Source organism: Comamonas koreensis (assembly GCF_014076495.1).
GTDB lineage: Bacteria > Pseudomonadota > Gammaproteobacteria > Burkholderiales > Burkholderiaceae_C > Comamonas > Comamonas squillarum.
Window position 1 is genome coordinate 3,679,112 of sequence record NZ_CP043575.1, and the last position, 57,671, is coordinate 3,736,782.

Annotated in this window: 47 protein-coding genes (1 of these 47 cut by a window edge); 28 read left to right on the forward strand and 19 right to left on the reverse strand. The window is 63.5% G+C overall.

Annotation, left to right across the window (positions count from 1 at the left end):
- Window positions 1-361, forward strand: partial view of an SDR family NAD(P)-dependent oxidoreductase gene (locus F0Q04_RS16730; RefSeq protein WP_182342226.1) — the final stretch only. The gene continues 500 nt to the left of window position 1, outside the view; only the last 361 of its 861 coding nucleotides appear in the window; the start codon falls outside the window, past its left edge; the stop codon is at window positions 359-361.
- Between the two features lie 7 nt (window positions 362-368).
- On the opposite strand, the gene F0Q04_RS16735 is transcribed toward F0Q04_RS16730, so the two are convergent.
- Genes F0Q04_RS16735 through F0Q04_RS16745 form a run of 3 tightly spaced genes read right to left on the reverse strand, consistent with a single transcriptional unit; the run spans window position 369 to window position 3,764 of the window.
- Window positions 369-1,301 (reverse strand): N-carbamoyl-D-amino-acid hydrolase, encoded by a 933-nt coding sequence (locus F0Q04_RS16735; protein ID WP_116924233.1) that lies wholly within the window; start codon window positions 1,299-1,301, stop codon window positions 369-371.
- On the reverse strand, window positions 1,298-2,734 hold the full coding sequence (locus F0Q04_RS16740; RefSeq protein ID WP_182345750.1) for an N-acyl-D-amino-acid deacylase family protein: 1,437 nt from the start codon (window positions 2,732-2,734) through the stop codon (window positions 1,298-1,300). The genes F0Q04_RS16735 and F0Q04_RS16740 overlap by 4 nt, the downstream gene beginning before the upstream one ends.
- Window positions 2,735-2,780: 46 nt before the next feature.
- Entirely contained in the window at window positions 2,781-3,764 is a 984-nt protein-coding gene (locus tag F0Q04_RS16745) for a Bug family tripartite tricarboxylate transporter substrate binding protein (RefSeq protein ID WP_116924235.1), read from the reverse strand.
- 122 nt (window positions 3,765-3,886) lie between these two features.
- On the opposite strand from F0Q04_RS16745, the gene F0Q04_RS16750 reads away from it, so the two are divergent.
- A complete protein-coding gene (locus tag F0Q04_RS16750) occupies window positions 3,887-4,864 on the forward strand; it encodes a LysR family transcriptional regulator (protein WP_116924236.1) in 978 nt (325 codons plus the stop codon).
- Window positions 4,865-4,934: 70 nt separating this feature from the next.
- Here F0Q04_RS16750 and F0Q04_RS16755 read toward each other — a convergent pair whose 3' ends face one another.
- Window positions 4,935-5,168: a hypothetical protein gene (locus tag F0Q04_RS16755; RefSeq protein WP_116924237.1), complete on the reverse strand. Its 234-nt coding sequence runs from the start codon at window positions 5,166-5,168 to the stop codon at window positions 4,935-4,937.
- 275 nt (window positions 5,169-5,443) lie between these two features.
- On the opposite strand from F0Q04_RS16755, the gene F0Q04_RS16760 reads away from it, so the two are divergent.
- From F0Q04_RS16760 to F0Q04_RS16770, 3 genes are all read left to right on the forward strand, one after another.
- Window positions 5,444-6,835: a PLP-dependent aminotransferase family protein gene (locus tag F0Q04_RS16760; protein ID WP_116924238.1), complete on the forward strand. Its 1,392-nt coding sequence runs from the start codon at window positions 5,444-5,446 to the stop codon at window positions 6,833-6,835.
- A gap of 26 nt (window positions 6,836-6,861) precedes the next feature.
- Entirely contained in the window at window positions 6,862-7,521 is a 660-nt protein-coding gene (locus F0Q04_RS16765) for a hypothetical protein (RefSeq protein ID WP_182342229.1), read from the forward strand.
- Between the two features lie 218 nt (window positions 7,522-7,739).
- Window positions 7,740-8,342: an FAD-dependent oxidoreductase gene (locus tag F0Q04_RS16770; RefSeq protein WP_182342232.1), complete on the forward strand. Its 603-nt coding sequence runs from the start codon at window positions 7,740-7,742 to the stop codon at window positions 8,340-8,342.
- A 32-nt stretch (window positions 8,343-8,374) separates the two neighbouring features.
- Here the strand turns inward: F0Q04_RS16770 and F0Q04_RS16775 are convergent, their stop codons facing one another.
- The 6 genes from F0Q04_RS16775 to F0Q04_RS16800 form a co-directional block, all read right to left on the reverse strand.
- Complete coding sequence (locus F0Q04_RS16775; protein ID WP_116924241.1) at window positions 8,375-8,773, reverse strand: hypothetical protein; 399 nt, start codon at window positions 8,771-8,773, stop codon at window positions 8,375-8,377.
- Window positions 8,774-8,886: 113 nt separating this feature from the next.
- Complete coding sequence (gene arsH, locus F0Q04_RS16780) at window positions 8,887-9,603, reverse strand: arsenical resistance protein ArsH (protein WP_182342235.1); 717 nt, start codon at window positions 9,601-9,603, stop codon at window positions 8,887-8,889.
- Window positions 9,603-10,676 (reverse strand): ACR3 family arsenite efflux transporter, encoded by a 1,074-nt coding sequence (arsB, locus tag F0Q04_RS16785; RefSeq protein ID WP_182342238.1) that lies wholly within the window; start codon window positions 10,674-10,676, stop codon window positions 9,603-9,605. Before arsB ends, arsH begins: the two co-directional genes overlap by 1 nt.
- Before the next feature lie 2 nt (window positions 10,677-10,678).
- Window positions 10,679-11,167: an arsenate reductase ArsC gene (locus F0Q04_RS16790; RefSeq protein ID WP_116924244.1), complete on the reverse strand. Its 489-nt coding sequence runs from the start codon at window positions 11,165-11,167 to the stop codon at window positions 10,679-10,681.
- A 2-nt stretch (window positions 11,168-11,169) separates the two neighbouring features.
- Complete coding sequence (locus tag F0Q04_RS16795) at window positions 11,170-11,508, reverse strand: ArsR/SmtB family transcription factor (protein WP_182342241.1); 339 nt, start codon at window positions 11,506-11,508, stop codon at window positions 11,170-11,172.
- Window positions 11,509-11,656: 148 nt separating this feature from the next.
- Window positions 11,657-12,175 carry an O-acetyl-ADP-ribose deacetylase gene (locus F0Q04_RS16800; protein ID WP_182342243.1) on the reverse strand — a complete coding sequence of 173 codons (519 nt, stop codon included), beginning with the start codon at window positions 12,173-12,175 and terminating at the stop codon, window positions 11,657-11,659.
- Between the two features lie 662 nt (window positions 12,176-12,837).
- Here F0Q04_RS16800 and cobW point away from each other — a divergent pair.
- From cobW to F0Q04_RS16835, 7 genes are all read left to right on the forward strand, one after another.
- Complete coding sequence (gene cobW / locus F0Q04_RS16805) at window positions 12,838-13,914, forward strand: cobalamin biosynthesis protein CobW (RefSeq protein ID WP_182342245.1); 1,077 nt, start codon at window positions 12,838-12,840, stop codon at window positions 13,912-13,914.
- Window positions 13,914-17,723: a cobaltochelatase subunit CobN gene (cobN, locus tag F0Q04_RS16810; RefSeq protein WP_182342247.1), complete on the forward strand. Its 3,810-nt coding sequence runs from the start codon at window positions 13,914-13,916 to the stop codon at window positions 17,721-17,723. The genes cobW and cobN overlap by 1 nt, the downstream gene beginning before the upstream one ends.
- Window positions 17,720-18,820, forward strand: coding sequence for an ATP-binding protein (locus tag F0Q04_RS16815; RefSeq protein WP_182342249.1), 1,101 nt, complete (start codon window positions 17,720-17,722; stop codon window positions 18,818-18,820). Before cobN ends, F0Q04_RS16815 begins: the two co-directional genes overlap by 4 nt.
- A gap of 131 nt (window positions 18,821-18,951) precedes the next feature.
- Window positions 18,952-19,458 (forward strand): vWA domain-containing protein, encoded by a 507-nt coding sequence (locus F0Q04_RS16820; protein ID WP_182342251.1) that lies wholly within the window; start codon window positions 18,952-18,954, stop codon window positions 19,456-19,458.
- A gap of 330 nt (window positions 19,459-19,788) precedes the next feature.
- Window positions 19,789-21,927, forward strand: coding sequence for a TonB-dependent receptor family protein (locus F0Q04_RS16825; RefSeq protein WP_182342253.1), 2,139 nt, complete (start codon window positions 19,789-19,791; stop codon window positions 21,925-21,927).
- A 91-nt stretch (window positions 21,928-22,018) separates the two neighbouring features.
- Window positions 22,019-24,187 carry a TonB-dependent siderophore receptor gene (locus F0Q04_RS16830; protein ID WP_182342255.1) on the forward strand — a complete coding sequence of 723 codons (2,169 nt, stop codon included), beginning with the start codon at window positions 22,019-22,021 and terminating at the stop codon, window positions 24,185-24,187.
- 42 nt (window positions 24,188-24,229) lie between these two features.
- Window positions 24,230-26,902 carry a sulfite reductase flavoprotein subunit alpha gene (locus F0Q04_RS16835; RefSeq protein WP_182342256.1) on the forward strand — a complete coding sequence of 891 codons (2,673 nt, stop codon included), beginning with the start codon at window positions 24,230-24,232 and terminating at the stop codon, window positions 26,900-26,902.
- A 141-nt stretch (window positions 26,903-27,043) separates the two neighbouring features.
- Here the strand turns inward: F0Q04_RS16835 and F0Q04_RS24055 are convergent, their stop codons facing one another.
- The 4 genes from F0Q04_RS24055 to F0Q04_RS16850 all read right to left on the reverse strand — a co-directional run bounded on the left by F0Q04_RS24055 (window position 27,044) and on the right by F0Q04_RS16850 (window position 29,079).
- On the reverse strand, window positions 27,044-27,691 hold the full coding sequence (locus tag F0Q04_RS24055; RefSeq protein WP_232539378.1) for a TonB-dependent receptor plug domain-containing protein: 648 nt from the start codon (window positions 27,689-27,691) through the stop codon (window positions 27,044-27,046).
- Between the two features lie 37 nt (window positions 27,692-27,728).
- Complete coding sequence (locus F0Q04_RS24060; protein ID WP_232539379.1) at window positions 27,729-28,223, reverse strand: STN domain-containing protein; 495 nt, start codon at window positions 28,221-28,223, stop codon at window positions 27,729-27,731.
- Window positions 28,224-28,677: 454 nt separating this feature from the next.
- Window positions 28,678-28,845, reverse strand: a complete 168-nt coding sequence (locus tag F0Q04_RS16845) for a hypothetical protein (RefSeq protein ID WP_182342259.1) — start codon at window positions 28,843-28,845, stop codon at window positions 28,678-28,680.
- 18 nt (window positions 28,846-28,863) lie between these two features.
- Window positions 28,864-29,079 (reverse strand): hypothetical protein, encoded by a 216-nt coding sequence (locus F0Q04_RS16850; RefSeq protein WP_182342261.1) that lies wholly within the window; start codon window positions 29,077-29,079, stop codon window positions 28,864-28,866.
- Window positions 29,080-29,837: 758 nt separating this feature from the next.
- Between F0Q04_RS16850 and F0Q04_RS24205 the strand changes: the two genes are divergently transcribed.
- On the forward strand, window positions 29,838-29,969 hold the full coding sequence (locus F0Q04_RS24205; protein ID WP_260719762.1) for a hypothetical protein: 132 nt from the start codon (window positions 29,838-29,840) through the stop codon (window positions 29,967-29,969).
- Window positions 29,970-30,370: 401 nt separating this feature from the next.
- Here the strand turns inward: F0Q04_RS24205 and F0Q04_RS24065 are convergent, their stop codons facing one another.
- Together F0Q04_RS24065 and F0Q04_RS24070 are read right to left on the reverse strand one after the other, a co-directional pair.
- Entirely contained in the window at window positions 30,371-30,694 is a 324-nt protein-coding gene (locus tag F0Q04_RS24065) for a hypothetical protein (RefSeq protein ID WP_232539380.1), read from the reverse strand.
- Window positions 30,695-30,734: 40 nt separating this feature from the next.
- Window positions 30,735-31,193, reverse strand: a complete 459-nt coding sequence (locus tag F0Q04_RS24070; RefSeq protein WP_232539381.1) for a FecR family protein — start codon at window positions 31,191-31,193, stop codon at window positions 30,735-30,737.
- A 57-nt stretch (window positions 31,194-31,250) separates the two neighbouring features.
- Here F0Q04_RS24070 and F0Q04_RS16860 point away from each other — a divergent pair, with 57 nt between their 5' ends.
- From F0Q04_RS16860 to F0Q04_RS16875, 4 genes are all read left to right on the forward strand, one after another.
- Window positions 31,251-31,778, forward strand: a complete 528-nt coding sequence (locus F0Q04_RS16860; RefSeq protein WP_116924256.1) for a sigma-70 family RNA polymerase sigma factor — start codon at window positions 31,251-31,253, stop codon at window positions 31,776-31,778.
- Window position 31,779: 1 nt separating this feature from the next.
- On the forward strand, window positions 31,780-32,829 hold the full coding sequence (locus tag F0Q04_RS16865) for a FecR domain-containing protein (RefSeq protein ID WP_182342264.1): 1,050 nt from the start codon (window positions 31,780-31,782) through the stop codon (window positions 32,827-32,829).
- Window positions 32,830-32,965: 136 nt separating this feature from the next.
- Entirely contained in the window at window positions 32,966-35,449 is a 2,484-nt protein-coding gene (locus tag F0Q04_RS16870) for a TonB-dependent siderophore receptor (protein ID WP_182342267.1), read from the forward strand.
- A 402-nt stretch (window positions 35,450-35,851) separates the two neighbouring features.
- Window positions 35,852-36,955, forward strand: a complete 1,104-nt coding sequence (locus F0Q04_RS16875) for a sensor histidine kinase (RefSeq protein ID WP_182342270.1) — start codon at window positions 35,852-35,854, stop codon at window positions 36,953-36,955.
- Window positions 36,956-37,304: 349 nt separating this feature from the next.
- Here F0Q04_RS16875 and F0Q04_RS16880 read toward each other — a convergent pair whose 3' ends face one another.
- Entirely contained in the window at window positions 37,305-37,661 is a 357-nt protein-coding gene (locus F0Q04_RS16880; protein ID WP_021028025.1) for a PRC-barrel domain-containing protein, read from the reverse strand.
- Between the two features lie 745 nt (window positions 37,662-38,406).
- Between F0Q04_RS16880 and F0Q04_RS16885 the strand changes: the two genes are divergently transcribed.
- The gene (locus F0Q04_RS16885; protein WP_182342273.1) at window positions 38,407-39,084 is read left to right on the forward strand and encodes a GTP cyclohydrolase II; all 678 of its coding nucleotides are present in this window, start codon (window positions 38,407-38,409) and stop codon (window positions 39,082-39,084) included.
- Window positions 39,081-40,775: a WD40 repeat domain-containing protein gene (locus tag F0Q04_RS16890; protein WP_182342276.1), complete on the forward strand. Its 1,695-nt coding sequence runs from the start codon at window positions 39,081-39,083 to the stop codon at window positions 40,773-40,775. The genes F0Q04_RS16885 and F0Q04_RS16890 overlap by 4 nt, the downstream gene beginning before the upstream one ends.
- A gap of 344 nt (window positions 40,776-41,119) precedes the next feature.
- Here F0Q04_RS16890 and F0Q04_RS16895 read toward each other — a convergent pair whose 3' ends face one another.
- Window positions 41,120-41,257, reverse strand: coding sequence for a hypothetical protein (locus tag F0Q04_RS16895; protein WP_165841096.1), 138 nt, complete (start codon window positions 41,255-41,257; stop codon window positions 41,120-41,122).
- Between the two features lie 139 nt (window positions 41,258-41,396).
- On the opposite strand from F0Q04_RS16895, the gene F0Q04_RS16900 reads away from it, so the two are divergent.
- The 9 genes from F0Q04_RS16900 (at window position 41,397) to F0Q04_RS16940 (ending at window position 56,731) form a co-directional block, all read left to right on the forward strand.
- On the forward strand, window positions 41,397-41,828 hold the full coding sequence (locus F0Q04_RS16900) for a hypothetical protein (RefSeq protein WP_133247983.1): 432 nt from the start codon (window positions 41,397-41,399) through the stop codon (window positions 41,826-41,828).
- A 618-nt stretch (window positions 41,829-42,446) separates the two neighbouring features.
- Window positions 42,447-43,205: a hypothetical protein gene (locus F0Q04_RS16905; protein WP_182342279.1), complete on the forward strand. Its 759-nt coding sequence runs from the start codon at window positions 42,447-42,449 to the stop codon at window positions 43,203-43,205.
- Between the two features lie 893 nt (window positions 43,206-44,098).
- Window positions 44,099-44,872 carry a choice-of-anchor R domain-containing protein gene (locus tag F0Q04_RS16910; protein ID WP_182342282.1) on the forward strand — a complete coding sequence of 258 codons (774 nt, stop codon included), beginning with the start codon at window positions 44,099-44,101 and terminating at the stop codon, window positions 44,870-44,872.
- Window positions 44,873-44,974: 102 nt separating this feature from the next.
- Window positions 44,975-47,017 (forward strand): IPTL-CTERM sorting domain-containing protein, encoded by a 2,043-nt coding sequence (locus tag F0Q04_RS16915; RefSeq protein WP_182342285.1) that lies wholly within the window; start codon window positions 44,975-44,977, stop codon window positions 47,015-47,017.
- A 347-nt stretch (window positions 47,018-47,364) separates the two neighbouring features.
- Window positions 47,365-48,942 (forward strand): IPTL-CTERM sorting domain-containing protein, encoded by a 1,578-nt coding sequence (locus F0Q04_RS16920; protein ID WP_182342288.1) that lies wholly within the window; start codon window positions 47,365-47,367, stop codon window positions 48,940-48,942.
- Between the two features lie 628 nt (window positions 48,943-49,570).
- Window positions 49,571-50,473 (forward strand): hypothetical protein, encoded by a 903-nt coding sequence (locus F0Q04_RS16925; RefSeq protein WP_182342291.1) that lies wholly within the window; start codon window positions 49,571-49,573, stop codon window positions 50,471-50,473.
- 678 nt (window positions 50,474-51,151) lie between these two features.
- On the forward strand, window positions 51,152-54,679 hold the full coding sequence (locus tag F0Q04_RS16930) for a response regulator (RefSeq protein ID WP_182342294.1): 3,528 nt from the start codon (window positions 51,152-51,154) through the stop codon (window positions 54,677-54,679).
- A gap of 6 nt (window positions 54,680-54,685) precedes the next feature.
- Window positions 54,686-55,528 carry a CheR family methyltransferase gene (locus F0Q04_RS16935; RefSeq protein ID WP_116924269.1) on the forward strand — a complete coding sequence of 281 codons (843 nt, stop codon included), beginning with the start codon at window positions 54,686-54,688 and terminating at the stop codon, window positions 55,526-55,528.
- A 72-nt stretch (window positions 55,529-55,600) separates the two neighbouring features.
- Window positions 55,601-56,731 carry a hybrid sensor histidine kinase/response regulator gene (locus F0Q04_RS16940; RefSeq protein WP_182342298.1) on the forward strand — a complete coding sequence of 377 codons (1,131 nt, stop codon included), beginning with the start codon at window positions 55,601-55,603 and terminating at the stop codon, window positions 56,729-56,731.
- 127 nt (window positions 56,732-56,858) lie between these two features.
- Here the strand turns inward: F0Q04_RS16940 and F0Q04_RS16945 are convergent, their stop codons facing one another.
- Window positions 56,859-57,230, reverse strand: a complete 372-nt coding sequence (locus F0Q04_RS16945; protein WP_182342301.1) for a response regulator — start codon at window positions 57,228-57,230, stop codon at window positions 56,859-56,861.
- Between the last annotated feature and the right edge of the window lie 441 nt (window positions 57,231-57,671).

Consider the following 57,671-nt stretch of genomic DNA (forward strand, 5'->3'; position numbering starts at 1 on the left):
GACTAACCAGATGTGCCTGGAATGGGGCCCCGCAGGCATCCGCTGCAACACCGTCAGCCCCGGCCTGTTTGTGACCCCGCTGAGCGAGCGCTTCTACCGCAACCCGGACGACCGCGCCCGCCGCGAGCAGGTCGTCCCCCTGCGCCGCATCGGCCAGAGCGAAGAACTCGCCCAGGCGGTGGTCTTCCTCGCCAGCCCCCGGGCCAGCTATGTCCATGGCGCGGATCTGGTGGTCGATGGCGGCTTCAGCCATTCGCTGATGACGCATATTCCTCGGGCTTATGGGCAGGGGCAGCTGGGTCCTGGGAAAGCGCAGCCTGGCTTGGTGCAGTCCACCAATCCAGGCATCCGCAACATGTGAGATCCCTTCAGGGCAGCGGATCGCCCGCGCCCACCCGGTCCACAATCAAGCGGTAGTGCTCAGGCCTGCGGTGCTTGGCGAAATTGAAGACATGCTGGCGGAAATGTTCACCCAGCGACAGATCGGCGCTGACGCAGATGACCTCATCGTCCTCGGTCAGCGTGCGCGCCACGATCTCTCCGGTGGGCGCAACAATGACGGAGCTGCCAATCATGTGGTGGCCATCTTCGGAACCGCATTTCGCCGCTGCCGCCACCCAGATTCCATTTTGGTAGGCATTGGCCTGCAATGAGATCAGGTGGGTGGTCGTGCGCAGATGCACCGGCTCATTCCAATGGATATTGAGCGACGGCGTGTTGTAGCCCAGCATGACCACCTCGGCACTTTGCAAGGCCATCACGCGGTAGGTTTCCGGCCAGCGGCGGTCGTTGCACAGGCACATGCCGTATTTGACAGCGCCTGAATCGAACACCCTGAACCCCAGGTTGCCGACATCGAAGTACTTCTTCTCCAGATGCTGGAACGGAGCTTCTGGCTTATGTTCCACATGGCCGGGCAGGTGGATCTTGCGGTACTTGCCCGCAATTTCTCCCCTGGAGTTGACCAGTACGGCGGTGTTGTAGGGTCGCCCGTCTTCGGCCAGTTCGGCATAGCCCAGGTAGAAGCCCACGCCCAGCTCACGCGCGGCATCAAACAGCGGCTGCACATCGGCATTGGGCATCTGTGCTTCGAAGAACCGCGCTTGTGCTTGCGCTTCTTCCATCCAATAGCGCGGGAAGAACGTCGTCAGTGCCAACTCCGGAAAAACGACCATCTCGGCGCCCCGGGCCTTGGCCTCGCGCAGCATGGCCACCAAGCGCCGAACCACCGAGCCCCGGCTATCCGATAAATGAACAGGCCCCATCTGGGCCACGGCCAAACCAAGTTTTCGTGTTGTCATTTCCCGCACTCCTTTTGCGTTGTCTGCTCGGGCTCTGCCCGGCGCAGCACTTGTCCTGGCCGCGCGCCGGTAGGCTGGTGGCCATCCCACACCTGCTGCCCATTGACCCAGACTTGTTCGATTCCCTCGCTGGCCTGCACTGGCTCCTCAAACGTGGCCTTGTCCGAAACCCGTTGGGGGTCAAACACCACCAGGTCGGCAAAGCAGCCGGGCTCCAAACGCCCACGCTGCTCCAGCCCATACTGCTGCGCAGCCAGCCCCGTCATCCGGTGGATGCCCTCTTCCAGCGACAGCAAGCCGCATTCGCGCACCATGCGCCGCAGCACGCGTGTGAAGGTGCCCCACTGGCGTGGATGGGGGTGTGGATCAAAAGGCAGGCCATCGGACCCCACCATCGTCAAAGGAAACGCAAAGATGCGGTCCACATCGTGCTGATCCATCAAGAAGTAAATGGCGCCGGCCGGTGACAGGCGCGCCAACAGCGCTTCATCGTCCAGGCCCCATTGCTGCTGCAGGTCGGCAAAATCCCGTCCTTTGGCTTCTGGACAAGCGCTGGACCAGGTGATCATGGTGCGGCTTGCCAGGCGAACCCGGTCGAGCCGCAGCATCGTGGACGTGGCGGGATAAGGGTGGCAGTCCACACAAACGGGCTGCTTGCTGCTGGCCTCCCGGATCAGCGCCAGCGTCTCTTCCGAGCGGCCATGGTTGCGCTCGCCAGCGAGCTTGTGGTGGGAGAAAACCACCCGGCAGTCTGCGTCGCGCCCCACGGCCAATGCCTCTTGCATCGCCGGGACAATGTCATCGGCCTCATCCCGCAGATGGGTGGCATACACGGCCTGGCGGCCGCGCAGTGGCCTGCAGACTTCGAGCAGTTCCCAGGTTGTGGCATGGCGTGCAGGCGGGTAGAAGGTGCCGGTCGAGATGCCGAAGGCCCCTTCGTCCAGCGCTTCGGTCAGCAAATCCCGCATCTGCGCGCACTCGTCATCGGTGGCTTCACGCTGGTGGTCCGCCATCACCTTGACGCGCAAGGTGGTATGGCCCACCAGCGGGATGACATTGACCGCCGCTGGCTGCGCCTGCAAGGCTTGCAGCCACTCGCCAAAGCGCCCAAAGCGAAACAACTCGGGCGGCCCCAGCAGGTCCAGGGGCTGCGGCAGGTTTTGCGGCACCAGCGGCGCCAGACTGATGCCGCAGTTGCCGGTAACCACCGTGGTTATACCCTGGGAGACTTTGGGCACCATATCGCGGTGCACCAGCAGGTAGCCATCATCGTGGGTGTGCGAATCGATAAAGCCCGGTGCAAGGGCCAGGCCCTGCAGGTCGATGACGGTATCACCGGCCTGCGCCTGCACCGCGCCCACCTGGGCAATCCGCTCACCCTCCACCGCCACATCGCCGCTGTAAGCCTGCCCGCCAGAGCCGTCGATCAGCATCGCATTCTTGAATATCAGCACTTTCGTCTTCTCTTTCCGGGGCCGATCAGTTGAGCTTCGCGATCTTGCTGGACTGGATGATCTCGGTCCATTTTTTCGTCTCACGGGCAATCAATTGCTTGAAATCCTCCGGCGTGCCGCCCACCGGCTGGGCGCCCAGGCCTTGAAGACTTTCGCGCACGTTAGGCATCTTCAACACCTTGTCCAGATCGGCGGCCAGTGCCTTGGCCTGCTCAGGCGTCATCTTGCGATTGCCCACCACGCCCCCCCACGAGACGATCTCATAGCCCTTGACGCCCGCCTCGTCCATCGTCGGAACAGTGGGCAGCTGCTCGATCCGCTTGCCCAGCTGGGTCACGGCCAGCGCACGCACCTTGCCCGACTTGATAAGCGGCACCGCTTCGGAGCTGTTGATGAACATATAGTCCAAGCGCCCGCCCATCAGGTCCTGCAACGCGGCCGGCCCGCCCTGGTAGGGAACGAAAACGGTATCGAGCTTTTCCAGATGGTTGAGCAGCTCCCCACTCATATGGCCGGTGGTGCCGACGCCCGAAGCCCCATAGGACAGCTTGCCGGGGTTCTTGCGCGCTTGGGCCAGCAAGTCCTGCACGGATTGGACGCTCGATGCCACCGGAACGATCAGCACGTTGTAGAGGTTGAACAGGTGCGACACCGGAACCAGGTCCTTGTCCACGTCGTAAGGCAGCGTGGAGAACAGCGCGCGGTTGACCGCCAGGGTGTTGATATTTCCATAGCCCACGGTGAGCTCGTTGCCCCTGATCACCTGCACCACACCGATATTGCCTGCCGCTCCGGGCTTGTTTTCTACAATCACCGGACGATGGGCGTTCAGCGACCATTGGTTGGTAATGATGCGGCTGAGCACGTCAGGGGATCCGCCGGCCGCAGAGGGCACGACAAAGCTGATCGGCTGGTTGGCGTTGCCCTGGGCAGCAGCCGGATCCGACTGCGCGGCCAGCATGACAAGGGGCAACAGGAGGGCAAAACGGTTCAGAAGACGGCGGTTCATGGCTTGACTCTTTCATGGGTCTGAATATTGCTTGCAGCGTAAAGGACAAGCCGAACTCACCCAAATTGAAAAATGTCGGTGCATTCACAAACAAAGTTATATCGACCAGGGGTTAACACCACATGCCAAGCCAATTGCCTGAAACCAGCAGCCACGCCATTCACCCCCGCGCACTGAACATGCGGCAGCTGGAGGTGTTCCATGCCATCATGACCACCGGCACCATCAGCGGCGCGGCCTTGGCCCTGCATGTATCGCAGCCGGCACTGAGCCGGGCACTGGCGCACTGCGAAGCCCGCCTGGGCTATTTGTTGTTTGAGCGGCTGGGCAGAAGGCTGCAGCCCACGCCCGAAGCCCAGCGCCTGCACGAAGAGGCGCGCGACGTGTACCGAGGCCTGGACCGGCTCAACAGCCTGGCCCAGCGCATCGGCCATGCGGGCGTGGACACCTTGCACCTGGCCTGCAGTGCCACGTTTGCCAACACCTTGATTCCGCAGGCACTGCAGCAACTGATGCGCTACAGCCCGCAATTGCGTGTCGACTTTCGCACGGCGACCTATGACGAGTTGCCAGAGTACCTGCTGTCGGGTCAAGCCGATGTGGGCGTTTCTTTGGTGGAGTCGAACCACCCGGGCTTGAAATCACGCTTGCTGGGCCGCCAGCGCCTGCTGTGCGTACTGCCCCCGCAACACCCGCTGGCGGACCGGGCCATGGTGGATCCGCTTGCGTTGTGCGACACCGCATGGATCGGATACCCGCCGGACACCCCGCTGGGACGCCTATGCGCCTCAGCGCTGGCGATGGATGCCAGCTCGGCGAGCATCCAGGTGCGCTCGCCGGCCATTGCCCTCAGTTGCGTTCAGACGGGCTTGGGCGCTGCCATTGTGGATGCCTCCTGTATCCGGCATATTCCCCGCGATGACATCGTCGTCAGGCCTTTGACAACGGAGGTGTATTCCAACATCTGGACGATAACGTCTGCGCGGCAGCCATGCCCGGCAACGGGCCAGCAATTCATCGATGCGCTGCATGCGGTACTGAAACAGCTCAGCGCTGCCGAGCCTTGGCCGCCAGCCAGCAAAACTAGCGGCGCCGCCTAAGAACCTGTTCTAAGCATGCGGTGCCCAGCCCCGACCCAGCGATCGGCGGGACTGGACGGATGGCGACCCATCAAGAGAACGTCAAATCCAAGCCCATCGTCCTGACCAAGGTGAAGGTCAGCAGCCCCAGCAGCAACAGCGCCGCCAAAAAAATAGCCGCCACCTTGCCGCCTGCGCGCAGCACGGCGCGGGGGTTGCCGCCTTTTTTGCCCTGGTCGTAATGCCATTTGATGGCAAAGAACATGCAGGTGCTGAACATGCTCAGCTTGAAGATGACAAAGACTACGGGGATCCAATCGATCATTTTGCAAATTTCCAGCCAATGACTTGGCACTGTCCGAGCCCCAGCAAGGCATGAGGCCGCAACGCCAGCGATTGCCATACCAGCATGGGCCGCTCTGCGTTCTGGTGCATAGTACGCAAAAGCAATTTCCATACATGCGGACAAATTGTCCCAGGGGCCGTCTGCAAAACCGTCGCCCAATGGCAAGGAGTGGATCGCCCGAGTGGGCGTCCAGACCAAGGCAGTGCGTTTTGCAGAGGCCCCCTCGGCCCATCCATACATCTCCAGATACAAGCATGCAAGAAGACAACGCCCTCCCCTGGTTGCCGCGACTGACCGCGTGGGGCGGGCCGCGTTTTTTGCAGATTGCCGATGCCTTGCAAGCGGCCGTGGCAGACGGCCTGCTACAGCCCGGCGATCGCCTGCCGCCGCAGCGCCATCTGGCGGCCTTGCTGGACGTGGACCTGACGACCGTCACCCGTGCCTACGACGAGGCCCGGCGCCGTCACCTGCTCGAAGGGCGCGGCGCGCGGGGCACCTATGTGGCAGCGCCCAAGGTGGCGCTGACCGCGGTGCTCGACCTGGGCATGAACACGCCGCCGCCGCCGGCGGGTCTGGATTTTGACGATCTGCTCAAGCAAGGCCTGTCGCAGGTGCTGATGGGGGCGGATTCTGCGCTGCTGATGACCTACCATCTGGGTGGCGGCAGCGATGTGGACCGCCAAGCCGGCGCCCAGTGGCTCAAGCCCATGTTGGGGCCGGTCGATGCCGAGCAGCTCGTTGTCTGCCCGGGCGCGCAGGCAGCAATTGCCGCCTCCATCCTGGCGCTGACGGAACCGGGCGACGTGATCCTGGCCGAGCCGATGGGCTACCCCGGCCTGCGCACTGCGGCCACGCAGTTGGGCCGGCAGATCATCGCCGTGCCCAGCGACCCGCATGGCATGCTGCCCGACGACCTGGAGCAGGCCTGCCGCCAGCACCAGCCGGCACTGCTCTACCTCAACCCCACCCTGCAGAACCCGACCGCCACCACGATGCCGCTGGAACGGCGCCAGGCGCTCGTGCGCATTGCCCAGCGCAACCATGTCCGCATCGTCGAGGATGACCCCTACTGGCTGCTGGCCGAGACACCACCGCCGCCGCTGGCCAGCCTGGCGCCCGAGCAGGTGCTCTATATCTCCACCCTGTCCAAATGCCTGACGCCCGGCCTGCGCGTGGCCTTTGTGCGGGCGCGCGATCCTGCCTTGCGCGAGCGCTTCCAGACTGCCCTGCGCTCCTTTGCGCTGATGGTCTCGCCACTGTCTGCAGCACTGGCCACGCAATGGATTTTGGGCGGCTCGGCCTATGGGCTGATGGAGGGCGTGCGCAAGGAGGCCCGCCTGCGCCACCGCATGGCGCGCGATCTGCTGGCCGGCCGCTACAGCGGCGCGGGCGATGGCCTGCATGTCTGGTTGGAACTGCCAGGGTATTGGAGCCCCGCCCAACTCGCGCAAGCCGCCCAGCGCGAAGGCATCGCCGTCACCCCGGCAGAGGCCTTTGCCAGCGGCGCGGCAGACACTGCCCAGGTCAATGCCATCCGCATCTCGCTGGGCAGCATCAAGGACCGGGGGCGCTTGCAGGCGGGGCTGCAGCGCTTGTCGGCGCTGCTGGCGCGGCGGCCCGATGCGTTCACGGCTGCCGTGGTTTGACGACCGCTTTACCCAAGGATCCTGCCATGCCCGCAGCAGAAGAAGAGCGCGATCTGCTTGAGCACTACGTCGAGGCCGCTGCGCCCTTTCTCGCGCTCCATCCACAGCTGCTTGCACCCCGTGAAGTGCTGGAACACACCGCGCAATTCGCCTACCACCCGCTGGTCCAACAGCTGAGCTGCTATGTGCTCGATGATGCGAACACCAGCGACCACCACCTTCTGGCCACCCGCTCGCCGCTCGCAGGCTGCGTGCTTTTCCTCAGCCACGATGGCGATACGCGCGCCGTTTTCGATTCGGCAACAAGCTTTTTGGTGGCGCTGCAACAGGCGCAAGCCAGCGACCAGGAAGTCTCCGATCTGCATCCCGCGCTATCCCCTATTGCACAGGACCAGGATGCCTTGGGTGCATGCATACACAGGCTGCTGGATGATCAGGAATGGAACGATGTCGTTGTCGCACTCATTCCTTCGCTCAGCCTGGAAGACAAGGACCTGTTGCACAGACTGGTGGCCGATGACGACTTCTTTCTCGGTGAGGCCGTCGCGATGGCCATCCAAAAGCGCCCTGACCAAGCACTGCTACCCATGGCTCAGCTGTGCGCAGCGCACGCACAGCCACAGGTTGCTCGGGCGGGAAAGCTTGCTGTTAAACGGATCCATCAGCTGGGCCAGCGCCCTCAGTAAATCGCCTCTGCACAGCCAGCGCTATAGTCGGCCCGTCGAAAAAGGCAGACTTGGTTTGGTAAGCCCAGGTCCTTCCACACGGAAGCGCTGACTCTGCCCGCGCATGGGTCCCCACGACGAACGTGCACCGCATCTGCTTGCGGCCATCGGTTCGTCCCAGGGGTTCTCAAGACAAAGAATCACTCCGGCCGAACGGTCAAACGAGAGAGGACAAGTCCATGCCTACGATCCCCCCTTACGACGTCATCATTGTTGGTGCAGGCTCCGTCGGCCTGCTGCTCAGCTGCGAGCTGCGGCTGGCCCAGTGCTCTGTGCTGGTGCTCGAGCAAGCCGGCGACCCGCACTCCCCGCTCAAGCAAGCGCCCTTTGGCATTCGCGGCCTCACTATCCCCTCGCTGGAGGCGCTGCAGCGCCGGGGCTTGCTGGAGGCCGTCACCGCACCCCTACATGGTGGCGCGCCCACCGCATTGCGCCCCCATTGGCTGCAGCATGCGCGCCGGCCTGGCGGGCCCCCCCACCCCTTGGTCGGTCGCAGCGCGCCCGACTTTGCGCTGGCCGATGGCTCGACCCTCGCTGGCCATCTGCAGACCGGCCAGGGCTTATTGCTGGACTTTGGCTGCGCCGCGCCGTTGCGTGACTTGTCGGCAGGGTGGCAGGGGCACCTCCGCTATATCGCCCGCAGCACGGCGGATGAACTTGGCTTGCAATCGCTACTGGTCCGTCCGGATGGCATCGTCGCCTGGGTGGGTGACGGTAAGGCATCGCAAGCGCCAGTCGCAACCGCTATCCAGCGCTGGTTTGGCCAGCCCCTGCAGCGCTGATGCGCGGGCAGTGCTCTGCGGAGGGCCGGACCTTAATCCGGCTCCGGCCAAAACATCTTTCGGACCTGGTCGTTGAAGTAAGGCAGCATCAAGGTCAAACCACCCGAGGCATTGGCCAGAAAGTCCAGCACCTGGGCCCAGGACGATTCGACGGAGAGCCAGTTGTTGCCGACGATAAACAGCAGGCCGCAGGCGGTGGTGACCAGGTTGAGCGCGGGCGCCCAGGGGCGAAAGCGCATGCAGCCATAAAAACCGGCGCTCCAGCCCAGGATGATCAAGCACAGCAGCACGACCATCTCCCCCTCCAGCGCGATGGGAAACCGCAGCGGATGCTGCGAGGACAGCAGCTCGGTCCTGAAATCCATGCGGATGGACAGCACTAACAGGAGGACGGTGGCGATAACGAGCAGGCGGTAGCGATTTTTGGTCATGGGTCTGGGGCAAGTTGCGCCATGCTAGCAAATCGCCTGCCGCCGGCGGCCTTCTCCTCTGGGCCATCTGGGCCCTCTGGACTGTGTCGCCCCTTTCGTATCCCGCGCAGCGCTCACAGGCTCGCCAAGGTCTGGGCATGCATCTTTGCACGCTCCTCCTTGCGCTCGCTGTAGCGGTCCACCAGATAGGGCGCGATATCCCTGGTCAGCAGGGTGAACTTCAGCAGCTCCTCCATCACATCCACCACACGGTCATAAAAAGGCGATGGCTTCATGCGCCCCTCGTCATCAAACTCCTGGTAGGCCTTGGCGACCGAGCTTTGGTTGGGAATGGTCAACAGGCGCATCCAGCGGCCCAGAATGCGCAGCTGGTTCACGGCATTGAAGGACTGCGAGCCCCCGCTCACCTGCATAACCGCCAGCGTCTTTCCTTGCGTGGGCCGCACAGCGCCTTCGGACAGCGGTATCCAGTCCACCTGGGTCTTCATGATGCCGGTCATCGCGCCGTGGCGCTCCGGTGACGTCCAGACCATGCCTTCGCACCACCGCACCAGCGCGCGCAGCTCCGCCACCTTGGGGTGGTCCTCCGGCACGCTATCGGGCTGCGGCAAGCCGTCGGGGTCGTAGATGCGGACCTCGGCCCCCATGCCTTCCAGCAGCCGGGCTGCCTCCTGGGTCAGGAGCCGGCTGTAGGAGCGCTCACGCAGCGAGCCATACAGCATCAGAATGCGGGGAGCATGGGCAGACAACTGGCGAGGCTGCAGCTGCTGCGGGCCAGGGGCCTGGAAGCTGCGGGCGTCGATATGGCGGGAGATGGCATCAGCAGACATCAGTGTCCTTGGGTGGATGCAGCTGGCAGGGCATTTTCATACCAGCGCTTGGATCGGTTGACAACGGCCACGACGGCCAGCATCACCGGCACCTCGATCAGCACACCGACCACGGTGGCCAGTGCTGCGCCCGAGTTCAGGCCAAACAGGCTGATCGCGGTGGCGACGGCCAGTTCAAAGAAGTTGCTGGCGCCAATCAGCGCCGAGGGCCCGGCCACGCAATGGGCCACCCCCAGCTTCTGGTTGAGCCAGTACGCCAGCCCGGCATTGAGCATCACTTGCACCAGGATGGGCACGGCCAAGAGCGCAATCACCAAGGGCTGCGCCAGGATCGACTGGCCCTGGAACGCAAACAGCAGCACCAGCGTGGCGAGCAAGGCCAGGATGGACACCGGCCCCATCAACTCGGCCGCCCGGCCCAGTGCCTGGCTGCCGCGCCTGAGCAGGTATTTGCGCAGCATCTGGGCCAGCGCCACCGGCACCAGGATGTAGAGCACGACCGAAACCAGCAAGGTGTCCCAGGGCACCGTGATCGAGGAGATGCCCAGCAGCAAGGCCACGATCGGCGCAAAGGCCACCAGCATGATGGCGTCGTTCAAGGCCACCTGCGACAGCGTGAAGTACGGGTCCCCCTTGCACAGCTGGCTCCAGACAAAGACCATCGCCGTGCATGGCGCTGCGGCGAGCAAAATCAAACCGGCGACATAGCTGTCGATCTGCGCAGGATCGAGCCACTGCACAAACACATGGCGCAAAAACAGCCAGGCCAGCAAGGCCATCGAAAACGGCTTGAGGCCCCAGTTGATGAACAAGGTCACCCCTATGCCACGGGCATGGCGGCGCAGCTGCGACAGCGCAGAAAAGTCAATCTTGAGCAGCATGGGAATCACCATCACCCAGATGAGCACACCCACCGGCAGGTTCACCTTGGCCACCTCCATCGCAGCCACGGCCTCGGTCAGGCCCGGCACGGCATAACCCAGGCCCACGCCAGCGCAGATGCACAGCAGCACCCAGAGCGTGAGGTAGCGCTCAAACCCACCGATCACCGGCTTGGTCTCAGTCACGGGCATGTTCAAGACTCCGCAATCCGTTGCACAGCCGCTTGCAGCGCCTGGTTGCCCAGCTTGTCAAACGGCAATTGCAACAGCTGCAGCATGCGGTAGGCCAGCGCCTGGCGGGTGAGCTCAAAACGCTGGGCTTGCTCCACGCTGGGAGCCTCGGAAGGGTCCGGGTAGCTCCAATGGGCACGCACCGGCGCGCCCGGCCACAAGGGACAAGGCTGGGCAGCGGCGCTGTCGCAAACGGTGATGACCACGCGCATCTCTGGCACGCCGGGCTGCGCAAACCGGTCCATGCTCTTGCTCGACAGCGCCGATGTGTCCACGCCTGCAGCACGCAACGCCGCCAGCGCCTGCGGGTGGACACGGCCACTGGGTGCAGCGCCGGCGCTGAAGGCTTTGGCATCGATGCCCAGTGTCTGCGCCCAGTGGTTGAACATGGCCTCGGCCAGCACGCTGCGGGCCGAATTGTGGGTGCACAGCACCAAAACATGGGTGGTCATCGTCAGCAGCCTTTGTCGCTGGCAGGGCAGCACTGGGGAGCTGTCACCTCGCAGCGGGCGCCCGCGCAGCAGTTCTCGGTCAAATAGCGCAGAACGCCATCCATGCGCGCAAAGTCTGCGCGGTAGACCAGGTTGCGGCTCACGCGCTCCTGCGTGACCAGGCCCGCATGGACCAGCTCCTTGAGGTGAAAAGACAGCGCCGTGGCCGCAACGCCCAGCGCCTCCACCAGCACCGAGGGCGTGAGCCCGTCAGCCCCGGCCACCACCAGCGCACGAAACACCTGCAAGCGGACGTGGTGGGCAAGGGCAGCCAGGGATTTGATGACATGGTCTTCATTCATATTTCAATGATACTTGAAATATTGAAATAAAGCACCGAAAAAATTAGTGTTTGCCAGCAACGCGCCCGAAAAGCCCATGGAGCCCTGGCAGCCGGTAGCGAGGTTGGGTCACGGGGTATCGAGCAGATAGAGCCGGCTGGCCCATGAATCAGGCCGTGGGTGCGTTCAAGACCGCTTCATACGCAAGCAGATCCGCTTGGGAAAAGCAGCAGAAGACCACCTCTTCAATGGGGGTGTGTGCAGACAAGCTCTCTCGAACCGTGCGCACTGCCAACTGAACAGCCAACGCCATGGGATAGCCAAAGATGCCCGTGCTGATGCTGGGAAAAGCGATGGATGCCACCGACTTCTCCTCAGCCAGCGCCATACAGCGCCGGTAGCAAGCAGCCAGCAGCTCCGGCTCGCCCTTGTTTCCGCCTCGCCACACGGGCCCCACGGTGTGGATGATGTAGTCCGCATGCAGCCGGTAGGCCTGGGTCAGCTTGGCATCCCCTGTTTTGCAACCACCCAACAGCCTGCATTCATGTACCAGGTCCGGGCCTGCTGCACGGTGGATGGCACCATCCACACCACCACCGCCCAGCAGCGACGAGTTGGCGGCGTTCACGATCGCTCCCACATGGAGTTGGGTGATATCGGATTGGACGGCGTGCAGACGTGTGGACATGGGCGAACAGCTCAATGGTGGACAAACAAGGCCCCTGCAAAGGGCGGGCAGCGGTGCCAACGCATCATCGCAGACTGCGCTGGCAGGCTTTGCAACAGGACAAGCCTCTTTGATAGCCATCAACAAGGGCTTGCTGAAGACTCGCGCCAATCGGTGTCCCAGATCAGCGAGAAGCCATGCCACCCACCATGCCGGCGCCCCCAGCCAAGCCCGCGGACGCAGTAGAATGGCCCGCACTTGTTCGCAAAGAAGCCGGTGACAATCCGGCACGGTCGCGCCACTGTATCGCTGCCGCAGGCCCCGGGCTCGCCCCGCGCCTTGCGCTGCCAAGTCAGACCTTTGTGCCAAGCCACCCCCGAACCAGCTACAACCGGTATCCGCCCGCTGGTTTGCCTAGGACGCGCTTTTCCTGGAGTTCCCATGCAGACACCTGCCCCCAGCCGCCGCTTGGCGCTGCCCTTGCACCCTGCGCTGTGGCGCACAGGCCTGGCCTGGCCGTTGGCGGGATGCGGCCGCTAGGCGGCCAGCACTCGTCCAGCGCCGGCCCTTGCCCCCGCCCCGCCTCCCCCCTTTTTGTTTCAGACTGCCCCGCGCACTGCGCCCACCGGCCCCGCCGCAGGCTTGCCCGGCAGCCCTCCCCTTTTTATTTGGAGACATCCCCCATGCGCACCAGCCAGAAGATTCCAGCCACCATCGTCACCGGCTTTCTGGGCAGCGGCAAGACCACCTTGCTGCGCCATATCCTGTCCAACGCCAACGGCCGCCGCATTGCGGTGATCGTCAATGAGTTTGGCGAGCTGGGCATCGATGGCGAGATCCTGCGCGGCTGCGGCATTGGCTGCGATGACGAGAATAGCGAGCAGGCCGGCCAGCTCTATGAACTGGCCAATGGCTGCATGTGCTGCACCGTGCAGGAAGAGTTCTACCCCGTGATGCGCAAGCTCATCGAGCGCCGGGACGATATCGACCATATCCTTATCGAGACCAGCGGCCTGGCCCTGCCCAAGCCCCTGGTGCAGGCCTTCAACTGGCCCGAGATCAAGAACGCCTGTACGGTCGATGCGGTGATCACCGTGGTCGATGTGCCCGCCGCTGCGGCCGGCCAGTTTGCCGCCAACCCCGCCGCCGTCGATCTGCAGCGCAAGCAGGACCCCAACCTCGACCACGAGTCGCCGCTGCATGAGCTGTTTGAAGACCAGCTCATCTCCGCCGACCTGGTGGTGCTGAGCAAGCTTGACCAGGCCAGCGCCGCCGACCGCGCGGCCGTCGAGGCCCTGGTGCGCGAAGACATTCCACCCGCCGTCAAGATCGTCGCTGCCGACCATGGCCGCATCGACCTGGATGTGGTGCTGGGCCTGTCCAGCGCGTCTGAAGAGAGCATCGAATCGCGCAAGGGCCACCACGAGCACGAAGCCGGCCATGTGCATGACGAGCACGACCATGACGATTTCGACTCGGTCGTCGTGCAGCTGGGCGAGGTGGAGCGCGAAGCGCTGCTGGCCCAGCTGGCCGAGGTCGTGGCGCAGCAGACCGTCTACCGCATCAAGGGCTTTGTGGCCCTGCCCGGCAAGCCGATGCGCCTGGTGGTGCATGGCGTGGGCAAGCGCTTTGACAGCTACTTTGACCGCCCATGGCGCGCCGATGAAAAGCGCGCAAGCCACCTGGTCTTTATCGGCCATGACCTGGACGAGGCGGCCATCCGCGCCCAGCTCGCTGCCAGCCCGGTCGGAGCGCTCTGATGCATTTGCTCGCGGTCCAGCCCGGTGGTTTTGTCGACGACGAGGCCTTTGTCTCCAGCCTGGGCCAAAGCCCGGCCGACATCGTGATCCTGAGCGCCGCAGACACCACCTTGGCCCTGCTGGCGCAAGCCTATGAGCAGCTGCGGGCCGGCATGGATGGCGAGCAACTGCCCAGCGTCCGGCTGGCCAATCTGATGTACCTGCGCCAGCCCGCATCGGTCGATCTGTATTCCGATGAGGTGCTGCAGCATGCCAAAGTCATCATCATCGACCACCTGGGCGGCGAGAGCTACTGGCCCTATGGCACCGAGCGCGTCATGGCGCTGTGCCGTGCCCACAAGATTGCGCTGGCCATGTTCTCGGGCGACAGCAGTGAAGACCTGAACCTGCTGCAAAAAAGCACGGTGGCGCAGCAAGACTGCCGCAGCTTGTGGCGCTACCTGCGCGAAGGCGGCCTGGCCAATGCGCGCGAGCTGTTCCGCTTTGTCTGGCATGGCCTCTTGGGCGGCCCGCATGCGGCGCTGCCCCCGCGCCCCTTGCCGGCGGTGGCCGTCTACCACCCAGCGAGCGACGAGGCCACGGTCGCCACCTGGCAGCAACCCGGCCCGCTGCAGTGGCAGCCCGGCGCGCCGGTGGTCATGCTGCTGTTCTACAAGGCGCATCTGCAGTCGGGCAACACCCAGGTGTTTGCCGACCTGTGCCAGGCCCTGCTCGCCAAGGGCATGAACCCGCTGCCGCTGGCCTTGCAGTCGCTCAAGGACGCTGGGTGCCTGGCGGCCTTGCAGGCGCTGTGCGCCAGCGAAGACGTGGCGCTGATCCTCAACACCACCGCGTTCTCGCAGGCCTCGCTCGATACGCCCGGCGACCATGCACTGGCCGGCGACATCCCCGTGCTGCAGCTGATCCTGTCGGGCAGCAACGAGCAGACCTGGCTGGACAGCACCCACGGCCTGCAGCCGCGCGATATTGCGATGCATGTGGCGATGCCTGAGGTCGATGGCCGCATCATCACGCGGGCGATCAGCTTCAAGGGCCTGTCACACCGCAGCGATCTGACCCAGTCCGATGTGGTGCAGTACCAGGCCCACCCCGAGCGCATGGGCTTTGTGGTCGAACTCGCCCAGCGCTGGTGCCAGCTGCGCCGCAAGCCCAATGCCGACAAGCGCCTGGCGCTGGTGCTGGCCAACTACCCCAGCAGCGAAGGCCGCATTGGCAATGGCGTGGGGCTCGATACACCAGCGTCGGTCATCGAGATCCTGCGCGCGCTGGCGGCAGACGGCTATGCCGTCGATGCCATGCCCGCAGACAGCCAGGCGCTGATGGATCTTTTGCAGCAAGGCATCACCAATGCGCCCGACTCCTGGGCCACACGCGCCGCCTGGCAAAGCCTGAGCCTGGCCGACTACCTGCAGTACTTTGACAGCCTGCCCGCCGAAAATCAGCAGGCCATCACCGCGCGCTGGGGCGCGCCCGCACAAGACCCGATGCTGCGCGACGGCCGCTTTATGGTGGCAGGGCTGCGCCTGGGCCAGATCTTTGTCGGCGTGCAGCCGGCACGCGGCTACCAGCTCGATGCACTGGCTGCCTACCATGACCCGGATCTCGTGCCGCCGCACTACTACCTGGCCTTCTACCACTGGCTGCGCAGCCAGTGGCAGGCCGATGCGATGGTGCATGTGGGCAAGCACGGCAACCTCGAATGGCTGCCCGGCAAGAGCGTCGCGCTGTCGGCCAACTGCTGGCCCGATCTGGTGCTGGGCCCCCTGCCCCACCTCTACCCCTTTATCGTCAATGACCCCGGCGAAGGCACGCAGGCCAAGCGCCGCGCCCAGGCCGTGATCATTGACCACCTGATGCCCCCGCTCACCCGCGCCGAGAGCTATGGGCCCACGCGCGATCTGGAGCGCATGGTGGACGAGTACTACGAGGCCGCCACCCTGGACCACAAGCGCGCGCAAATCCTGCGCCAGCAGATCCTTGCCCACATCGTGCAGCACGACCTGCACCAGGACCTGGGCCTGCAGGCCCCCGCCAGCGACGAGGAAGAGCAGCAGCTGCTCAACCGCACCGATGCCTACCTGTGTGAGCTCAAGGAAAGCCAGATCCGCGACGGCCTGCATATCTTCGGCGTCTCGCCCGCCGGCCGGCTGGAGATGGACACCCTGCTCGCCTTGGCGCGCCACCCCGTCGGTGGTGGCAAGGGCGCCAACCAAAGCCTGGTGCGCGCCATCGCCCGTGATCTGGGCCTGGACTTTGACCCACTCGATGCCAACTGGGCCGAGCCCTGGACCGGCCCGCGCCCCGCATTGCTGCAAGATCTGCACGAGCAGCCCTGGCGCCACCACGGCGACACGCGCGAGCGGCTGGAGCTGCTGGCCTTGCAAATCCTGGTACCCGGTGCAGCGCTGCCTCCTGAACTTGCCGAACTCTTAGAAGGCCACACCCAGGCCGTGCTGGCCCGCGTGCAGCAGGATCTGCGCCCGCGCCTGGCTGCCTGTGGCCCGCAAGAGCTGCTGCAGCTGCTGCGCGGCCTGGCGGGCCGCTTTGTGCCGGCGGGCCCGAGCGGCGCGCCCACGCGCGGCCGGCCCGATGTGCTGCCCACCGGCCGCAATTTCTTCTCGGTCGATACCCGGGCCATCCCCACGCAAACCAGCTGGGGCATGGGATTCAAATCTGCCCAGTTGCTGGTCGAGCGCTACACGCAAGAGCATGGCGAGTACCCCGTCACCATTGGCCTGTCTGTGTGGGGCACGGCGACGATGCGCACTGGTGGCGACGATATCTCGCAGGCCTTTGCGCTGATGGGCGTGCGCCCCACCTGGGCCGATGGCAGCTGGCGCGTCAGCGATTTTGAGGTGCTGCCGCTGCATGTGCTGGGGCGGCCCCGGGTCGATGTGACCTTGCGCGTCTCGGGCTTTTTTCGGGATGCATTCAGCAATGTGATCCGCCTGTTTGATGCCGCGGTACAAAAGGTGGCGGCGCTCGACGACGAGGACGCCGCGCAAAACCCGATCCGCGCCCGCGTGCTGGCCGAGGCCGCGCAGCTGCAACAGCAAGGGATGAATGCCAAGGAGGCGCGCCACCAGGCGGGCCTGCGCGTGTTTGGCGCCAAGCCCGGCAGCTATGGCGCCGGCCTGCAGGGCCTGATCGACAGCGGCCAGTGGCAAAGCGACGAAGACCTGGCCACCGCCTACCGCAACTGGGGCGCCTATGCCTACGGCCAGCACGACGATGGCAGCCAGGTGCCCGAGACCTTTGTGCGGCGCCTGTCTGAGATGCAGCTGGTGCCGCACAACCAGGACAACCGCGAGCACGATGTGCTCGACTCGGGCGACTACTACCAGTTCCAGGGCGGCATGGCCGCTGCCGTGCGCCACTACAGCGGCCAGCAACCGGCCCTGTACTTTGGCGACCACAGCAACCCTGATTCGCCGCGCATGCGCAGCCTGCAAGAAGAGATCAGCCGCGTGGTGCGCGCGCGCGCCACCAACCCCAAGTGGATCGAGGGCGTGCAGCGCCATGGCTACAAGGGCGCGTTCGAGATTGCCGCGACCGTGGACTACCTCTTTGCCTTTGATGCCACGGCCCGTGTGGTGCGCGACGACCAATACGCCCGCGTGACCGATGCCTTTGTCGCCGATGACACCACGCGCGCCTTTATGCAGCAGCACAATCCGCAGGCCTTCCACGGCATGTGTGAGCGCCTGCTCGAAGCCATACAGCGCGGCCTGTGGCAAGCGCCTGGCGACTACCCCCAATTGCTGGAGACCCATTTGCTCGAGACCGAACACCTGCTGGAGATGCGATGAGCACCGCCAACGATCTGCACTTTCCCTTCAGCGCCATTGAGGGCCAGGCTGCGCTGCAGCAGGCTTTGCTGCTCTTGGCCGTCGATCCGCAGCTGGGCGGCGTGCTGGTGGAAGGCCCGCGCGGCACCGCCAAATCCACCAGTGCCCGCGCGCTGGCTGCGCTGCTGCCCAGCGGCCATTTTGTCAATCTGCCGCTGGGCACCACCGAGGAGCAACTGCAAGGCTCACTCGATCTGGAAGCTGCCCTGCAGTCCTCTGCGGTGCAGTTCCGCCCCGGCCTGTTGGCCCAGGCGCACCAGGGCATCCTGTATGTGGACGAGGTCAACCTGCTGCCCGATGGCCTGGTGGACTTGCTGCTCGATGTCAGCGCCAGCGGCACCAACCGCATCGAGCGCGATGGCGTCTCGCACCAGCATGCCGCGCGCATTGCACTGATCGGCACGATGAACCCCGAAGAAGGCCAGCTGCGCCCGCAGCTGCTCGACCGCTTTGGCCTGTTTGTGCGCCTGCCCAATGTGCCTGATGTGGACACGCGCAAGCGCATTGTGCGCGCCCGCATGGCCTTTGATGCGGACCCGGCCCAGTTCTGCGCCCGCTATGAACAGGCCCAAGCCCAGCTGCGCCAGCAGATTGTGGCCGCGCGCGAACACCTGGCCCAGGTGCCCTGGCCCGAGGCCATCTTGGATGCCGTGGCGCAGCTGTGCCAGCAATCGGGCGCCGAAGGCGTGCGCGCCGACCTGGTGATGCTGCGCGCCGCGCGCGCCCAGGCCGCGCTGGCGGGCCATGCCGAGGTCAGCCTGGCCGATGTGCAGGCCGTGGCCGAGCTGGCGCTGGCCCACCGCCGCAATGCCGATGCCGCGCAGCCACCATCGCCCAGTGGCCAGGCCAACGATCAACAAGACCTACATCAACAACCGCAGCGGCAACAGCCAAACCAGGCACAGACCAAGCCCCAAAACGGCCATGCCGACACCGCCAGCAGCAGCCCCAACGCCGAGCGCAACCAGCCCGATGGCTGGGGCGGCATGGCCGCGCCGCGCCATACCGGTATCGAGCCCGTCAAGGCCCTGCGGCCCTTTACCGCAAAAAAAGCCTGACGCGCCCCAGCCTGGCCGGCAAGGCCAAGCTGGGGCGCGCGCAGAGCACGCAGCGTGCCGGGCGCCTGCTGGCAACGGCCAGCCAGCGCATTGACTGGCCCCGCAGCCTGGCCGCCAAAGGCCAGGCCCCCTTGGCGCGCCCGCACCTGCGCTACCGCAAGCAGCCCGCCGGCGCGCAGCTCATGCACTGCGTGCTGCTTGATACCTCGGCCTCCATGCTGCGCAGCCAGCAACTCGCCCGCGCCAAGGGCTACCTGCAGGCCTTGGCCGACCAGGCCTACCGCCAGCGCGACCGGCTCTGCGTGCTGGGCTTTAGCGGCGACAGCGCCTATGTGATCCAGGCAGGGGCCAAGGCCCAGGCCTGGAACGAGGGCTGGATCCGGCCCATTGGCGGCGGCGGCGGCAGCCCTTTGGCCAGCGCCATTGCCTTGCTCGAGCGCCTGCTGCAGCGCGCCCGCCGCCAGGGCCCCGTGCATGCCGGTGTCTGGCTGCTGACCGATGGCCGCTTTGCGCAACTGCCCGAGCGCCCCCGCTGCGCCGAGCAGATCACCGTCGTCGGTTTTGACCGGGTCGGCCTGCCCTTGCAACTGAGCCAGCGCCTGGCAGCGCGCTGGCAGGCCGATTGGATGTCCGCATAAGCCAGCTGCCGCCGCCATCTGATGGCGGGCTTAAACGCAAGTTTGATGCAGTGCGGTTTCCCCATCCCAGCGCTGCCCGGCACCCTGCTACGAGTAGGGAGATGCCCCGCGTAGTTGCCCCAAAGCAACATACATACACACCCTACAAGTAGGTATTCACACTGGATCACCGCTTTTTAGGCCGCAGGCGCTGCGATAGCTGCAGGAGCCGCCACGCTTTTAAATACAATTCGTTCTCATTCCTAACACTCATCCCCTGGCCAACCACGCTGCGGCGCCCCTGACCGGCGCCGTTGTGCTGTGCCCGCCTCGTTTTTTGCTGCCCTCACCATGTCCGCATCCACCCGCACTTCGCGCAAGCCATCGGGCACCCGCCCGGCCCTGAGCCAGATCACAGCAGCCGTCCTGATCAGCCTGGCGCCAGCGGCCAGCGCGCTGGCCCAGACGGCAGCCGCGCCAGCTGCCGATGACGCGCCAGTGGCAGAGAGCACCCTGGAGACCATCCAGGTCTCGGGCGATCTGCTGGGCAGCGGTCTGCAAAACCAGCTCAAGACCTTTGCCGGGGCTCGCACCATCGTCGACAAGGACGTGATCGAGAACAGCGGTGCGTCGAGCATTGGCGATGTGATGCGCCGCATCCCCGGCGTGCAAAGCAGCGACAACTCCGGCACCGCCGGCAGCGCGGTGTCGCTCAATATCGGGGTGCGCGGTCTGACCGGCCGCTACTCGCCGCGCTCGACCGTGCTGCTCGATGGCGTGCCGCTGGCCGTGGCGCCCTACGGCCAGCCCCAGCTGTCGTTTGCGCCGGTGAGCCTGGCCAATATCGAATCCATCGATGTGGTGCGCAGCGGCGGCGCGGTGCGCTACGGCCCGCAAAACGTCGGCGGCATCATCAACTTCAACACCCGCGCCATCCCCACCAGCAAGGACATCACCGGCGACGTGACCCTGCGCTACAACGGCTTTGGCAAGGGCGGAGAGAACAACACGCTCTACAGCACTTTCCTGGGCTCGCAGCTGGACAACGGCCTGGGCTGGGCGCTGCTGTACTCGGGCATGACGGGCTCCGAATGGCGCAAGGACAGCGATGAGCGTTTGAACGACGTGGCGCTGAAGTTCCGCTACGCGCTGTCGGGCAGCTCCGAGGTCTACGGCAAGCTGTCATACTACGATGTGCGCTCCAACACGCCCGGGGGCCTCACGGTCGCCCAGTACAACGCCAACCCCTTCCAGAACACCCGCCCCACCGATAGCTGGGACGGCGAGCGCAAGGGCCTGGACCTGGGCTATATCAACACCATCTCGGACACGCAGGAGTTCGAGATCCGCGCCTACTACAACGACAGCGCGCGCTCGAGCCGCCTGATCAATGCCGCGCAGACCCAGATCAACTACCAGCCGCGCAACTACCAGACCCTGGGCATCGAGCCGCGCTACACCCAGCGTTTTGCGCTGGGCAGCAGCACCCACGATGTGACCGTGGGCTACCGCTATATCCGCGAGCGCGGTGACGACAACAGCAGCCTGCTGAACCTGTCCACCAACGTGATGGGCGCCACCACCTCGTTCGACAATGCCACCGATGCCCATGCCGGTTATATCGACGACCGCATCGCCATCGGCGCCTGGCGCATCACCCCGGGCGTGCGCTTTGAGCACATCCAATCCGAGCGCGATGACCGGAGTGGCGCGCAAAGCTTTGACACGCGCAACAACAAGTGGCTGCCCTCGGTCAGCGTGTCCTACCTGGTCAACCCGGCCCTCACGCTGTTTGCCAACTACACCACCTCGTTCGGCCCGGTGCAGAACATCCAGCTGAACTCGCAAACGGCGGCCAACCCACTGCGCCCCGAAGTGGCCAAGACCAAGGAGCTCGGTGCCCGCTGGCAAGACAAGCAGTGGCGCGCCGAGGCCACGGTGTTTGACCTGCGCTTTGACAACCAGATTCTGCAGACGCCTGGCGTCGTGCCCGTCACCTTTGCCAATATTGGTGCCACCAAGCACCAGGGCCTGGAGCTGGCGCTGGAGTACAGCTTTGACAAGGCCAGCGCTCTGGCAGGCACCACCGTGTATGGCAACTACACCTACACCAAGGCGATCCAGAAATCCGGCACCACCGCCGGGCTCGATGTGCCTTTCTACGCGCGCAACACCGACACCGTCGGCGTGCGCTATGAGCGCGATGCCTGGGGCTTTAACCTGTCGAGCACGCACCAGAGCAAGCAGTACTCGGACCTGGCCAACACCGAGGCCGAATCGGCCAATGCCAATGCGGGCCGCATCCCCGGCTTTCGCCTGTGGAACGCCCAGGTCAGCTGGAAGGTGCCGCAGTACAAGGGCAGCGAAATCATGGTCGGCGTGAACAACATCGCCGACCACCGCTACTACACGCGCAATGTCGACGGCAACCCCGGCCGCATGGTGGGCGCGCCGCGCACCTTCTACGTCCAGGGCCGCTACGCGTTCTGATCCACCTATTACCCGCCTTCGTAACACAAGACCCGCAACACCTGATGCGGGTCTTTTTTGCCGATGGCTTCGCCTGTTTTGTGACCCTCTGATGACCCCTTCTCGCACCACCGCCCGCTCCGCCCCCTTCCACCCGCTGACCTGCCTGAGCAGCATCGCGCTGGCGATTGCCGCCTGGCCCGCCGTGGCACAAACCGCGTCGGATACGGCCACCAGCGCCACCACCGCTCCGGCCGCTGAAGCCGTGCTGCCCCAGGTCATCGTGCAAGAAAAAGCGCAGGAAGTGGGCTACCAGCCCAAGCGCGCCACCACCGCCACCCGCAGCGATGCCGCGCTGCGCGATGTGCCCCAGGCCATTGCCGTGGTGCCCGCCCAGGTGCTGCAGGACCAGCAGGTGCGCTCCATCGACGAGGCGCTCTACAACGTCAGCGGCATCACCCAGGCCAATACCCTGGGCGGCACGCAGGATGCGGTGATCAAGCGCGGCTTTGGCTTCAACCGCGATGGCTCCATCCTGCGCGATGGCATCCGCACCGTGCTGGCGCGCAACCTCACCTTCACGACCGAGCGGGTCGAGGTGCTCAAGGGCCCCAGCTCGGTGCTCTACGGCACAATGGACCCGGGCGGCGTGATCAATATGGTCACCAAAAAGCCCCAGCTCAGCTTTGCCGGCCAGGTGGGCGCCTCGCTGTCGAGCTATGGCGGCGGCGGTGCCTCGCTCGATCTGACAGGCCCCATCGGCGAGCAGGGCCTGGCCTACCGCTTCATCGCCGATACCAGCGATGTCGACTACTGGCGCAACTTTGGCAAGAACCGCCAGACCGTCATCGCCCCGTCGCTGGCCTGGTATGGGCGCGACACCTATGTGCGCATGTCCTATGAACACACCGACTACGAGCAGCCCTTTGACCGGGGCACCGTGATCGACAGCCGCACCGGCCGGCCTGTGGCCATCGACCGCCGCGAGCGCCTGGACGAGGCCTACAACCGCACCTTGGGCGATTCGGATTTTTTCACCGTGCAGGCCCAGCACAGCCTCAATAGCCAGTGGAAGCTCAACGCCGCCTACAGCTACAACCGCAACCGCTATGACGACTACCAGGCCCGGCCGGTGTCGCTCAACCCCACGACCGGCATCCTCACGCGCCGGCCCGATGGCACGCGCGGGGCATTGAGCCAGCAGCATGTCGGCCAGATCAACCTGGAAGGCAAGCTGCAGGCGGGCGGCATGACGCATGAGATCCTGGCCGGGTTCGACGCCGAAGACAGCAATATCTTCCGCCGCGACATCATCCGGGGCAGCAACAGCGGCGGCTTCAATGTCTACGACCCGGTCTACGGCAACCTGCCCAACGCCACCACGATCGACGAGGCGCAAAGCGCCCAGAGCGACAAGATCCGCCAGCAGGCGCTGTTTGCGCAGGATTCGATCCGCCTCTCGCCCCAGTGGCTGCTGCAGCTGGCCGGGCGTTGGCAGCACTACGACCAGATCGCGGGCAAGGGCCGCCCCTTTGTGGTGGGCAGTGAATCGGACGGCAGCAAGTTCGTGCCGCGCGCAGGCCTGGTCTGGCAGCCCAGTACCGAATGGTCCATCTACGGCAGCTACAGCGAATCCTTCAAGCCGCAAAGCAGCATTGGCAGCGTCATCGGCACCCTGCCGCCCGAGACTGCCAAGGCCTGGGAGCTGGGCACCAAGTGGGAGTCACCGGCTGGCATCACCGCGACCGCTGCGCTCTACGACATCCGCAAGCGCAATGTGGTGGTGAACGAGACCATCGACGGCCAAAGCTATGCGCGCGCCGTAGGCGGTGCCCGCTCGCGCGGTTTGGAGATCGATGCCGCTGGCCGCCTGGGCAAGCAGTGGCAGCTGATTGGCACCTATGCCTACACCGATGCCGCGGTGACCGACGACCCGCAATACCAGGACAACCGCCTGGCCAATGTGGCCCGCCATACCGCCTCGCTCTTTGCCGCCTATGATTTTGCAGCCAGCAGCAGTGGCCGCTGGCGTGCCGGCGCCGGCCTGCGCCATGTGGGCCGCCGCGCGGGCGATGCCGCCAACAGCTTCAACAACGCGGGCTACACCGTGGCCGACAGCTTTGTCAGCTGGGAGCGCCCCTGGAGCGGCCGCATGGTCAAGCTGCAGCTCAACATCAAGAACCTGTTCGACAAGAACTATGTCAGCTCCTCGGGCAGCCCCATCTATGTGTCGCTGGGCGAGCGCCGCCAGGCCGTGCTGCGCGCGGTCGTGGATTTTTAAGCTTGAGCAGTCCGACAGTATCAAAAGACAACAAAGACAAGCATGTGGAGTTTTAAAAATATCTGGTTCCAGATCCATTGGCTGATCGGCATCACTGCGGGCACCGTGCTGATCGTCATTGGCCTCACCGGCGCCACCTATTCCTTCCAGGACGAGGTGCTGGACTGGGCCAACCCGGGGACCGCCAGCGTGCCGGTGCAGCCAAGCCCGGCGCTGACACCGCCCCAGTTGCTGGCGGCAGTGCGGGCCAGCGGTGAGCAGCGCCGTATCGACCGCATCACCTTGTATGCCGAGCCCGGGCGCAGCGCCCAGTTGGCCTTTGCGCCCGAAAAAGGTGAGCGCCGGGGCCAGAGCGTCTACCTCCACCCCTACACCGGCGCCCAGCTGCCAGCGCAAAGCGGCCGCGAGTTCTTTGAATGGAACGAGCGCCTGCACCGCTGGCTGCTGCTGCCGCGCGACGATGGCAAGCCGATAACGGGCAGCCTCTCGCTGTGCCTGCTGCTGCTGTCGCTCTCGGGCTTGTACCTGCGCTGGCCAGCCAAGCCGCTGTCCTGGCGCAGCTGGCTCACCTTCAATGTGCGGCGCAAGGGCCGGCCGTTTTTGTGGGGCCTGCACTCGGTGGCTGGCACCTGGGTGCTGGTCGTCTATGTGATGCTGACCCTGACCGGCATGTACTGGGCCTTTGATGCGGTGCGCGCGCCCGTGGACCGCTGGATGGGCGCGCCCTCCCGCGCAGCGGCCCGGGCCGAGCAATCGGCCGCGCAAGAAGCCGCCCGCAAGGCGCCGCCGCTGCAGATCGAGCCCGCTAGCCTTGAGCCCGCCTGGCAAGGCTTTACACAGCTGGCCAGCGGCTGGCAGTTTGCGCAAATGCGCCTGCCCCAGCGCGCCGACCAGCCTGTGCAGTTCAGCTGGTGGGGCGCCGGCGCCCCGCATGACCGCGCGCGCAACCAGCTCAGCCTGAGCCTCGATGGCAGCGTGCAGCGCGACGACCGCTTTGCCGATCTGCCCGCCGGCCGCCGCGCGCTGGCTGCCATCTACCCGCTGCACACCGGCACCTATTTTGGGCTGACGGGCCGCATCATCGTCACCGTCGCGGCACTGATGATGCCGCTGTTTGCGATTACCGGCTGGCTGCTCTACCTGGAGAGGCGCCGCAGCTCCCGCGCCGCCGCCAAGGCCCAGCGCGCGCTGCTGGCGGGCGATGGCCCGCAGGCAGGACCAACTAGGGGCGCCAACACCGGCGCCAGCATGGCCGTGGTCTACGCCAGCCAGGCCGGCCATGCCCAGCAGCTGGCGGTGCGCACCGTCGCGCGCCTGCGCAGCGCGGGCCTGGCCGCACAGCTGCTGCCCGCCGCCAGCCTGGATATGGTCCAGCTGCAGCCGCATAGGCAGCTGCTGTGGGTGGCCAGCACCTTTGGCGAAGGCCAGCCGCCCGACAGCGCCCGCCGCCTGGCGCGCCTGTTGCAGCAAACGCAAGGCACGCCGCTGGCCCACCAGCGCTTTGGCATGCTGGCGCTGGGTGACCGCCAGTACGGCCAGTTCTGCGGCTTTGGCCTGGCGCTGGCCGCGCAGCTCGAGCGCCTGGGGGCCCAGCCCGTGTTTGCCCCCATCACCATGGATGCCGAGGACGACGCCGCATGGCAAGCCTGGCTGAAGGCACTGGCTGCGCACTGGGGCGTGAACGCGGAACCCGCCACTGTGGCAGTCAACACCGCTGCCAGCGTGGCCGATTCCGACGCACCCGACGCCGTCTTTGCACCCGCTCAGTTGCTCAGCCGCCACCACCTCAACCCCGGCAGCAGCGGCCAGCCGCTCTACCAGGTGGAGCTGGGCTTTGCGCCTGAGCAAGCGCTGCAGTGGCAGGCCGGTGGCCTGGTCGAGGTCAAGGCCCAGCAGGCGCCCGCCCAGGTCGATGCCTGGCTGCAGGCGCATCAGCTCGATGGCAGCGCCGCCGTGCAGTGGCGCGGCAGCGCCAGCAGCTTGCGCGATGCACTGAGCGCCTGCGAGCTGCCCACGCTCTCGGCCCCCGCCACATCGGCCCAGGCCGTGGCCGACCAGCTCCACCCGCTCGCCCCGCGCAGCTACTCGCTGGCCTCGTTGCCCACCGATGGCCGCATGCGCCTCTATGTACGCCAAACGCTGCGCGAGCAGCCAGGCGCCGCTCCGCAGCTGGGCTTGGCCTCGGGCTGGCTCACCGCACATGCGGCGCTGGGCAGCAGCATTGCACTGCGCCTGGTCGACAACCCCGGCTTTGCGCCGCTGGTCGGTGATGCGCGGCCCGCCATCTTTATGGGCAATGGCTCGGGTTACGCCGGCCTGCGCGGCCATCTGTGCCAGCGCATCGCCCAGGGCCAGTTTGACAACTGGCTGATCTTTGGTGAACGCCGCCGCGCGCACGACTCCTATGCCGAAGACGAGATCTGCGTCTGGCAGGCCCATGGCCAGATCGCACGCGCCGACTACGCCTACTCGCGCGACGCCCGCGATGCCAGCAACCTGGCCCCCGGCCAAGGCCCGCACCGCTATGTGCAAGATGCTTTGCGTGCCGCCGCCGAGCCGCTCCAGGCCTGGCTGGCCCGGGGCGCCGTCATCTACGTCTGCGGCAGCTATGACGGCATGGCCACCGGTGTGGATGAGGCGCTGACCGAGCTGCTCGGCGAAGAAGGGCTGAACGCCTTGATCGACGAGGGGCGGTACCGGCGCGATGTGTACTGAAGCAGATGCCGCAGCAGATGGGCGGTGGCAGCGATAAAAAAGGCGTGGTACCCTCGGGTCCACGCCTTTTGTCTTTGGGCTGGGGCTACAGCAGTCGGCAGCTGCAGCAGCGCCATGCCCGCGCCGCTGCCCTCCTCCCATTTACCAATTCACCCGCGCCGTCAACGTCACATTGCGCGCATCGCCGTACAGGCAGACGCCGGTGCAGGCCGACAGGTAGGTCTTGTTGGCCAGGTTCTTCACATTCAACGCCAACTGCCACTGCTGGTACTGGTAGCGCACAGCAGCATCCAGCAAGGTGTAGGTGGGCATGCGCATGCGGTCTATCTCTTGCCAGCCGACATGGCGCACACCGGCGCCCAGGCTCAGGCCCGGCAGCGACAGGCGGTCATTGCGCATCTCGTCGATCATGCCGTCCGCATCGCGCGCCAGCGCGGTCAGACGGTAGCGCATGCGCCCGTCCTCGGTCAGTTGGTCGCTCACATCGGCCGCGATCTGCTTCTTGTTCCAGCTGCCCAGCTCCAGCTCCACCTCGCGCAGCGGCGCATCGGTGGGGCGCTTGCTCACCAGGTTGAAGACGCCGCCCGGCGCTGCCTGCCCATAGAGGATCGAGGCCGGGCCCTTGAGCACCTCCACCCGCTCATAGGCATAGGGCTCCACCGCCCCGCTCAGCGAGTTGATGGGAAAGCGCGCGCCGTTCAGGTACAGTGGCGCCGCCCCGGTCACATTGAAGCCGCGCACGGTAAAGCCCGTGCCGATATGGCGCATCGCCCCGCCCTGCAGCGGCATGATGCCCGCCGAGTACTCTAGCGCCTGGTCCAGCGAATCAGCGCCCCGGGGCCACGATCTGCTCGCGCGGCACCACCGTCACCGACATGGGCGTCTCCGACAGCGGCGTATCGGTCTTGGTCGCCGTCGCACTGCGCCGGGCCACCAAACCGCCCACGGGCCCCGAGGCGCTCTCGCGCAGCGCATCGGCCTGCACTGTCACCGGCACCAACGTGGTCTCGGCCCCGCTCTGCGGCACGGCCGCCTCGGCCGGTTTGATCACCAGGGCCCGCCCCTGGGGCACCACCACCAAGCCACTGCCTGCCAGCAATTGCGCCAGCGCCTGGCGTGGCGCCATGCTGCCCGATACCGCCGGCCCCTGCTTGCCCGCCACCACGGCCGGGGCATACAACAGCTGCAGCCCCGTTTGCTGGGCCAAGGTATGGAGCGCCTGCCCCAAAGGCTGGGCGGCAATGGCCACCTGGGCCGGGGCATCGGCCTGGGCCTGCGCCCCAGCGGGAATGGCCTCCGCCACGAACAAAGACAGGGCCAAGGCCCGGGGTGCAAAAACACTGCGCGACTGCCGCATAAACAAGGTCTCCAACTGCCTGGAAATAGCCAGCACTACCCATGGAGTCGCACGGGTGGGCAGAACCCTCAGGTCGGTCGGGAAAAAATTTGGATTATTTTTTGTGGGGCGGCAGCGCCTTGAGGTCTGCAGGTTCTCATCGACCTTGCAGATATGCGCACGGTATGCACGCTCAAAGCCCAGGAGTGTGTGGCTACGCAGGCTGGCGGGCAGGCGGATTGGCCGAAGCGAGCGGTAGGTCAGGCAGCACCGTGGATGCATTCTGGCCCCGCCCTCACCGGCTTTTGATGTATGCAAGCGATGCTAAAAGTCATACTTCGCGCAAAAGAAGCACCCCATCAAGTCAGAGCGGGCCAACCTATGGGGTGAGGTTCAAATGGCTTGCCATTCATGGCTCGCGAACACCATTTCTGAAAGCTTAGGCATCTCGGTTAATTTTTTGTTCTTGCTCCTGCTCTTGCACATTTTGCGTATGCAGATGCGTTTCTGCTTTCTCGATCGGCAGCGGAATGGGTATCCATGGAAAAGCCCAGCTTTTCAAGCTGGACCAAAATGACCCCTTAACCCACAGTGGAAATACAAACATAGTGATCTCCTTCAGTGATCAGGCCGCTGGCTTATTGACAGCCGCCTGCTGCAAAAGGCGCACGACTTTGGTGATATAGATTTTTTTGGTCAATGGCTCTGGCGGCTCAGCCATGGTGCGAAAGGGCTGGTGGAATATGTAGTCGTCATCAGAGGCATCACGGCTATCTACGTCGGCAACAGGCACTTGCGTTCTTGCGCGTATATTGAAAATGGTTTTATCTATAAAAGACATATAGACCTCCGGTCTATGGTGGCTAATCAGGATGGATCGCCTATTGCCACACTACCGCTTTTAAAGACCTTAAACCGCAAACAGCAAACACTTACGTTTGAAGCGAAGGGGCCGTCCCGGTATCTGCGACACAGCTCAGGTCTTTGCCGGCAGTGCCCCCGCCCGCCGGGGCGGGGATTGCCGCAAAAAACAAAGCACCGACTAGCGGTGCTTTGATTTACCCCGTTTTCGCCAGGGTGCTCGCCGATTGCTCGGACATCAAAACCGCCTCAATGGCGATTTCTGAAACGACAAGCAGGCCTACTTGCGTTTTTTGCTCCGAGCGCGCTCGTCTTTTGGCTGCTGTTTTTGTGGGCTTTTTACTTCCACCGACAACGAGGAAAATGGGTCCTGCGGCAACAGAAAGAAGTTGCGCATATCACGCCAAAATTCCATGTTTCGCTGGTGACGGACAAGTGAAAACATATAGACCTCCGGTCTCATAAGGGCAATTCAGGTTGAGTCGCCTGTAAACAAGCTACTCCTTTTAATGGCCTTAAACAGCACGCCGCAGGAAATAACATCGCTCACCCCCCTTTTGTTGTGACAGATGTGGCGTGTACAAATCACGATGTAAGAGCCTCACCGTCCTACGTCTGGAGAGAACTGGACCACCCACACTGATGACCAGTGCAATGCATCGTCAAAACACTGAAAACGAGAGGCGCTCCCGCTAGCGACAGAAGCACCTTGTCAACCATTTGATTGAAGGAATCACCATGTCTCAGCAACAACCCAACTCGGGCCAGAAGCAACCGGGCCAAGACCAAAAAAAACCTGGTCAGCAGGAACAACAAAATCCTGGCCAGAAGCAGCAGGACAGCAAGCAACCCAACACCCAGCCCAAGTGACCACGGTTGCAGCAACCCCAGCTGCGATGTAGATCGCGCTCAAAGCCCACCTCGGTGGGCTTTTTCCATGTCTGCGCAGCGCACCTTGCCGTCACCTATGGCGAATTTTTCAACGCTTCGCGCGCGCTGCATGCCGCGCGGGAAGGCCGAGACAATGGTTGGCAGCGCCTGCGACCTGGATCGCCAACATGCGATGGGGCAAGCCCGCCAGGTGGCGGTCCATCGGGTGGGGGTCCACCGGGTGGCGGCCCACCGGACGCCCGCACGGTCGAACTGAAGTGAGGCGCCTTGGGGGGCGGTGCCGATCGCATGTTGGCCATGCTTGAGAAAACCACGGTACCGCTTGTTCTGTTGCCGCGGAACCAGCCCATGGCCTTGCAAGCTAGCCCTGCGCTCCCACCTCAACGCGCCTTCACAATCTCCGTCACCCCGCCCTCGGTCTTGAGCCGCACCGGCAGCAGCAGCGGCAGCGCCTGGGCAAAGCTGGTCGCCTCGCGCAGCTTAAAGCTGCCGCCCATGCGCATCGCAGCGACGGCCGGGTCGCGCACCACCAGGCGGGTATCGCCATAGCGCTCAAACTCGGCCAGTGCCTGCGCCAGCGGTGCGTCCTGAAAATTCACCCGACCATTGCGCCAGGCAGCGACATTGCCCACTGCCAAGGTCTGCGGCGCTGCCAGACTGCCCTCGGCCTGCGCGGTCACCCGCTGGCCGGCGACCAGCTCCACCGCTGCCGGCCCGGCCAGGGTCTGGCCGCCCTTGTCAACGTCACCCGCTTGCGCCCACCCGCACCCGGCCTGATTCGACCTCGACCACCGTCTGGCCCGCATCCAGCCCGGCGCGGGTATGGCGTACCGAGAATCTGGTGCCCAGCACCGTTACCAGCGTGTGCCCCGCCCGCACCTCAAACGGGCGCTGCGCATCGGCACTGGCATGGAACAGCGCCTGGCCCTCGAGCAAGCGCACTTCGCGCCGGCCCCGGAACAGCTGCACCTGCGCCTGCGATGCGGCGTCGAGCAGCATCTGCGAGCCATCGGGCAGCCGCACCTGCAGCGCTTGGCCACGCACGGTGGCGTAGTGCTCGCTAAACAGCGGCTGGCTGCGCCAGTGCGACCAGCCCAGCCAACCGCCGCCCACCAGCGCCAGCACGGCAGCGGCCAGACAGGGATCGCAGCGATGGTGCAGCAATGGCGCAATGCAATAACGCGAATGAATCGCATTATCCATATTTGACTACTGTTTACATATAATAAGAACCATTCTCATCGCCTCACTTCCCACACCATGCACCCAGGCCCCGGCATTCCGCCCTCACCCTCTGTCGACCCGGTGCATGCCCTGTACGAGGCGCACCACAGCTGGCTGGTCGCCCGGCTGCGGCGCAAGCTCGGCTGCGCCTGGGATGCGGCCGATCTGGCGCAAAACACCTTTGTGCGGGTGCTGGGCACCCAGCGCCCGCAACTCCAGGCACTGCTGGAGCCGCGCGCCTACCTCACCACCATTGCGCAGCGCCTGCTGTCCAACCACCTGCGCCGCCGCCAGATCGAGCGCGCCTACCTCGATGCGCTTGCGCTGCTGCCCGAGCCGGTGGCCCCGCCGCCCGACGCACAGCTGATGGTGCTCGAGACCCTGGTCGCCATTGACCGCCTGCTCGGCGGCCTGCCCGTGGTCGCCCGCAAGGCCTTTTTGCTGTGGCGGCTGGAGGACCTGACACAAGAAGAGATTGCCCAGCAGCTGGGCATATCGCGCACCAGCGTGCGCCGCCACCTGGCCGCAGCGGCCGAGCGCTGCTATTTTGCGGACCAGCCCTGAGATGGCCGCGCCCGATCCCCTGCCCAGCGGCCTGCCGCTAGGCGCGCAGGCCATGCCAGGCGCGCTGCCCGCTGCCATCCCCCCCGCCGTTGCCCAAGCCGCCGTGCGCTGGCTGCTCGATCTGGAGCCCGGCGACAGCGCCGCTGCCCGCCGCAAGCGCCAGCAGTGGCAAAGCTGGCTCGATGCCGACCCGCTCCATGCCCAGGCCTGGCAGCGCATGGCGCAGATCGATGGCCAGTTGCGTGGCGTGCCCACGGCAGTGGCAGTGCAGACCCTCGCCTCCCCCGCGCTGTCGCGCCGCCACGCGGTGCGCCTGGCGGTGATGCTGGGCGCCGGTGCCGGCGGCCTGCTGGCCCTGGGCCACAGCCCGCTGGGTGAACAGGCCTGGCTCAGCGCCAGCGCCGATCTTTCAACCGCCACCGGTGAGCAGCAGCGCACGGTTTTGGCCGATGGCACGCGACTGCTGCTCAATACCGCTACGGCCGTGGACTTGCGCTACAGCAGCAGCGAGCGGCTGATTGTGCTGCGCGCCGGGGAGATCCAGATCGAGAGCGCTGCCGACCCCAGCCCCGACCCTGCGACCGGCCAGGCCCGCCCCTTGCGTGTGCGCAGCAGCCAGGGCTGGGCCCGTGCCATTGGCACGCGCTTTAGCGTACGCCAGTACGCGGACGACACGCTGGTGCAGGTGCAAGAAGGCCAGGTAGAGCTGCAATTGCGCAACGATACGAGCCAGACCCTGCGCCTGGCTGCAGGCGAGCAAGGCCGCATCGCCGCCCACCAATTGCGGCGCGAGGCCGCCGCCACCGCTGCCGACCTGGCCTGGACCCAGGGCATGCTGGTGGCCAACGATATGCGCCTGGGCGACTTTATCGCCGAGCTGGCCCGCTACCGCCCCGGCCGCTTGCACTGCACCCCAGAGGCCGCCGCGCTGCGCATATCGGGCAGCTACCCGCTGCTGGATACGGACCGCGTGTTGGCCGCGCTCAGCCGCAGCTTGCCGCTGCGCATTACCACCCGCACGCGCTGGTGGGTCACGGTGGATAAAAGCTGATCTGCCAGGCCCCCCCGCAACGCATTCCAAAAAAAGGTGGCCAATTGGCCCAGCCCGCGTGTCAAGCCCTGCACAAGCGCCGCATAAACCATGGCGGCGCGCTGCCACCAGCTTGTCAAACTCGGGACCTATTCGCATGTACCGCACTCGCTTCTCTGCCCCCGCCACGCCCCGTGGCACCGCGCTTTGCGCCCATCTGCTGTGCCTGGGCCTGGCCGCCTGCACCAGCCTTGCCGCGCTGGCACCCAGCTCTGCGCATGCGCAGGCGCAGCAGCCGGCCAGCCCCCCCGCAGCGCGCAGCTACTCCATCCCCGCCGGCCCGCTGGCTGCGGCGCTCAACCGCCTGGGGCAGGAATCGGGCACCTTGATCTCGTTCGCGCCCGATACCGTTGCCGGCCTGCGCAGCCCCGGCGTGCAGCGCGCCGCCGATGTGGGCCAGGCGCTGGGCAGCCTGCTGGCGGGCTTGCCGCTGCAGGCCCAGCGCGATGCCAGTGGCAGCTATGTGGTGCGCCGTGTGGCACCCACCGCAGCAGCGGCTGCCGCAGCTCCGGCTGCCGCTGCACAAGGCGCGCCCAGCATCACCTTGCCGGAGCTGCGCGTGACCGCCCAAGCCGAGCGCAGTGCCACCACCGAAGGCACCGGCAGCTACACCATCCGCAGCACGGCAGCCGCCACCGGCCTGCAGCTGTCGCCGCGCGAGACGCCGCAATCGGTCAGCGTGCTCACGCGCCAGCAGATCGAGGACCAGGGCATCACCAGCATTGGCGAGGCCGCGCGCCATATCACCGGCATCTCGGCGATCAGCTCGGACAGCGACCGCACCGATCTGGACGCCCGGGGCTTCTACATCGACAACTACCAGTACGACGGCGTGCCCACCTATGTCGCCAATGATTTTTTTGGCGCCTCGATGCTCGACCCGATTCTGTACGACCGCATCGAGGTGGTGCGTGGAGCAACGGGCCTGATGACCGGCGCTGGCAACCCCGGTGCTTCCGTCAACCTGGTGCGCAAACGCGCCAGCAGCAAGACCTTCACTGGCTCGGCCAGCGCCAGCCTGGGCTCCTGGAACGAGCGCCGCGCCACCCTGGACCTGAGCACGCCGCTGACCGACGACGGCCGCATCCGCGCCCGTGTGGCCGCAATGGCCGATGAGCGCGACTCGCACCTGGACCGCTACCACACGCGCAACCGCGCGTTGCTCGCCACCGCCGAGGCCGATTTGACGCCTAACACCACCGCCTGGATCGGCCTGGAGCACCAGGCCAAGCGCCCCACCGGCGTCACCTGGGGCGGCCTGCCCATGGTCTACCAGGATGGCAGCGCCACGCACTGGCCGCGCTCGTTCAGCATTGGCGCCGATTGGACCGAGTGGAACACTACCAGCCGCACCACCTACGCCGGGCTCGAGCACCGCTTTGACAATGGCTGGTCCATCAAGGCCAACGCCAGCCGCCTCGATGCCGACTACACCTCCAAGCTCTTTTACCTGCTGAGCGAGCCCGACAGGAACACCGGCCTGGGCCTGGGCCCCTACCCCAATTACTCGCGCCAGAGCTTTGCGCAAAACAGCGGCAGCCTGCAGGCCACCGGGCCTTTTGAGCTGCTCGGCCGCAAGCATGAGGCGGTGCTGGGCTTGACCGGCAGCCAGTCCAACTACGCCTACGGCAACCATGCCTACACCGCCACCCCCGTGGGCAATATCTTTGACTGGGATGGCTCCTACCCCGAGCCGGTCTGGGGCGCCTTCCGCCCGCTGGGCGATGACCGCACGCGCCAGACCGCCGTCTACGGCGCGCTGCGCCTGTCGCTGGCCGATGACCTCAAGCTCATCGTAGGCGGGCGCGAATCCCGCTGGGAAAGCCAGAGCCTGACGGAAACGCGCAAGCACAAGGTCTTCACGCCCTACGCTGGGTTGCTGTATGACCTGAACGCTACCTACACCGTCTACGCCAGCTATACCGATATCTTCCAGCCGCAAAACTACCAGGACACGCAGGGCCGCTACCTGGACCCTGTGACTGGCAAAGCCTACGAGGCCGGCATCAAGGCCGCGTTTCTCGATGGCAAGGTCAATGCGTCCCTGGCCGTGTTCCGCATCGCCCAGGACAATGTTGCCGTGCAAGACGGCGACAACATGATTGGCGGCACCGGCAACCCCGCCTACCGGGGCGAGAAAGGTGTCACCAGCAAGGGCTTTGAGGCCGAGGTCTCCGGCGAGCTGGCCCGGGGCTGGCAGCTGATCGCCGGCTTTGCCCGGGCCGATGCCCGCGCGGCCGATGACGCGCGCCTGCAGTCGCAGCGCCCCAACAACATGGCACACCTCTACACCAGCTACCGCCTGCGGGGCAACTGGAGCGCCCTCAAGGTCGGCGGGGGCCTGACCTGGCGCGACGCCACCTATGCGACCACGACCACCTCCACCGATGTGGAGGCGCGCCGCGACCAGGGCTCCATCACCGTCGCCAGCCTGATGGCCAGCTACGACATCTCGCGCCAGCTGTCGCTGCAGCTCAACATCAACAACCTGTTCGACAAAACCTACTTCGACTTTGCCGGCAGCCAGATCTACTACGGCGCGCCGCGCAAGTTCACGCTGACCGCCAAGTACGATTTCTAAGCGCACAACCACAAAGCCCGCTGAATAACCAGCGGGCTGCTTTGTCGAGGGGGTCTGAGAACATCTGCGCTACCCCTTGCTTCGTGTCATGGATCTGGCAAATTGGCGCCCTGGAAGACCGATGGCATCGGCAGCATCAGTGAGCGCAGTGCATCGCAGCATTGCCAGGCCCTTGAAAAGATCGCCAAGACCTGAACAGAGGAGCCGCCATGGCTGCGATGGCAGCTCGCGACAGTGAATTCACCCCATTGCGGTCATTCGATATCGGGCTCTCGCGGGCCCAGGCCTTTTGCTATACTGCCGCGCACAGGCAGGAGAGACGCCATCAACACCCCAGCTGACATCGACCAGAGCGTCCTCACTGCGACGAATTCCAGGGCCGCACACTACATTCTTGAAATCGTGAAAGCCCAGACTGGCATGGGTCTGGTCGGCATGGCCTGGGTTCGCTCCAACATGTGGCGTGCATGCGCTGTGGTGGACGACATGGGGCTCGGCATGAAGGCCGGTGATGAACTGGATGTGGACAGCACCCTGTGCAAGGACGTCATGCAATCCCAGCTCGGGATTGCATTTGATGATGCCCTGGACCACCCTGTTTTTCGCGACCATAGAACGCCCAAGCTCTACGGATTTCGCGCCTACATCAGCGAACCGATTCTGCTCACAGATGGCAGCTATTTCGGCAATTTGTTTGCCTTGGACGCAGAGCCCAGGCCCATCACGAGCGAGAAAAACCGAGCGATTTTTACCGCGTGCGCCGGTATTCTCGGCAAGCTTCTTCAAGACCAGCTGATATCCCAGCAGCTGAGCAACGAGATTCAGAGCTTTAAAGAGACGGGCAACGCCCGCGAGGTGTTCCTGGCCGTTGTCGCCCACGATCTACGCAACCCTTTGCAGGCGATCACGATGGGCGCAAAGATGCTCTCACGGGGCGACGAGCCCAAAGCGGCGAAGCTCGGAGAGCGCATCGCTACCAGCGCTCGCCGCATGAGCAAGCTCATAGATGATCTGGTCGATTACGCCAAAGGCCGGGCCGGCCACGAAATATCCATTGCCACTGAACCCACGGAAAGCCTCTCGGCGGCTTTACAAACAGTGATCAATGAGTTCGTAGAAGCGCATCCCCGCCATGACATCATTGCATCGCTTCAGCTACCAGTGGCGGTACGTGTCGACACCCCACGCATTCAACAACTCCTGTCCAACCTGCTAGGAAACGCTGTTGCCTACGGTGCACCGGACTTGCCGATACGGATCACAGGCAGCGTGGAAGGACAAGACATCGTCATTCTGGTCAACAACCAAGGACCTCTGGTGCCGGACGACGTGATGGCCCAGATGTTCGATCCCTACTTCCAGGGCCCCAAGTCTGCCGCCACCAGCATGGGGCTGGGCCTGAGCATCTGCAAGCAGATCGTCGCAGCCCACCAGGGAAGCCTGACAGTGCTATCTTGTTCAGATTCCGGCACCACATTCACTGTGAGGCTGCCTGTGGTTCTGTAAGCGGAAAAAATAAACCAAGCGCTGGATACAGCACGAGGTCGATGAGCCGGTAACACGCACCAGCAAACCGAAAATGAGACTAAGACAGCCCCGAATCAGGCGTCACCAACTATGCGCATATGCATTCGAAGTGCTGATAGAACAACCCCAACGATTAGCCAGTAAAAAAGCAGCCCGCTGAACCAGCGGGCTGCTTTCTTGGAGGCTTAAATCAACAGCCGACCCATTCAAGGGGCTAAGACAGGTTCTGAGACTAGGCGTCCCCGACGAGGCGCGCAACCGCAGACAGTACTGCAAGTACGGCAAGGTTGCGCAACGAAGTATCAGGGCCTGTATTAGCCCCGCCACGTTAGATCCAAGGGACGCCGTAGTATTCGTTCACCTTGCGGCCGTACTCGTCGTTATAGTCCTGCGTCGTCTCACGCGCATAGCGCGGCGCGCCTTCCAGCTGCTCCTTGGTGAGCGACACGACATAACCGCCCAGGCCGGTGTCGTACTTCAGCGTTTCCCAAGGGAGCGGGTACACATCGGTGCCCATGCCCAAAAAGCCGCCAAACTCCATCACCGCATAGCGGACTTTGCCCGTGAGCTTGTCCAGCAGCAGGCTTTCCACCGAGCCCAGCTTGTCGCCATTGGGGTTGTACACCTTGGTGCCTTGCACCTTGTCCGAAGAGATCACGCTCGATGCTGTGTTGATCGTATTCATAGGGTTCTCCTGTGTTGGAAAGCGGGATTGCAAAGGGGCCGATGCGGGGTGCCGGTGAGAGCACTACCGCCATGTCTCGGCCTTGGGTTCAATGCTAAACAGCGGCGCGGTCCAGCCGGGTAGTCATCGCCGTCCGATAGCCGTAGGACGGGCCGCACCGGTTTTGCAGGACTGGAAAAAGCGCCCATTTCTGCGGGGCGTATCTCCTCCCGTAAGCCCCTGCGCACGTGGGCTCGCCCACCTCAGAAGCTCCTGCACGCCGTCTTGGATGGGTGAGCAGCTGCCACACCGCATGGGCAAGGCTGCGCCACAACCGCCACGCGTCGCCCTGCCTGCGGTGGACCAGGCGGCGGGTGGCGCCGGCATGCATCGCGGCCCCAGCGTTAGCGCCAGCCATTGCAGCAACGCTTGCAAACAACCCAGCCTGGGGATGTAACACCACCAAGCCCAAAAATCTCCCCAATATATCCGCCAGAACCCTATAACCCGCTAGATACTTCAAAATTTCCAGTAATCAACGAAAACCCGTCACTCGCAGATTTGGCCTTATCGCATAAAATTAAAAACATTAATAACTTCAATTAAATAATTTAAAAATAAAATAAAAAGCAAATTATCAATATTGTCTCTCCGCAGAAACAACTGAAGCCGTGACTAAGGCATAAGCACGTAGTATCTTTCTTCCTCGGCGGTTAAAAATTCACTTTAATCTTGTATACAAATACGATGCCAACGGGGATTCACCATGGACTCATATCAGTGCATAAACGGCGCTTCAAAAGACAGAGAAAATGCCTTAGCCACCCCCCGGGTTCGCAGCATTGTGCGGGTGCCCATCATTCTGGGAAATGGACACAAGGCCAGATCCGAAATCATCAGCTTTGGCAACCTGAGCGATCACGGCGAGCACTTCGCGGTACGGTTTGAGGGCTCAGACACCAAAGCGCCGCTGGTGCGCCTGCATTCAGAGTGCATCACGGGCGACGCGCTGGCCTCCGCACGCTGCGACTGCGGCCCCCAGCTCCAGGAAGCACTGCAACACCTGCATAGGGAAGGTGGCCTGCTCTTGTATTTACGCCAAGAAGGCCGAGGCATTGGCCTTTATCGAAAACTCGAAGCCTACCTATTACAAGATCAAGGCTTGGATACCTATGCCGCCAATCGGGCCTTGGGCCATAAAGATGACGAGCGCAGTTACCAGGTCGCCGCTGACATGCTCGAAGCGCTGGGCATCCAAACCATCCGCTTGCTCAGCAATAACCCCGACAAACAAAAACAGCTCACCATGGCCGGCATTACCGTGGAGTCACGCATCCCTACCGGGGTGTTTGTCGATGCCGATAATCGCCACTACCTAGAAACCAAGGTCAAACATTCACGCCATTCAATAGACGTCCCGCCCGTCCGGAAGGAAATCCCATGATTGCCCATCTATCGCCCATCAGCGGCGTTGCCACACATGGCGGTCGCTACATTGCAAGCGCCGGATACGACAACCAGGTGATCTTGTGGGATGCCCACCAAAAAATCGCACTGGCCCGTACCTGGCATGACCACTTGGCCAACCAGCTGTCCTTCAGCAGCGACGGAAACTATTTAATCAGTGCCTCCAGCGACCACACGGCCAGGTTGTGGTCCGTGCCCAGCATGAAGCTCATCTCCGTGCTGTCCGACCATGGGGACGATGTAGAAATGGCCCAGTTCCACCCGGCCGAGGCGCTTATTGCCACTGCCTCACGTGACCACCACGTCAGGGTATACGACTTCAAAGGCTGTCTCAGGCAATGCTTCAAAGGCCATAGGGCCGATGTGATCTCTATCGCCTGGTCCGCCAACGGCCAGACGCTGCTATCGTCCAGCGACGACGGCACGCTCAAACAATGGTCATTGGCAACAGGGGACCTGCTCCAGGACATCGACCTCGGCGGCGTAGAGACCGACACCATTGCCATCGCCAACAATGGCACCGTCTATGCTGGCAATGATGCCGGCATGATTTTGACCATCGACGGCGGCCATCGCCAGGCAACAGCTGCGCACCAGGCTGGCATCAAGCGATTGGTTTACCAGGACAGCGAGCAATTGCTGGTGAGCTTGAGCTACGACCGGCTGCTGCGTGTCTGGAAGGTGGCATCCAGCGCCCTCACACCCATCGCGCAATCCACCATTCCACCGGAGGTATGGCCAAGGTCCTGCGCCTTCTTAGACGAGAACACCTTGGTGTTTGCCACCTTTGGCTCCTCCTATGCGGTCTTCCATATCCCAACGGGCGAATGGAATCTCGACAAGGTCTGCGCCACAGACGGCATCAACGCAGCCCTGCACCACTTCTCTGGCGTGGTATCGATAGGGGACGCCGGAATTCTCAAAACCAATGGCCAAGCCCTCCGTGACCTGCGCAGCCTGTGCAACTTCCTCACTCCCATCGGCAACAAGATATGTACTGGCGGCCAAACAGGGACGCTGTTCGATGCCACGACGGGCGAGCCCCTTTACCAACACCGATCACCCTTGAACTGCGGCGCTGCATTCCTGCGTAACGGCATTGACCATATGGTCATTGGCAGCTACACGGGTGAAGGCCTGGTGTTTGCCCTTGCGCAAGATGGGGCTGTACACCATGTCGCAACGCTGCAGCTGCATGACAACGCCGTCAAATCGATCGCCGCCTCCAGCCATATGCTGTTTTCCGTGTGCGCAGATGGCAGCGCCGCCTGGTGGTCGATTGCGACCTTGCGCGAGCTGTTCACCAAACGCGATGCCCACAGCCGGATTGCCAACGGTTGTGCCGCCTTGCCCAACGAGCGCTTTGTCAGCGTCAGCCGGGATCGCAAGCTGCGTATCTGGGAGAATTTTGCATCCACCGACTTGGACAGCCCTCACCGGCATTCCATCAAATGTGTTGCCGCCAGCCCTGATGGCCAATGGATTGCCACGGGCTCCTACCATGGCTACGTGGCCGTCTATGACCCTGCTACAAGGCAATGGCAGCCCTCCGTGCGCCCGACCTCTGCGGGCATCTCATCGCTGTGCTTTGACAGCGACAACGCCCAATTTCTGGCCAGCTCCTACGATGGCAACATCTACCACATCCCCATCGTAAAACGGCAGTAAGCTGCGGCGTCGCGCCGTGCTCCATCGCAGCTGCGAATCCTTGTCGCCATCGTCTTGGTCCTCACGCTCACCCTAGTCTGCAGGGCCTGCACCCACGCCGCGTGCCAACACGCCTCATCCAAGGCGGCCAAGCGCAGAGGGAAGGTATCGCGCACGCCCTCCCATCGGTCAACATTGCCAACGCAGCAGGCAGCGCTGCAAATCGGCCGCGCCCTCAAACCGGCACAGATCGAGATGCGCCTATATATGAGCACCACCGCTGCGTGCCCCGCCCCAAACGCCGCAAACAACACGGGCAGCCCTATGGGCTGCCCGGTTCAAGGTGTTGGGGTGCGGTCGTGCCGTCAATGGGGCACAAAGATCGCGATCAGCAGAAACACCAAAACAATCCCGCCGATGATGGCAAAACGCTTGTTGGCGAATCGCCCAGCGCGGGTGTTGGGATTGGTGGGCTTGGTAGGTTTGGGGTCAGGTGGGTTCATAGCTCACAATCTATCCATTGGCCTGGCGCGCGCGCGTCGGACAAAGGACAGAAAGCAGGTCAGCGCTGAGTCGCGGGGCTTGTCGGTAGCAAAAGATGGGCCCTACGTTGGGATAGAGGAAAACAGAATGCGTGGTTCGATGACTTTGGCAATGGTGCTGCTGGGCCTGGCACCGGCATGGGCAGCGGCGGGCACTGCGGTAGCCGTGCCCCAGGCCGCACGCAGCGAGCACCCACCAGCGACCGCCACCGCCAATACATCTAAACCCACCGCCAATGTCCGTGCCAGCGACATCGGCAGCAGCAGCGACCGTGACAGTGATTCTGATGAGCGCCCCGATGGAGACCAAAAGCCCCGGCGCCCGCTCTCCTCTCCGCCCGCCAGTGCGGAAACAACGCCATCTGCCCCCCAGCAGCCGGTCTTTATCATCAGCTGCAATGCCAGCGGCTGTACTGACAACCAGGGCCACTTTCTCACCCGCTCAGGCCCCCAGCACCTGGTGGGACCCAATGGCATCCGCTGCCAAAGCATGGGCGGCAATTGGCAGTGCAACGCGCCCACCGCACCGTAATGCACAGCAATGGCCCAGAGCACTTATGGGCTGCCTGGATGCGCCGGGCTGACGCCCGTCACGAATGACGCTGCTAGTGCGCAGCACCTAAACCCCTGCGGCTTGGCGGGTCACTGCTAACACCTGCTGCTGTCGCCTGACTGCAACGGCCGGGCGTGGCTGTGCACGGGTTGCGCCAGCCATTGGCAGCATTGCCAATTGGGCGTTAACGCACGCACCCACTCGCCCGCCAACCACCGCCAAACATCGGCGGGCGGCATGCCCCTCAATCCATGCCGATAGCTGCGCGGGGTGCGCTGTTGCTTGACCCAGCGCCTAGGCCTGGGTGGCTTGCTGCGAGCGCCAATCCGGCAAGTCCGAGCCAGCTGCAGCGTTCAAACTCCGCGGCTGATCAGCGCACGCCTCATAAACGAAAACCAAACATCGCTATGGAATTGCAAACATTCATTAATTTCTTTTTTCACAGAATTGGCATTGAAAATTACATTGGTCATTAATCATTAATTAATGTCAACGCATCCATTCAATAACCAACGCGTTTAGTGCCCCCTGCGCATTGCAATAGCAAAGCTGTTTTCGTCCTCGGATAGTTTTTTAACTTTTTACAAAGGAAGCTCCATGCCAACGATCCGCCGCCATGTTTTACGCCGCTATGCAGCCATCGGGCTCTTGGCCTATGCCGCATCCTGGGGGCCGTTGGCATCCGCACAGAGCCAGCCACCGGTGGTGGTCATCGACAGCACAGGCTTTGATTTCTACTCGGCCTACACCGTGGGCGCGAACGAATGGCGTGGCCCGACCTTTACCACCGGTGCGGTTCCAACCCGGATCACGGAGATCACCTTCGGTTTGTCGAGTGGGGACCCGACAACCACAGCCCAACTGCGCCTATTCCAGCTCGATGACAGCAGCGAATTGCCCACCGGCACCGCGCTGGCCACCGCCACGTTGCCCATCGTGACGCCCAATGACGGCGCCAACCTCAACGCCAACACCTATACCGCTGCACAGTTGGGCAGCATCCCCAGCACCACGCTGCTGGCAGGCAAAAAATACGCCTTGATTTTGTCAAGCCCGTCCGGCGGCTATGTCGGTTTGTCCGATAACGACGGGCCTAGCAATGCTTATACGTATGCGGGCGGTTTTTCGACATCAGCTGCGGGCTATGTGGAGACGCTGGACAGCGGGACCACCTGGACCCAGAACAACCAGGTCACCCCTGCGATCAAACTGACCGTGGTGCCCGTCGACGACCCGATTGTGGTGCCCCCGGCTGCCCCCACCCCGGTGCCCACGCTGGGCGCCGTGGGCCTGGTCTCGCTGGTCTCCGTGGTGGGCTGGGTGGGCCTGCGCCGCAGCCGCAAGTCCGCCGTCTAAATCGGCACCCGGGGCGGCGCCCGGCCGGCGCTGCCCCTTATTTCCCGCAATGGACAGGGCGCGGGGCGCGACCGCGCCACGGGATCAGCCGGGGCAACGGTTCATTCGGCTAGAGATGGACAACAGATGGGGTGATGGCCCACCGCCATCATCGGCGCCGTCTGTGCAGCCCGGCACAAGGCAATTGGCATCGGCCCTGCACGGCGATAGCCTTGGCTCCGTCCCCCCACCCGACAGGGGCAGTGCCAAGCCGCTGCAGCGGCTGCAGACATGCGCCACCCTGTCTCACCTATGCGACTGCCAGCCAGCGTTCCCGCTTTTACATGCCTTTTCTTTTGTCATAACAATGACATAGAGAGGCTCACACAGATGCGGGCTTAGTCGCGCGGCATGACCATTTTTCACGGCCGCTCGCCGTGCAGCCACGCCCAGTTGGCCCCTCTGGCAGCGCCCCTATGCGCAGCGGCGCTGCATGTGCGCTGCTGCAGTGCAAAACGCCTCCGCAATAACGCCATTGCTGGCAGCTATAAGCCCTGGGCCAGGCAGCCCCAAGGATATGGCAAAAACCTATTGATAGGTTAGTTTTTATAGTTCATATGAATTGACTGTGCTAGGCTATGTGTTAGATCAATCTTGCATACATTTCTTGCACACATTCTGTGAACTCTCAGAAGGCGCATGCCAACGCCCTGTTAGGAGGTCATCACCATTCATACATCTCATTCGCATTGAGTGGCTAAAGCCCTCCGCCACACCTGTGGCCACTGATGTCTATTTAGACATTTGTTATGAATCACAAATTTATAGTTGTTTTATGCTATTGGAACGTGCTTTATTGCATACCACCTTTGAATGCAAGAAAGCAACCCACCCATTCACTGAAGAGTAGAAATATGAAAATGCCTCTCCTCCCTCGCCGACAACTCGCCGCTATCGCCTTGTTGGCCTGCACCGCTGCCTGGAGTCCCCTGGCCTCGGCACAAACCTCCCCCACCCCCATCGTGGTGGTCGACAGCACCGGATGGGATTACTACTCCACGTACGACGTCAGCGCCACCGAGTGGCGTGGCCCGGCCTTTACCACCGGGGCGGAGCCCGTGTATATCTCAGAAATCACGCTGGGGCTGTCCAATGGCGACCCTTCCGTGCAAGCCATCGTGCAGTTGTACCTGCTGGACGACACGACTGAACTGCCCACAGGCGCAGCATTGGGCACTGCCAGCCTGCCAGTGGTCGTCCCCAATGATGATGCCAACCTCAACCCCAATACCTACACCGCAGCCCAGTTGGGCAGCATCGGGGGCACGCTGCTGCAGCCTCACAAGAAATATGCGCTGATCGTCTCCAACACCTCCGGCGGCACCCTGGCCCTGTCGGACTACAACGGCCTGAGCGACACCAGCTATACCTTTGCCGGTGGTTTTTCGATTGCAGCCGACGGCTATCTGCACACCCCCGACAGCGGCAGCACCTGGGAGAAGCTCGGATTGGTCACTCCCGGCTTTCGCCTGACCGTTGTGCCGGAATCCGTACCTCCGGTGATCGTGGATCCTGTGCTCCCCCCCGCCGCGCCCACCCCCGTGCCCTCCCTGGGCATCCTGGGCTTGGTATCCCTGGCATCCGCGCTGGGGTTGCTGGGCCTGCGTCGCAGCCGAAAGCGGGCTTAACCTTTCCCCCAACGCTCCATGCCAGGTGCCTGGCTGTGCGCTATCGGCTCCTTTCGTTGGCTATGACAATAGCTTCATACAACTTACAAATAGAAAATTGATATGAAAAAACAAATCCTTCCTCCCGCCCGCTATGCGTTGCTCACCGCCTGCCTGCTCACAGGCTTTGCCCAGGCCCAGAGCATCAACTTTACGGGTGATACGGATCCCACCGGCAATATGGGCGCCAGCTACAGTGGAACAGATGTGACCGTGGGCATTACCGGGGTCGGAAGCCTGGACGTGTTATCCGGTGCGGCACTGACCACCACCATCGGAATGAACGTTGGGGGCAGTGCTGGTGCATTTGGTACGGTCACCATTTCTGACGGTTCACAATGGGATACTAAACGCGTGTTGATTGGCACCGCAAGTACGGGTATCGTCCATGTTAAAAACAACGCAAAAGTTACCGCCAGCGATTATGTTTATATTGGCTTTCTCGCTGGAGGCCAGGGATCGGTCATTGTTGATGGCCCAGGATCATCTTTTACCAACGCTGGGACGTATAACGACCAATTTTGGGTAGGCCTTGATGGCGGATCAGGCTCTCTGCGGGTTATCAATGGTGCCACGGCACCATTCGGGAGTCTTTTCACCTCTACCGCTCCAGGCTCCGCAAGTTTTATTGAAGTAGACGGATCCAACTCAAGGCTAGAAGGGACACGGCAATGCAATTTGGGGATTGCAGTCTCGGCCACCGTGCAAATAACCAATGGAGGCACTTTTAAATGTGGAACCATTGCGGACCTGGGCTTTGGCAGTGTTTCACTCAGCGGCGCTGGGTCAAAATGGCAATTGGGCCGATCGCTCGATATAGGGACTCAGAGTCGCATGAGCGATGCTGCATTGACCATTGGAGAAGGTAGCACCGTAGAGGTGACCAACCAGTTGCGACTGCCCAACGTTGCCAACAACACGGCAGCATTGAGCAAAGGCGTGCTTAACATCGAAGGTGCAACCAGTCCAGGTACGTTCAGCGCTGCAGGCATTGTATTTGGCTTGAACGGCCTAGGCCGTATTAACTTTAACCACACCGATGCCTCTGGACATTATCTGTTTGCCACACCCATTAGCGGCCCAGGCACCATTGAAACTAATGCATTGGGAATAACGAGCTTGACCGGGAACAACAGCTATAGCGGCAACACGCATATCAATGCAGGTGTTCTACGCGCAGGCACAGCCACCGGCCTGAGCCCGGCCTCTGATTATCTGGTGACCAGCGGCGGAACGCTCGATACCAATACCTTCAGCGCCACATTCAAAAGCCTGGATAACGGTGGATTGGTAACGATGGCGGCAGGAGGCACCAGCAATGTGCTGACCGTCACCCAAAACTACAGCGGCAATGGCGGTGTGATTGCGATAAACACCGCCTTGGGCGCAGACAGTTCGCCGACCGAAAAACTGGTGGTACAAGGCGACACCAGCGGCAACACCACCTTGAACATCACCAACCTGGGCGGCACGGGAGCTGCCACCACCGGCGACGGCATTATGGTGGTGCAGGTGGATGGTTCATCGAACGGCACCTTTAGCCTGCCCGCGCCTGGCTATGTGGTGGCCGGTGGATTCCGCTATATGCTTGCCAAAGTGGGCAATAACTGGTTTCTGCAGTCGGACGTGCATGTAGAAGCAAGCGGCCCCGAGGCCAGCATGGTTTGCACGCCCGCCGAGCTGAGCGATACGGCCAACCAGGTCGCCACGTGCACCGTCACGCTGACAGCAGCGCCCACGGCCGACCTGCCCATCAACCTGGTGCTGCCGGCGGCCAACCCGCGCTACACGACGACCTGCACATCGCCGATAGTGGTTGCAGCCAATGCCACCCAGGCCAGTTGCACGATTACTGCCACGCCCAACACCACGGCGGGTGACGGCGATGTGAGCCTAGAGCTGGCCATTGCACCGCCTACTACCGCCGACGCCTACACGCCCGCCGGCCCTGCCGCGCAGGTGCTGATCAAGGACGCGGGTGACACCACCCTCCCACCTGTAACGGGAACCCCTACCCCCGTGCCCACGCTAGGCAGCTTGGGCCTGGCTGCGTTGGCGGCGCTGATGGGTGCTGTGGGCCTGCGCCGCAGCCGCAAGACGGTGTAAAAGCACGCATGCGCTAAGCCTGCCCTAGCACTGAGATAACAGCCCCAGGTGCCACCACCTGGGGCTGTGTTGTTTGGGCGCAGGCATGGGGAAGGTTCGCAGGGCTCTGGGGCAGGCATGCCGTGCTGGTGCTGCCCAGCGCCGTGGCCCCTAACCACCAAAAATACAGGCCTTTTCATTTTTTGATTGTGTAAAACTATCAATCATGGGAGGCTGATGGAACCCTGCCTGCGGCGCAGGGCAGCAGCGCGCAGAATAGGTGACCGCACTGCGCAAGCCACCCCGCCAGCGCCTGTTCCATGCCTTCGCTAGTTGATAGCTTCTTACAACCCAACCCATGGAAAATGATGACCAAAAAGCAATACACCTCATCGGCCCAGCACACGCCGCTGTTGAGCGCCCTGCTCGTGGGCGCCTCGCTCTTGGGCGGCCTGCTGCCAGCAGGAGCACAGGCCCAGAGTGTCCACTTCAGCGGTGATGCAAGCCCCCTGGGCGATATGGGGGCCAGCCACCGCGCTACCGACGTGACAGTGGGCCACAGCGGCACGAGCGCACTGGCGATTCTCGCCGGTGGCCAGCTGGAGTCTGACAGCGGAATGGTCAGCGCGCAGGCCGGCAGCGCAGGGACGGTGCGGGTGGAGGGCGCGCAATCGTCCTGGACGGTGGCGGGCGATCTGCTGCTGGGCCAAGCCGGGTCGGCCACGCTCCAGGTGCGCCATGGCGGCAGGGTGTCAAGCCTGCAGACCTTGGAATCAGCAACACTGCCCGGCTCCAGCGCGCTGATCGACGTCGAGGGCGCCAACTCCACACTGCGGGGTGAGGAATGCCTTTTCGCGGGAGAAGGCATGTCGGCGGTGCAGATCCGCGATGGGGGCTTGCTCGACTGCGAGGTCAACGCCCTCTTGTACTTTGGCTCGCTGTCGTTGCGCGGCGCGGAGTCCCAATGGCGGGTGGGCACCCATTTGGAGATCGGTACCTTTGCCGGCCAGGCCGAAACCGCTTTGACCATCGGCGAAGGCGCAGCCGTCAATGTGCGCGATATCCTGTGGCTGTCATCCCCCGCACCGGGCCCCGCCGGCCGCGCAGAGCTGACGATTGAAGGCAGCGGCCGCCCCGGTGCCCTGCAGGTGCACACCTTGGTACTGGGCAATGCGGACGCGAGCGTGCTGAACCTGTACCATAGCGATACCTCGGGTCAGTACCAGCTTGGGCCAGATATATATGGCACCGGTCAGGTGCAGGTCAACGGCACGGGCACCACGGTGCTGACGGGCAACAACAGCTACCAGGGCAGCACGCGCATCAACGCGGGTGTGCTGCGCGCAGGCGGGGCCAACAGCTTGAGCCCGGCCTCCGACTTTGTCGTGGTCTCTGGCGGCACGCTCGATACCAGCGCCTACAGCCCCACGGTGCAGAGCCTGGACAACGGCGGACGGGTCACCCTGGCTGCCGGCGGCACCCGCAGTGTGCTGACCGTCATGCGGAACTACACCGGCCATGGCGGTGTGGTGGAGATGCACACGGCATTGGGCGCCGATGCATCGCCTAGCGCGCAGCTGGTGGTGCGGGGCGACACCAGCGGCGACAGCATCTTGCACATCAATAACCTGGGCGGCGCGGGGGCTGCCACCACGGGTGACGGGATCATGGTGGTGCAGGTCGCTGGGGCTTCGAACGGCACATTCCGCCTGCCCGCACCTGGTTATATGGAGGCAGGTGGATGGCGCTACATGCTGGCCAAGGTGGGCAAGCACTGGTATTTGCAGTCGGACCAGCAGGCGGAAACTGCCGGCCCCGACCCTGACCAGACCCCCAAGCCAACCACAGCGCCTACGCCAGTGCCCACGCTGGGCGCGCTGGGCATGGCCGTGATGGCCACGCTGATGGCGGCTGTGGGCCTGCGCCGCCACCGCAGAACACTGTAAACGGCGCAGGACACAGCGGGCGCTGGCAGCAGCCAACCGTTGTGTACGGGGGCGGGAGCGGGGACGCTTGTGCTGTGTTGGCTCAGCCATTTACCTCGCTTTACAAATAGCTTTTCTCAAACATATAATTAATAACCACTATGCAAAAGCAATACCTCCCTCCCTCGCCCACATCTTGCGCGCTAGCGGCCGGCTGCCCGGCATGGCACAGGCGCAAAGCAGCCCTTTCCATATTGACGCAGCACCCGCCCATGAGGTGGCGCTGCCCTGCTGGCGCAGGGCTCTGGCGGCTGGCTCGCAGTGCGTGTAAGCGGTGGCGGCCAACGGCTTTTGCCCAAGCCCACTGAGCAACCGGCGGATGGCACCAGGCGCTTTTTGCCCGGCAGTGCTTGGTGCTGGCTGATGGGCAGTAGATGGCCGCAGCCTGCCAGCGCTGCACAGATGCCGCCGCCGCGCATGAGGCGCCACATGGTGCGCTGCCGACCGGCAAGGCGACTGCTGCCCGACGGTGCCAAACAGGCTGCCCTCGCCATATCCATTGCCAGAGCTACGCCCTACGCAGCCTACCCGCCTGCATGGCCTTGTGACCATCGGCTTGGCAGGCGCTGCGGTTCCACCTAAAAACAGCATGAAAAAACACCTCAAAACCTGTTGCGCTGGCGCAGCCGCCGGCGTGCTAGGCGCCGCATTCTGCGGGGCGCCTGCCAGCGCCCAGAATGTGACGCTGCCCGTGGTGGTGATGGACAGCACGGCCCTCAGCCGCCAACAAGGCCATACCGTCGATACCCAGCAATGGATGGGCCCGGCCTTCCAAACCGGGGCGGTAGCGACACAGATCAGCGAACTTTCGCTGGGCATGCAGCGACCGGAGTGGATGCCACACCCCTTGCAAAACTGGTGGCCCAGGTCGGAGCGTGACCGCTGGCCATCTGCTGTGGCGGCATCGTCATCGGTCGTGACCACAACGATGGACTTTAAAAGATGTATGCCAGCACGCGCCCATCCACGTGCAGCGTCTTGGGCCTGGGGCACGCAGACCATGGTGGCGGTATTGCGGCTCTACCAGCTCGATGACAGCACGGAGCTGCCCCAGGGTGCGGCGCTGGCCAGCACGACCATCGATGTTGCCGTCTTCGCGCCCAATGACGGGCGCCTCAACACCTACACGGCGGTGCAGCTGGGCAGCGTTGCCCGCACCACGCTCCAGGCGTTTAAAAAATACGCGTTGGTGCTTGCCAGCAAGGACGGTTGCCCGCTGGAGCTGTATGACAACCGAGGACCCGCCAACGCCTATCGCTTTGGGGGCGGCTTCTCGGGCGCAGCCACTGGCTATCTGCGAACCCTCGATGGCGGCACCAATTGGAGCAAGGACGGCACGGTGACACCGGTGGTGCGCATGGCAGTGACAGCGATAGCCCATCAAGGCACTGACCGCGACATGGGCAGCGACAAGGACAGCGACTGGCCCGCAGGGGCCCTGCGCATGCCCGAACTGCCAGCCTGGGCGCAATGGCCATGGGTGGGGCGTTAGGCGGCCCTCTCTATATAGAGGCAGGAAAGCGTGGCTAGGCTGATGGTGCTGCAAGGCCCTCGCTGCAGGCCACAGCCCACGGTGCGCAACCCACGGGATCACCGCCGCTGAGCGCGACCCACCCCAGGGGCACATTCTGCGTGCCCCCTGGCATCCCGGGCAGCGGCGCGCAGTCAATCTCTCAATAGGCCGGCAGCCAACCCCGCCGGGTGGCTGCCGGCCTTTTGGTTGCCGGCTGGAGCAGATTGAAAAGCATGGAGGCAGAGGAACGCCGCCAGGCATAAGGCGATCCCGTACGAAGCAGCCCACCTAGCGCGCCCCCGGCCAAGACTTACAAAAAACTTACATAATACCTAGCTATCACACCAGTTTTTTAATACTTTTAATTTATGATCAGCATTCCTCTGGAGGGAGGAAAAGCGCTTCTCAGGAAGACGACCCTTGGGCCCGCCTTGTGCGGGCCCTTTTTTTGCGCCCGGCGCTGCACAAACGACCGGTAACACCTGTGAGCCTCGGGGTTTGCGCGAGGCCGCCCAGGGTGGACGAAAATGGATCTGGCGTGCCACGGCCAGCCGGGCCGGCCCGTAGGAACATGCCTACAGATTTGTTAACAAAGGTACAAGTACAATTTGTGGCTGATTTTTGCGCCAGTTGCCGCACCCCACCTCTGCCCCCTCCATGCCCCAATCTCCTTCCTCACAGCCGCGCAGCCTGTTCCCTCTGCCGCTGCCCATGCTGCTGGGGTTTGCCGCTGCAGCCATCGCTGCGCTGGTTATCGCCATCGTCAATGTCTACTCAGCCGATGTGCGCGCCCGGGCTGTCACCAGCATTGACCGCATGACAGCGGCGATGCGCCAGCTCAATGAATTCTCGGCGTCGCTCAAGGATGCGGAAACGGGGCAGCGCGGCTTTTTGCTGACCGGCGACCCGGCCTACCTGCAGCCCTACCAGCGCGCGCAAGATGCGCTGGAGGCGCAGCTCAAGGGCCTGGCGGCCAGCAATAACAGCGCGCCGCTGCGCCAGGAACGGGTGCAGGCCATTGATGCGCTGGCCCACCAAAAGCTGGCCGAGCTGGAGACCACGATCGAGCTCAAGCAGGCGGGCCGGGGCGATGAGGCGCTGGCGATGGTGCGCACCGACAAGGGCAAGCTGGTGATGGACAGCCTCAACAACGAGGTCAGCAGCCTGTACCTGCTGCAGAACAACGAGCTCGATCTGCGCCGCCGCGCCTGGGAGCAGGCGGCCATCACCTCCACCTACATCTCCTGGGGTGGATCGGTGGTGATGCTGCTGCTGGTGCTGGCGTCCGCTGCGGTGTCGATGCGGGAGTTCCGCACCAAGGCGCGCCAGGCCTGGGTGGCCGATGGCCTGGCAGGCCTGAACCAGAGCCTGCAAGGCGACCACCGGCTCGAAGAAGTGGGCGCACGCGCGCTGGAGTTTTTGGCCAGCTACCTGGGCGCACGCGTGGGCGCTGGCTATGCCCGCCACGGCATGGACGACCGCTACCAGCTGTTTGGCGGCTACGCGCTGCCCCCCGATGTACTGCAGGCCCACTTGCTGGCCGGCGAAGGCCTGGCAGGCCAGGTGCTGCGCAGCGGCAAACTGCTGAAGGTGGGGGGTCTGGACCAGAGCCACCTCAAGATCACCTCGAGCCTGGGCCAGTCGCAGCCTTTGGAACTGGTGCTGGCCCCTGCGGTGGAGAATGGCAAGGTCCATGCCTTGATCGAGCTGGGCTTTGCCCGCCCAGTGCAACAGGCGGAGCTGGACCTGCTGGCAGGCGCATCGTCCATCCTGGCGGTGGCAGTGCGCTCGGCGATCGACCGCTCGCGCCTGGAGAACCTGCTGGAAGAAACCCGCCAGCAGGCCGAAGAGCTGCTGGTGCAGCAAGAGGAGATGCGCGCCAGCAACGAGGAGCTGGAGCAGCAAAGCCAGGCGCTGCAGCGCTCGCAGGCGCAGATGGAGCAGCAGCAGTCAGAGCTCGAGCAGACCAATGTATACCTGGAAGAGCAGACGCAAAAGCTCGAGCACCAGCGCGAGCAGCTGCTGCGCGCCAAGGATGCGCTGACCGACAAGGCGCGCGAGCTCGAAGTGGCCAGCCAGTACAAGAGCGAGTTTTTGGCCAATATGAGCCATGAGCTGCGCACGCCGCTGAACTCGACCCTGATCCTGGCCAAACTGCTGGGCGACAACAAGCTGGGCAACCTGACCGGCGAGCAAGTCAAGTACGCACAGACCATCTATGCGGCCGGCAATGATTTGCTGGCGCTGATCAACGATATTCTGGACCTGGCCAAGATTGAAGCTGGCCAGGCCAATGTGGTGCTCGAGCCCGTGAACCTGGGCACCGCGATGCAGTCGCTCATCGAGCCGCTGCGTCCGCTGGCCCAGCAAAAGGGGCTGGCGCTGAGCTGCCATATTGCCCCGGGTGTGCCTGCCTATGCGCAGACCGACAGCCTGCGCCTGGGCCAGATTCTGAAAAACCTGCTGTCCAACGCGATCAAGTTCACCGACCGGGGCAGCGTGAGCCTGCAGCTGTCGCAAAGCCAGCCGGGCACCTTGAGCTTTGCGGTGCAGGACACGGGCATCGGCATCCCCGAGCACCAGCAGCAGCTGATTTTTGAGGCATTCCAGCAGGCCGATGGCAGCACCCACCGCAAGTACGGCGGCACGGGCCTGGGTCTGTCAATTGCCCGTGACCTGGCGCAGCTGCTGGGCGGCCAGGTGACCGTGCAAAGCACGCCGGGGCAAGGCAGCGTGTTCAGCTTTCATATGCCGCTGGTGGCAGCGGCTGCGCCCGCCGCCGAGGTGCCAGTGCCGCCCAAGGCTGCCGATGCGCTACGCGCTGTGCAGCCGCCGCTGAGCGCACCGGTCAAGACGATCGCACCGGCTGCTGCGCCCCGCGCCATGGCGCCAATGCCGTCCAACACGGCCGTCGCCACGGCCAATGCCGCCACGGCCGTTGTCACCCCCAGCGCAACAACGGCTGCCTCTGCTACGGCGGCTGAGCTGGCCCTGCCCACCATCATCCAGGGCCGCCATCTGCTGGTGGTGGAGGACGACCCGCGCTTTGCCGACATTCTGCAAGAGCTGGCGCGCGAGATGGGCTTTAGCTGCCAGGTGGCGCGCAATGCGTCCGATGGCCTGGCCGCAGCGCTGCAGTTTTTGCCCAATGCGATTGTGCTGGACATCAACCTGCCCGACTTCTCCGGTCTGGGCGTGTTGGACCAGCTCAAGCGCAACCCCAGCACGCGCCATATCCCGGTGCACATCGTCTCGGTGGCCGATTACTCGCAAGAAGCGCTGGTGCGCGGCGCGCTGGGCTACGCGTTGAAGCCGGTGCAGCGCGAGGAGCTGGCCCAGGCCTTGAAGCGGCTGGAGGCCAAGTTCACCCAGAACATCCACCGCGTGCTGCTGGTCGAAGACGACGAGCGCCAGCGCGACAGCGTGCACAGCCTGCTGGGCAACAGCGAGGTCGATGTGGTCTGCGCCGCCACCGCCACCCAGGCGCTGGAGTACCTGGCCCAGGGCACCTATGACTGCATGATCATGGACCTGAACCTGCCCGACATGAGCGGCTTTGCGCTGCTCGAGCGCATGTCCGAGCAGGACGGCGTGTCCTTCCCGCCGGTGATCGTCTACACGGGCCGGGCGCTGTCGCGCGATGAAGAGTTGCAGCTGCGCCGCTTCTCGCACTCGATCATCATCAAGGATGCGCGCTCGCCCGAGCGCCTGCTCGATGAGGTCACCTTGTTCCTGCACCAGGTGGAGTCTCGCCTGTCGCCCGAGCACCAGCAGATGCTGGCCCAGGCCCGCAGCCGCGAGGCCGCGCTGGAAGGGCGCAAGGTGCTGGTGGTGGAGGACGATGTGCGCAATGTGTTTGCGCTGACCAGCATTCTGGAGCCCACCGGCATTGCCGTGGACATTGCCCGCAATGGCCGCGAGGCGCTCGAGGTGCTGGACCGCGAGGACAGTGCGGTGGACCTGGTCTTGATGGACATCATGATGCCCGAGATGGATGGCTATACCGCCATGCGCGAGATTCGCAGCCGCGCGCATTTGAGGCGCCTGCCCATCATTGCGCTGACCGCCAAGGCCATGAAGGACGACCAGGAAAAATGCCTGGCCGCCGGTGCCAACGATTACATCGCCAAACCACTGGACGTGGAGAAACTGCTGTCCCTGGTGCGCGTCTGGATGCCCAAATAAAGCCCCATGCCGTTACGCAAAAAGGCCGAGATTGCCGAGATTGAGCAGCGCTTGCTGCTCGACGGTATTTATTACCGTTACCACTATGATTTTCGCGGTTATGCGCAGGGATCGATCAAACGCGGGCTGGAGGCGGCACTCGCCGCCTTTGGCTGCAAAACACTGTCGCAGTTGCAGGACCGGATCATGCATGACCCCTCGGCGTTTACCGCGCTGTTGGGGTACCTGACGGTACAGGTCAGCGATATGTTCCGCGACCCAGCCTATTTTGCGGCGCTGCGCCGCGAGGTGGTGCCGCTGTTGCGCACCTACCCCTCGCTCAAGATCTGGGTGGCCGGCTGCAGCACCGGCGAAGAGGTGTACTCGCTGGCCATCTTGCTGCACGAAGAAGGCCTGCTCGAGCGCAGCCTGATCTATGCGACCGACATCAACTCGCAGGCGCTGCGTGTGGCCGAACAAGGCATTTTTGGCATTGAGCGGGCCGAGTCGTTCTCCGCCAATTATTTGAAATCCGGTGGCAAACGATCGCTCGCCGATTATTACACCGCGCATTACGGCCATATCGTGCTGGACAAAGAGCTGCGCAAGAACGTGGTATTTGCCGACCACAGCCTGGCGACCGACAGCGTATTTGCCGAGATGCATTTGATATCGTGCCGCAATGTACTGATTTACTTTGATACCGACTTGCAAAACCGCGCGCTGGATCTTTTCCGGCAGTCATTATGCCATCGCGGCTTTTTGGGTTTGGGTATGAAAGAATCGCTGCGATTTTCCAACCAGGCGCCGGCATTTGAAGATGTGGCGGTGGTTGAGAAGATATACCAGAAGAAACCCAGCATTGATTAGTTTAAAAATACCCGCCCAGCAGATGGTGATGCAGTCGCACACCATGGGCCCTAGCTTTTGACTTGTAGCGCCATGAAGACCATAGACGGCATCAAATGCCTGATTGTTGATGACATCCCGCAGAACCTGGTCGCCCTCGAAGCGCTGCTCCAGCGCGAGGGTGTGCAGTTTCTCAAGGCCCATTCGGCGCGCGAGGCGCTTGAGTTGCTGCTGCAGCACAACGATGTGGCGCTGGCCCTCTTGGATGTGCAGATGCCGGAGATGAACGGCTTTGACCTGGCCGCGCTGATCCGGGGCAGCGAGCGCACGCGCCATATTCCGCTGATCTTCATGACCGCGGGCACGCACGAGCAGAACTGGCAGTTCCAGGGCTATGAGAGCGGCGCGGTGGATTTCCTGTACAAGCCCATCGACCCGGACATGCTCAGCGCCAAGGTGAACATCTTCTTTGAGCTGCACCGCCGCAAGCAGGAGCTGGCCCAGCAATTGCAAGAGCGCACCGAGGCGCTGCGCGTCAACGAGATGTTCATGGCGGTGCTCAGCCACGACCTGCGCAACCCCTTGCAGACCATCAAGATGACGGCGAGCCTGCTCAAGCGCCAGACCGACGCGAGCAAGAACGAAGAGCTGGCCGAGCGCCTGCTGGGCAACAGCCAGCGCATGGCCCGCATGGTGGACGATTTGCTCGATGTGACGCGCATCCGCCAGGCCGGCGGCCTGCGCCTGAGCCTGGCCGACATGGACCTGGCCCGCCAGTGCGAGGCCGCGGTGGAAGATGCTCGCCAGTGCAGCGCAGAGCGCCATTTGCACTACCAGGCCCAGGGCGACACCCAGGGCCGCTGGGACAGCGAGCGCCTGGCCCAGGTGGTGAGCAATATTCTGGGCAATGCCTTAAAGCACGGCGCGGCTGATGCGCCGATCCGCGTGCGCCTGGATGGCAGCCAGCCCGCAGAGGTATTGCTGGTGATCGAGAACGGGGGAAGCATTCCCGCGGCTTTGCTGCCCGATCTGTTCAAGCCGTTTCGGGGTGGCGAGCGCCAACCCGGACAAAGCGAAGGACTGGGCCTGGGGCTCTACATTGCCCAGCAGATTGCCCAGGCGCATGGTGGCGCCATCCACGTGCAATCGGCCGAAGGCCAGACCCGCTTTGAGATCCGGCTGCCGCGCCAGCCACTGGCGCCGAACCGCCAGGCGGTGCTGTGAAGGCCCACGGACCGGCCGCACGCTATAGGTTTTATGGATCAAAGTGGCGGCCTGCTGCGTCCATCCCCCAAAAGCAGAAGGACGGCACAGCCGTCCTTCTTGGCATTGCAGCGCCTGGGTTCAGCGCTTACTGCAGCGTGGCATTGGGGCGCTGGGCCTCGATCTGGCCGAGCAGCGCTTCAAGCTCTTCAATCTCAAAAGGCTTGAGCAAGGTGCGCACGTTCGGGCCCCACTGCGCGGGGTAGTGGCCCAGGTCGTAGCCGGTGCACAGCACGATCCAGCGCAGCGGCGCTTGCTTGAGCAACGACTGGGCCAGCTCAGTGCCCGATTGGCCGGGCAGGCTGACATCGGTCACCACCAGGTCAAACGGCGCCTGCGCGTCGAGCTGCAGCGCTTCTTCCGCATTGGCGCAACAGGTGATGCTGCGGCCCGGCCCTTCCATGAGGCAGCCGATCGTCTCGCGCAGTTCCTCATTGTCTTCGATATAGACTATTTTCATTGCAAATCCAATAACAAAAGATTATTGCAATAAAACTATTGCAGACGGTGTTTTGAACCAAGGAATTTATCCTTGTAGGACATTTTCTTTTAATGCCGCTGCAATATACCACATTGGCTGAATCAGCAAAATTTCCATGCTAGAACAAGGCCCTGAAAAATCGGTCTCAGTACTTGTAGTCCTACACTGACAACGTCCGTTTGCACCCACCCACAACGCGTTTGCAAACCATGGTTAAACTAAGGCTCTAGCCATTGAGGTTTTTGAAAAAGGTATTTACCCGACCATTGAGGCAGGTCAATACCCGGTATCAAATTTATAATTTAGCGATACGGCTCTGGATATTCTCGCAGTGAATAATATAGTTATTATCTGCATTTTTTTGATAATCACGGCCGCTTGTGCTGTCACCTGTGGTTATCCGATCCGGTTGCGCAGTTT

Bases quoted from the DNA above. Each gene is read 5' to 3' on its own strand.
- F0Q04_RS16735 (WP_116924233.1), bottom strand. From the start codon at position 1,301: ATGACAACACGAAAACTTGGTTTGGCCGTGGCCCAGATGGGGCCTGTT.
- F0Q04_RS16740 (WP_182345750.1), bottom strand. From the start codon at position 2,734: ATGCTGATCGACGGCTCTGGCGGGCAGGCTTACAGCGGCGATGTGGCG.
- F0Q04_RS16745 (WP_116924235.1), bottom strand. From the start codon at position 3,764: ATGAACCGCCGTCTTCTGAACCGTTTTGCCCTCCTGTTGCCCCTTGTC.
- F0Q04_RS16750 (WP_116924236.1), top strand. From the start codon at position 3,887: ATGCCAAGCCAATTGCCTGAAACCAGCAGCCACGCCATTCACCCCCGC.
- F0Q04_RS16755 (WP_116924237.1), bottom strand. From the start codon at position 5,168: ATGATCGATTGGATCCCCGTAGTCTTTGTCATCTTCAAGCTGAGCATG.
- F0Q04_RS16760 (WP_116924238.1), top strand. From the start codon at position 5,444: ATGCAAGAAGACAACGCCCTCCCCTGGTTGCCGCGACTGACCGCGTGG.
- F0Q04_RS16765 (WP_182342229.1), top strand. From the start codon at position 6,862: ATGCCCGCAGCAGAAGAAGAGCGCGATCTGCTTGAGCACTACGTCGAG.
- F0Q04_RS16770 (WP_182342232.1), top strand. From the start codon at position 7,740: ATGCCTACGATCCCCCCTTACGACGTCATCATTGTTGGTGCAGGCTCC.
- F0Q04_RS16775 (WP_116924241.1), bottom strand. From the start codon at position 8,773: ATGACCAAAAATCGCTACCGCCTGCTCGTTATCGCCACCGTCCTCCTG.
- arsH (WP_182342235.1), bottom strand. From the start codon at position 9,603: ATGTCTGCTGATGCCATCTCCCGCCATATCGACGCCCGCAGCTTCCAG.
- arsB (WP_182342238.1), bottom strand. From the start codon at position 10,676: ATGCCCGTGACTGAGACCAAGCCGGTGATCGGTGGGTTTGAGCGCTAC.
- F0Q04_RS16790 (WP_116924244.1), bottom strand. From the start codon at position 11,167: ATGACCACCCATGTTTTGGTGCTGTGCACCCACAATTCGGCCCGCAGC.
- F0Q04_RS16795 (WP_182342241.1), bottom strand. From the start codon at position 11,508: ATGAATGAAGACCATGTCATCAAATCCCTGGCTGCCCTTGCCCACCAC.
- F0Q04_RS16800 (WP_182342243.1), bottom strand. From the start codon at position 12,175: ATGTCCACACGTCTGCACGCCGTCCAATCCGATATCACCCAACTCCAT.
- cobW (WP_182342245.1), top strand. From the start codon at position 12,838: ATGCGCACCAGCCAGAAGATTCCAGCCACCATCGTCACCGGCTTTCTG.
- cobN (WP_182342247.1), top strand. From the start codon at position 13,914: ATGCATTTGCTCGCGGTCCAGCCCGGTGGTTTTGTCGACGACGAGGCC.
- F0Q04_RS16815 (WP_182342249.1), top strand. From the start codon at position 17,720: ATGAGCACCGCCAACGATCTGCACTTTCCCTTCAGCGCCATTGAGGGC.
- F0Q04_RS16825 (WP_182342253.1), top strand. From the start codon at position 19,789: ATGTCCGCATCCACCCGCACTTCGCGCAAGCCATCGGGCACCCGCCCG.
- F0Q04_RS16830 (WP_182342255.1), top strand. From the start codon at position 22,019: ATGACCCCTTCTCGCACCACCGCCCGCTCCGCCCCCTTCCACCCGCTG.
- F0Q04_RS16835 (WP_182342256.1), top strand. From the start codon at position 24,230: ATGTGGAGTTTTAAAAATATCTGGTTCCAGATCCATTGGCTGATCGGC.
- F0Q04_RS24055 (WP_232539378.1), bottom strand. From the start codon at position 27,691: ATGCCGCTGCAGGGCGGGGCGATGCGCCATATCGGCACGGGCTTTACC.
- F0Q04_RS16845 (WP_182342259.1), bottom strand. From the start codon at position 28,845: ATGTTTGTATTTCCACTGTGGGTTAAGGGGTCATTTTGGTCCAGCTTG.
- F0Q04_RS16850 (WP_182342261.1), bottom strand. From the start codon at position 29,079: ATGTCTTTTATAGATAAAACCATTTTCAATATACGCGCAAGAACGCAA.
- F0Q04_RS24205 (WP_260719762.1), top strand. From the start codon at position 29,838: ATGTCTCAGCAACAACCCAACTCGGGCCAGAAGCAACCGGGCCAAGAC.
- F0Q04_RS24070 (WP_232539381.1), bottom strand. From the start codon at position 31,193: ATGGATAATGCGATTCATTCGCGTTATTGCATTGCGCCATTGCTGCAC.
- F0Q04_RS16860 (WP_116924256.1), top strand. From the start codon at position 31,251: ATGCACCCAGGCCCCGGCATTCCGCCCTCACCCTCTGTCGACCCGGTG.
- F0Q04_RS16865 (WP_182342264.1), top strand. From the start codon at position 31,780: ATGGCCGCGCCCGATCCCCTGCCCAGCGGCCTGCCGCTAGGCGCGCAG.
- F0Q04_RS16870 (WP_182342267.1), top strand. From the start codon at position 32,966: ATGTACCGCACTCGCTTCTCTGCCCCCGCCACGCCCCGTGGCACCGCG.
- F0Q04_RS16880 (WP_021028025.1), bottom strand. From the start codon at position 37,661: ATGAATACGATCAACACAGCATCGAGCGTGATCTCTTCGGACAAGGTG.
- F0Q04_RS16885 (WP_182342273.1), top strand. From the start codon at position 38,407: ATGGACTCATATCAGTGCATAAACGGCGCTTCAAAAGACAGAGAAAAT.
- F0Q04_RS16890 (WP_182342276.1), top strand. From the start codon at position 39,081: ATGATTGCCCATCTATCGCCCATCAGCGGCGTTGCCACACATGGCGGT.
- F0Q04_RS16895 (WP_165841096.1), bottom strand. From the start codon at position 41,257: ATGAACCCACCTGACCCCAAACCTACCAAGCCCACCAATCCCAACACC.
- F0Q04_RS16900 (WP_133247983.1), top strand. From the start codon at position 41,397: ATGACTTTGGCAATGGTGCTGCTGGGCCTGGCACCGGCATGGGCAGCG.
- F0Q04_RS16905 (WP_182342279.1), top strand. From the start codon at position 42,447: ATGCCAACGATCCGCCGCCATGTTTTACGCCGCTATGCAGCCATCGGG.
- F0Q04_RS16910 (WP_182342282.1), top strand. From the start codon at position 44,099: ATGAAAATGCCTCTCCTCCCTCGCCGACAACTCGCCGCTATCGCCTTG.
- F0Q04_RS16915 (WP_182342285.1), top strand. From the start codon at position 44,975: ATGAAAAAACAAATCCTTCCTCCCGCCCGCTATGCGTTGCTCACCGCC.
- F0Q04_RS16920 (WP_182342288.1), top strand. From the start codon at position 47,365: ATGACCAAAAAGCAATACACCTCATCGGCCCAGCACACGCCGCTGTTG.
- F0Q04_RS16925 (WP_182342291.1), top strand. From the start codon at position 49,571: ATGAAAAAACACCTCAAAACCTGTTGCGCTGGCGCAGCCGCCGGCGTG.
- F0Q04_RS16930 (WP_182342294.1), top strand. From the start codon at position 51,152: ATGCCCCAATCTCCTTCCTCACAGCCGCGCAGCCTGTTCCCTCTGCCG.
- F0Q04_RS16935 (WP_116924269.1), top strand. From the start codon at position 54,686: ATGCCGTTACGCAAAAAGGCCGAGATTGCCGAGATTGAGCAGCGCTTG.
- F0Q04_RS16940 (WP_182342298.1), top strand. From the start codon at position 55,601: ATGAAGACCATAGACGGCATCAAATGCCTGATTGTTGATGACATCCCG.
- F0Q04_RS16945 (WP_182342301.1), bottom strand. From the start codon at position 57,230: ATGAAAATAGTCTATATCGAAGACAATGAGGAACTGCGCGAGACGATC.